General features: G+C 44.9%; 51 protein-coding genes and 2 pseudogenes (2 of these 53 cut by a window edge). 33 read left to right on the top strand and 20 right to left on the bottom strand.

From position 1 onward, the window contains the following. Positions 1-1,046 carry the 5' portion of an MFS transporter gene (locus KHO06_RS22000; protein WP_005427080.1) on the bottom strand. 115 nt of this gene lie to the left of the window's left edge, so 1,046 of the gene's 1,161 nt are visible here — the first part of the coding sequence; it begins with the start codon at positions 1,044-1,046; its stop codon lies beyond the left edge, outside the window. A gap of 176 nt (positions 1,047-1,222) precedes the next feature. Beyond that, positions 1,223-1,657 (bottom strand): thioredoxin TrxC, encoded by a 435-nt coding sequence (trxC, locus tag KHO06_RS21995; RefSeq protein WP_005427146.1) that lies wholly within the window; start codon positions 1,655-1,657, stop codon positions 1,223-1,225. Between the two features lie 165 nt (positions 1,658-1,822). Between trxC and KHO06_RS21990 the strand changes: the two genes are divergently transcribed. Further along, positions 1,823-2,920, top strand: a complete 1,098-nt coding sequence (locus tag KHO06_RS21990) for a ketoacyl-ACP synthase III (protein ID WP_005427093.1) — start codon at positions 1,823-1,825, stop codon at positions 2,918-2,920. 100 nt (positions 2,921-3,020) lie between these two features. On the opposite strand, the gene KHO06_RS21985 is transcribed toward KHO06_RS21990, so the two are convergent. The 4 genes and pseudogenes from KHO06_RS21985 to KHO06_RS21970 all read right to left on the bottom strand — a co-directional run bounded on the left by KHO06_RS21985 (position 3,021) and on the right by KHO06_RS21970 (position 9,268). Further along, on the bottom strand, positions 3,021-4,346 hold the full coding sequence (locus KHO06_RS21985; RefSeq protein WP_212582510.1) for a DUF1501 domain-containing protein: 1,326 nt from the start codon (positions 4,344-4,346) through the stop codon (positions 3,021-3,023). A 9-nt stretch (positions 4,347-4,355) separates the two neighbouring features. Continuing rightward, positions 4,356-5,917, bottom strand: a pseudogene (locus KHO06_RS21980) (DUF1800 domain-containing protein). A 533-nt stretch (positions 5,918-6,450) separates the two neighbouring features. Then, a complete protein-coding gene (locus tag KHO06_RS21975) occupies positions 6,451-7,713 on the bottom strand; it encodes a hydroxymethylglutaryl-CoA reductase (protein WP_005427148.1) in 1,263 nt (420 codons plus the stop codon). A gap of 541 nt (positions 7,714-8,254) precedes the next feature. After that, entirely contained in the window at positions 8,255-9,268 is a 1,014-nt protein-coding gene (locus tag KHO06_RS21970; protein WP_212582509.1) for an AraC family transcriptional regulator, read from the bottom strand. Positions 9,269-9,416: 148 nt separating this feature from the next. On the opposite strand from KHO06_RS21970, the gene KHO06_RS21965 reads away from it, so the two are divergent. Genes KHO06_RS21965 through KHO06_RS21950 form a run of 4 tightly spaced genes read left to right on the top strand, consistent with a single transcriptional unit; the run spans position 9,417 to position 13,342 of the window. Then, entirely contained in the window at positions 9,417-10,538 is a 1,122-nt protein-coding gene (locus KHO06_RS21965) for an HlyD family secretion protein (RefSeq protein WP_212582508.1), read from the top strand. Then, positions 10,528-11,541 (top strand): DUF2955 domain-containing protein, encoded by a 1,014-nt coding sequence (locus KHO06_RS21960; RefSeq protein WP_212582507.1) that lies wholly within the window; start codon positions 10,528-10,530, stop codon positions 11,539-11,541. Before KHO06_RS21965 ends, KHO06_RS21960 begins: the two co-directional genes overlap by 11 nt. A 26-nt stretch (positions 11,542-11,567) precedes the next feature. Further along, the gene (locus KHO06_RS21955) at positions 11,568-12,689 is read left to right on the top strand and encodes an AI-2E family transporter (protein WP_050914258.1); all 1,122 of its coding nucleotides are present in this window, start codon (positions 11,568-11,570) and stop codon (positions 12,687-12,689) included. Continuing rightward, positions 12,686-13,342, top strand: a complete 657-nt coding sequence (locus KHO06_RS21950; RefSeq protein ID WP_005446913.1) for an ion channel — start codon at positions 12,686-12,688, stop codon at positions 13,340-13,342. Before KHO06_RS21955 ends, KHO06_RS21950 begins: the two co-directional genes overlap by 4 nt. A 70-nt stretch (positions 13,343-13,412) precedes the next feature. On the opposite strand, the gene manA is transcribed toward KHO06_RS21950, so the two are convergent. From manA to uhpT, 5 genes are all read right to left on the bottom strand, one after another. Then, a complete protein-coding gene (manA, locus tag KHO06_RS21945) occupies positions 13,413-14,633 on the bottom strand; it encodes a mannose-6-phosphate isomerase, class I (RefSeq protein WP_212582506.1) in 1,221 nt (406 codons plus the stop codon). 118 nt (positions 14,634-14,751) lie between these two features. After that, positions 14,752-16,092 (bottom strand): MFS transporter, encoded by a 1,341-nt coding sequence (locus KHO06_RS21940; protein WP_212582505.1) that lies wholly within the window; start codon positions 16,090-16,092, stop codon positions 14,752-14,754. A 5-nt stretch (positions 16,093-16,097) separates the two neighbouring features. After that, a complete protein-coding gene (uhpB, locus tag KHO06_RS21935; RefSeq protein ID WP_212582504.1) occupies positions 16,098-17,597 on the bottom strand; it encodes a signal transduction histidine-protein kinase/phosphatase UhpB in 1,500 nt (499 codons plus the stop codon). Next, positions 17,597-18,205 carry a transcriptional regulator UhpA gene (uhpA, locus tag KHO06_RS21930; RefSeq protein WP_045367819.1) on the bottom strand — a complete coding sequence of 203 codons (609 nt, stop codon included), beginning with the start codon at positions 18,203-18,205 and terminating at the stop codon, positions 17,597-17,599. Before uhpA ends, uhpB begins: the two co-directional genes overlap by 1 nt. 183 nt (positions 18,206-18,388) lie before the next feature. Further along, positions 18,389-19,786 (bottom strand): hexose-6-phosphate:phosphate antiporter, encoded by a 1,398-nt coding sequence (gene uhpT / locus KHO06_RS21925; RefSeq protein ID WP_038889605.1) that lies wholly within the window; start codon positions 19,784-19,786, stop codon positions 18,389-18,391. Between the two features lie 396 nt (positions 19,787-20,182). Here uhpT and KHO06_RS21920 point away from each other — a divergent pair, with 396 nt between their 5' ends. The 5 genes from KHO06_RS21920 to KHO06_RS21900 all read left to right on the top strand — a co-directional run bounded on the left by KHO06_RS21920 (position 20,183) and on the right by KHO06_RS21900 (position 25,433). Next, a complete protein-coding gene (locus tag KHO06_RS21920) occupies positions 20,183-21,181 on the top strand; it encodes a helix-turn-helix transcriptional regulator (protein WP_212582503.1) in 999 nt (332 codons plus the stop codon). A gap of 547 nt (positions 21,182-21,728) precedes the next feature. Next, positions 21,729-23,060 (top strand): amidohydrolase family protein, encoded by a 1,332-nt coding sequence (locus tag KHO06_RS21915; RefSeq protein WP_005427103.1) that lies wholly within the window; start codon positions 21,729-21,731, stop codon positions 23,058-23,060. Between the two features lie 79 nt (positions 23,061-23,139). Beyond that, positions 23,140-23,772, top strand: coding sequence for a DUF3299 domain-containing protein (locus KHO06_RS21910; protein ID WP_038889608.1), 633 nt, complete (start codon positions 23,140-23,142; stop codon positions 23,770-23,772). A gap of 111 nt (positions 23,773-23,883) precedes the next feature. Beyond that, positions 23,884-25,110 (top strand): carbohydrate porin, encoded by a 1,227-nt coding sequence (locus KHO06_RS21905; RefSeq protein WP_212582502.1) that lies wholly within the window; start codon positions 23,884-23,886, stop codon positions 25,108-25,110. Between the two features lie 104 nt (positions 25,111-25,214). Beyond that, entirely contained in the window at positions 25,215-25,433 is a 219-nt protein-coding gene (locus KHO06_RS21900) for a DUF6500 family protein (protein ID WP_051118657.1), read from the top strand. Positions 25,434-25,481: 48 nt separating this feature from the next. On the opposite strand, the gene KHO06_RS21895 is transcribed toward KHO06_RS21900, so the two are convergent. Next, entirely contained in the window at positions 25,482-27,185 is a 1,704-nt protein-coding gene (locus KHO06_RS21895) for an FAD-dependent oxidoreductase (RefSeq protein ID WP_212582501.1), read from the bottom strand. Positions 27,186-27,336: 151 nt separating this feature from the next. Between KHO06_RS21895 and KHO06_RS21890 the strand changes: the two genes are divergently transcribed. The 3 genes from KHO06_RS21890 to KHO06_RS21880 are packed head-to-tail and all read left to right on the top strand — an operon-like array spanning position 27,337 to position 28,513. Beyond that, positions 27,337-27,630, top strand: coding sequence for a metalloregulator ArsR/SmtB family transcription factor (locus KHO06_RS21890; protein WP_005536098.1), 294 nt, complete (start codon positions 27,337-27,339; stop codon positions 27,628-27,630). A 26-nt stretch (positions 27,631-27,656) separates the two neighbouring features. Beyond that, complete coding sequence (locus KHO06_RS21885; protein WP_050905247.1) at positions 27,657-28,058, top strand: hypothetical protein; 402 nt, start codon at positions 27,657-27,659, stop codon at positions 28,056-28,058. Between the two features lie 14 nt (positions 28,059-28,072). Then, on the top strand, positions 28,073-28,513 hold the full coding sequence (locus KHO06_RS21880) for a YeeE/YedE family protein (RefSeq protein WP_212582500.1): 441 nt from the start codon (positions 28,073-28,075) through the stop codon (positions 28,511-28,513). A gap of 36 nt (positions 28,514-28,549) precedes the next feature. On the opposite strand, the gene KHO06_RS21875 is transcribed toward KHO06_RS21880, so the two are convergent. Next, positions 28,550-29,413 carry an endonuclease/exonuclease/phosphatase family protein gene (locus KHO06_RS21875; protein WP_212582499.1) on the bottom strand — a complete coding sequence of 288 codons (864 nt, stop codon included), beginning with the start codon at positions 29,411-29,413 and terminating at the stop codon, positions 28,550-28,552. A gap of 308 nt (positions 29,414-29,721) precedes the next feature. On the opposite strand from KHO06_RS21875, the gene nrdD reads away from it, so the two are divergent. Both nrdD and nrdG read left to right on the top strand, forming a co-directional pair. Continuing rightward, positions 29,722-31,842: an anaerobic ribonucleoside-triphosphate reductase gene (nrdD, locus tag KHO06_RS21870; protein ID WP_005427114.1), complete on the top strand. Its 2,121-nt coding sequence runs from the start codon at positions 29,722-29,724 to the stop codon at positions 31,840-31,842. Between the two features lie 85 nt (positions 31,843-31,927). Beyond that, entirely contained in the window at positions 31,928-32,398 is a 471-nt protein-coding gene (gene nrdG / locus KHO06_RS21865) for an anaerobic ribonucleoside-triphosphate reductase-activating protein (protein WP_005435220.1), read from the top strand. A gap of 148 nt (positions 32,399-32,546) precedes the next feature. Here nrdG and KHO06_RS21860 read toward each other — a convergent pair whose 3' ends face one another. Then, complete coding sequence (locus KHO06_RS21860; protein WP_212582498.1) at positions 32,547-33,932, bottom strand: MATE family efflux transporter; 1,386 nt, start codon at positions 33,930-33,932, stop codon at positions 32,547-32,549. 155 nt (positions 33,933-34,087) lie between these two features. Between KHO06_RS21860 and KHO06_RS21855 the strand changes: the two genes are divergently transcribed. From KHO06_RS21855 to KHO06_RS21845, 3 genes are all read left to right on the top strand, one after another. Beyond that, entirely contained in the window at positions 34,088-34,945 is an 858-nt protein-coding gene (locus KHO06_RS21855) for an AraC family transcriptional regulator (RefSeq protein WP_212583420.1), read from the top strand. A 155-nt stretch (positions 34,946-35,100) separates the two neighbouring features. Continuing rightward, positions 35,101-36,288: an amino acid aminotransferase gene (locus tag KHO06_RS21850; RefSeq protein WP_005427076.1), complete on the top strand. Its 1,188-nt coding sequence runs from the start codon at positions 35,101-35,103 to the stop codon at positions 36,286-36,288. Between the two features lie 12 nt (positions 36,289-36,300). Continuing rightward, positions 36,301-36,978, top strand: coding sequence for an ATP-dependent zinc protease (locus KHO06_RS21845; protein ID WP_005427116.1), 678 nt, complete (start codon positions 36,301-36,303; stop codon positions 36,976-36,978). 118 nt (positions 36,979-37,096) lie between these two features. On the opposite strand, the gene KHO06_RS21840 is transcribed toward KHO06_RS21845, so the two are convergent. Both KHO06_RS21840 and KHO06_RS21835 read right to left on the bottom strand, forming a co-directional pair. Next, entirely contained in the window at positions 37,097-37,627 is a 531-nt protein-coding gene (locus KHO06_RS21840; RefSeq protein WP_005427028.1) for a hypothetical protein, read from the bottom strand. Positions 37,628-37,792: 165 nt separating this feature from the next. Further along, entirely contained in the window at positions 37,793-38,164 is a 372-nt protein-coding gene (locus KHO06_RS21835; protein ID WP_005427087.1) for a NirD/YgiW/YdeI family stress tolerance protein, read from the bottom strand. A 163-nt stretch (positions 38,165-38,327) separates the two neighbouring features. Here KHO06_RS21835 and KHO06_RS21830 point away from each other — a divergent pair, with 163 nt between their 5' ends. The 4 genes from KHO06_RS21830 (at position 38,328) to modC (ending at position 42,428) form a co-directional block, all read left to right on the top strand. Next, positions 38,328-39,779 (top strand): cobyric acid synthase, encoded by a 1,452-nt coding sequence (locus tag KHO06_RS21830; RefSeq protein WP_212582497.1) that lies wholly within the window; start codon positions 38,328-38,330, stop codon positions 39,777-39,779. A gap of 90 nt (positions 39,780-39,869) precedes the next feature. After that, positions 39,870-40,649 carry a molybdate ABC transporter substrate-binding protein gene (gene modA / locus KHO06_RS21825; protein ID WP_212582496.1) on the top strand — a complete coding sequence of 260 codons (780 nt, stop codon included), beginning with the start codon at positions 39,870-39,872 and terminating at the stop codon, positions 40,647-40,649. Further along, on the top strand, positions 40,636-41,325 hold the full coding sequence (gene modB / locus KHO06_RS21820) for a molybdate ABC transporter permease subunit (RefSeq protein ID WP_212582495.1): 690 nt from the start codon (positions 40,636-40,638) through the stop codon (positions 41,323-41,325). Before modA ends, modB begins: the two co-directional genes overlap by 14 nt. Beyond that, complete coding sequence (gene modC / locus KHO06_RS21815; protein ID WP_212582494.1) at positions 41,322-42,428, top strand: molybdenum ABC transporter ATP-binding protein ModC; 1,107 nt, start codon at positions 41,322-41,324, stop codon at positions 42,426-42,428. Before modB ends, modC begins: the two co-directional genes overlap by 4 nt. An 85-nt stretch (positions 42,429-42,513) precedes the next feature. On the opposite strand, the gene KHO06_RS21810 is transcribed toward modC, so the two are convergent. Beyond that, complete coding sequence (locus tag KHO06_RS21810) at positions 42,514-42,918, bottom strand: DUF3069 domain-containing protein (RefSeq protein WP_212583419.1); 405 nt, start codon at positions 42,916-42,918, stop codon at positions 42,514-42,516. Positions 42,919-43,198: 280 nt separating this feature from the next. Between KHO06_RS21810 and KHO06_RS21805 the strand changes: the two genes are divergently transcribed. After that, positions 43,199-44,158 (top strand): diguanylate cyclase, encoded by a 960-nt coding sequence (locus KHO06_RS21805; RefSeq protein WP_212582493.1) that lies wholly within the window; start codon positions 43,199-43,201, stop codon positions 44,156-44,158. Between the two features lie 123 nt (positions 44,159-44,281). Here the strand turns inward: KHO06_RS21805 and KHO06_RS21800 are convergent, their stop codons facing one another. Beyond that, entirely contained in the window at positions 44,282-45,526 is a 1,245-nt protein-coding gene (locus KHO06_RS21800; protein WP_212582492.1) for a GGDEF domain-containing protein, read from the bottom strand. Between the two features lie 255 nt (positions 45,527-45,781). Between KHO06_RS21800 and KHO06_RS21795 the strand changes: the two genes are divergently transcribed. From KHO06_RS21795 to KHO06_RS21755, 9 genes are all read left to right on the top strand, one after another. Further along, positions 45,782-46,150, top strand: a complete 369-nt coding sequence (locus tag KHO06_RS21795) for a late competence development ComFB family protein (protein WP_021018234.1) — start codon at positions 45,782-45,784, stop codon at positions 46,148-46,150. A gap of 64 nt (positions 46,151-46,214) precedes the next feature. Continuing rightward, positions 46,215-46,496 carry an HlyU family transcriptional regulator gene (locus KHO06_RS21790; RefSeq protein WP_012129329.1) on the top strand — a complete coding sequence of 94 codons (282 nt, stop codon included), beginning with the start codon at positions 46,215-46,217 and terminating at the stop codon, positions 46,494-46,496. Between the two features lie 434 nt (positions 46,497-46,930). Next, complete coding sequence (locus KHO06_RS21785; protein ID WP_005427189.1) at positions 46,931-48,487, top strand: Re/Si-specific NAD(P)(+) transhydrogenase subunit alpha; 1,557 nt, start codon at positions 46,931-46,933, stop codon at positions 48,485-48,487. A gap of 12 nt (positions 48,488-48,499) precedes the next feature. Further along, the gene (gene pntB, locus KHO06_RS21780) at positions 48,500-49,894 is read left to right on the top strand and encodes a Re/Si-specific NAD(P)(+) transhydrogenase subunit beta (RefSeq protein ID WP_212582491.1); all 1,395 of its coding nucleotides are present in this window, start codon (positions 48,500-48,502) and stop codon (positions 49,892-49,894) included. 188 nt (positions 49,895-50,082) lie between these two features. Then, positions 50,083-51,504 carry a sensor histidine kinase VxrA gene (gene vxrA, locus KHO06_RS21775; protein WP_348638094.1) on the top strand — a complete coding sequence of 474 codons (1,422 nt, stop codon included), beginning with the start codon at positions 50,083-50,085 and terminating at the stop codon, positions 51,502-51,504. Continuing rightward, on the top strand, positions 51,479-52,141 hold the full coding sequence (gene vxrB / locus KHO06_RS21770) for a response regulator transcription factor VxrB (protein WP_005427102.1): 663 nt from the start codon (positions 51,479-51,481) through the stop codon (positions 52,139-52,141). Before vxrA ends, vxrB begins: the two co-directional genes overlap by 26 nt. An 8-nt stretch (positions 52,142-52,149) precedes the next feature. Then, entirely contained in the window at positions 52,150-53,031 is an 882-nt protein-coding gene (locus KHO06_RS21765) for a DUF2861 family protein (protein ID WP_005427200.1), read from the top strand. Between the two features lie 59 nt (positions 53,032-53,090). Continuing rightward, positions 53,091-54,212 (top strand): conjugal transfer protein TraF, encoded by a 1,122-nt coding sequence (locus tag KHO06_RS21760; protein ID WP_045457038.1) that lies wholly within the window; start codon positions 53,091-53,093, stop codon positions 54,210-54,212. A 42-nt stretch (positions 54,213-54,254) separates the two neighbouring features. Further along, positions 54,255-54,410: a YoaH family protein gene (locus tag KHO06_RS21755; RefSeq protein ID WP_005427041.1), complete on the top strand. Its 156-nt coding sequence runs from the start codon at positions 54,255-54,257 to the stop codon at positions 54,408-54,410. A gap of 1,923 nt (positions 54,411-56,333) precedes the next feature. On the opposite strand, the pseudogene KHO06_RS21750 reads toward KHO06_RS21755, so the two are convergent. Further along, positions 56,334-56,842: pseudogene (locus KHO06_RS21750) on the bottom strand (helix-turn-helix domain-containing protein); the annotation flags it as partial. Positions 56,843-57,011: 169 nt separating this feature from the next. Here KHO06_RS21750 and KHO06_RS21745 point away from each other — a divergent pair. Then, on the top strand, positions 57,012-57,377 hold the full coding sequence (locus KHO06_RS21745; protein WP_212583394.1) for a phage protein: 366 nt from the start codon (positions 57,012-57,014) through the stop codon (positions 57,375-57,377). Between the two features lie 25 nt (positions 57,378-57,402). On the opposite strand, the gene KHO06_RS21740 is transcribed toward KHO06_RS21745, so the two are convergent. Further along, positions 57,403-57,671, bottom strand: partial view of a hypothetical protein gene (locus KHO06_RS21740; RefSeq protein WP_212583393.1) — the 3' portion only. The gene runs 394 nt beyond the window's last position; 269 of the gene's 663 nt are visible here — the last part of the coding sequence; the start codon falls outside the window, past its right edge — the gene reads right to left on this strand; its stop codon occupies positions 57,403-57,405.

Genomic DNA, 57,671 nt, shown 5'->3' with positions numbered 1-57,671 from the left:
AATTTATCAGCAACCACTGGGCCAGCCACTGAACCTACGCTGTAACTGAACAACATAACTTGCGTTGCAGATACGATGAAACGCTCGTCTAATCCTTCACAACCCAGGTTAATTGCGATTGGGTATAGTGCAAATGTCGCCATGCCCAATAGGAACAGTGCCGCTGCAAGTACTACCGCTGATGAAGATACAAAAGTCAGGCCGATAGAAAAAATACCAAGGATACAGAAAAACGCCATCAATACAGTACGAGCCATGTATTTGTTTAACGTGGTAACCATAGGTTGAACCAGCATACCGCCAAGGATCACAAGCGCCATCAACGTACCAATGTCTTGGTGGCTAATCTTACGGTTTGCAAGCTCTACTGGCATCAGGCCGTAGATTGCACCCAAAGTTAAACCCGAAACAATACAACCAATGATGGCTGCGTGGCTTAGCTTAGAAATTTGCTTAAACGATAGTGCTGTTGATTCATGGCTGTTTGGCTGTTCGCAATCAATAAAAAGCAAAACCAGAATTGCCATTAGGATCAAAGTGGTGATCGCAACAAAAGGAACGCCGCCGCTTACACCAAGGATACCAATACCAAACTGACCAAGAGCAGAGCCACCGTATAGAGATAGCATGTAAAGGCTTAAGCGTTTTGCGCGAGAAGACTCATCGCCGGACATCAACCATGATTCCACAATCACAAATACGCCAGCAACCGCCATACCTGCGATGAAACGTGCAGCGAGCCATACCATGCCATTTGGAATAAGTGGAAGGGCAACGATCGTCAGTGAGAAGGTCGCCAAACAGCCAACAAACGCTTTACGGTGTCCAACACTACGAACAATACGCTCAAAGAAAATAGCACCAACTAATAGGCCACCATAAAACACACTCGCCAACCAACTCGCGTAATCAGCAGAGATGTTGTATTCACCAAGCATAAGAGGGATCAAGCTCATCAAATAGCCTGATGCCACTGCATAAAGAGACAGTGCTACGACAGGAACTGTGACTCGTGGTGATACTGAAGGAATGGCTGTGTTTTCCAATGTTTTGCGCCTATAAGTTAAGTGAAAATCAGGGTTTATTCGGCGCGAATATGAGGCTAATTAATAGGCAAGTAAAATGATATATTTGTGTCGTTTCGACAAAAGAAATTTATCGAAATTCTATGAAGAAAAGCTGAATAAAAACGCCAGCCTAAGAATAAGGCTGGCGAAGAGATTTATTTGCTAAGTGCTTGATTTAACCACTGATCAAATTGAGTTTTTGGTAGGGCGCCGTTGATCATGTCGACGCGTTGGCCGTTCTTAAAAACCATAATGGTTGGGATACTACGAATACCAAATTGCGCTGCCAACTGTTGTTGCGCTTCGGTATCAATCTTGACAAAACGTGCGTTTCCGGTCTGTTCTTGCGCGACATCCTCAAAAACAGGAGCAAAACCAACACAAGGGTTACACCACGGTGCCCAAAAATCGACCACAACCGGTGTGTTGCTCTCTAGCAGCGCCGAAAAGTTATCGATAGTGCCTTCTACCGGTGAACCATCAAATAGAGCGTTCTTGCATTTACCACAACTAGCAGCTTCTGCAACTCGCTCATTAGGGACACGATTTAAACCGCCACAAGACGGACAACGAGTTTTAAACGATGACATGACTTCTTCCTTTATGACAACTTCATGAAAACATGACTTACCAGTCAGCCTCATAATTTGTATACTTATTTTTTAGCCTGCCGAAATATAAGACGGCAAGTCTGTATTTGGACCCGAACAGGTTCTAAGAAATTTCATTAAAATACAACAATAAATAGGTCTGCGATGACAAATTACTACGCTGAAATTACCGGTTGGGGAAAATGTCTTCCACCAGCTACGCTCTCTAACGATGACCTTAGCACTTTCCTTGAAACTTCAGATGAATGGATTCGCACCCGTACTGGTATCGAAAACCGTCGCATTAGCCACGTAAACACGTCGGATATGGCAACGGTCGCTGCGCAACATGCGATGGCCCGTGCAGGTGTAGAAGCGAGTGACATCGACCTAATCATTGTTGCGACTTGCTCTCCTGATTCACTTATCCCAAACATTGCTTCTAAAGTACAACAGAACCTTGGTATCCGTTCTGCTGCCGCATTCGATTTAAACGCAGCATGTACTGGCTTTGTGTATGGCCTAGAAACTGGCACACGTTTGATTCAATCAGGTAATTACCGTAACGCGATTATTATTGGTGCTGAGCGCCTGTCTTTCTACATTGACTGGGCAATGCGAGATACTGCTGTATTGTTCGGCGATGGTGCAGGAGCCGTCGTACTTACTCGTACAGAACAAGAAACCGGTCTACTGCAGTCACAAATTGGTTGTGATGCGAAAGGTCGTGACATTCTTTCCGTGCCTAAGTTTGGTACATGTATGGATCGTTTTGCTGAAGATAACGGTTACTGGGACTTCAACTTTGTCGGACAAGAGATCTTCAAACGCGCAGTTAAAGGCATGGGGCTGGCTGCGAAAACGGTTCTGAAAGCTTCTGAACTAACCACAGATCAAATCGACGTGGTAATCCCACACCAAGCAAACATCCGTATTATCCAAACGCTGTGTGACCTTTCTGGTATTCCACAAGAAAAAGCGTTTGTGAACATCCAAAACTACGGCAACACATCAGCAGCGACTGTGCCAATTGCACTGTGTGAAGCGCTAGAACAAGGCCGTGTTAAGCCAGGCGACAACATGCTATTAGCAGCGTTCGGTGCTGGTTTGACATGGGGTGCAGCGGTACTGAAATGGGGTGACCGCGTAACGCCTATTGCTGAAAGTGACGCAGCGCTACCTGAAAGCGATAAGACAGCACTTGAGCTTTTAGAGCGAGCAATCAAGCTATGTAACGAACGCCCTCGTGGTGAAGACGCATAACTAGCGCTAGCGGCTAACTGGTCAAAACAAGTAATAAGCGAAAGGGAGCATAACGCTCCCTTTTTTGTGCTTATCTCGCAGGTGTTAAGACATAAAGGCGTTACGACATAAAGCCAAGGTTTGGTGACCGGAAATTTCGGATGTTAGGGAACACATAATCCAACGCTGCACCATCGGTAATACCCATCCATTGGGCTAGAGTTGATCCTACTTGGTCGGTTCCGATTTTAGGAATCAAACGTCCTTTCGAATAATCATCCTCTCCACCTAATACCAGTTCAGGCCAAGTGCCAATTGGCTTCGAGCCATTTACCGCACCACCCATAATCAACTGATGCCCACCCCAGCCGTGATCGGTACCATTTCCGTTGTTTGTCATCCGACGGCCAAAGTCAGACATGGTAAAAGTAGTGACATTGTCACGTATTCCTAAAGCACCTATTGCACGATACATGGCCAATAGATTGGTGGCTAGATCGCCAAGTAACGCAGGGTGTTTGGAAAGCTGAGAATCATGAACGTCATATCCCGTATGTTTTACAAAGAAAACTTGTCGCTGCTGGCTTAAATGACTTTGGCTTGCGATCAACTTGTAGACTGTTTGCATCTGTTTACCGAGCGTTGTTGATGTGAACAAAGGGGCGTTTTCTACGTTGTGCAGTTGTTCTGCTAAAACACCGCTCATGGTCATTGATTCATCGACCATCAGATTAAAATGACCACTGAAAGGGTTACTGGCAGAAGTAGCAAGAAGTTGGTCGTAGACTTCTTTGTATCGAGGGTTCCCAAGCGCACTCAATTGAACTGCTCGGTCTTTCTTAAGAACCGTTTGTCGGTGCTCAAGGGAGCGCAACCACAATGAATCACCGTGTACGCTGTATAGTGGCGTGATGTTCGAATGTGAACTCATCACATCAAGCATTCTGCCTGCCCAACCAAGATTAGCGAACGAACTCATACCGCCGCGCATCAAGGCATTGGTTTGTGAGTTATGGGAGAAGAGCTGGTCGGGTAACGGGACTTCACCCGCGTCGATCATTCCCTTCGTCATGGGGTGTTCAAGAACTCCGCAATTAAGAACAACAGTTGCATCTCCGTTGTCAAATAGCTCCGTCAATCGAGCCAACTTAGGGTGCATGCCTAACGGCACATCATTTCCTTGTCTATCTTCCGCATTCAACCCGATAGGGATGATGCTGTTTTTAGCGACGGAAAGTTTGCCTCTAACATTCGCGTATTGGTCGTAATGAAAATCAGACAGAGGTAAGAATGTATTGATTGCATCATTGCCGCCATCTAAATAAACGCAGATTAGAGCACGAAAATCATTACTTGGTGAAGCCAAGGCATAGCCGGGAAGCCCAACGGAAGCGAATGCGCCCAGAGAAGCGGTTCCTTTCATAAAATTGCGTCGTGATAGTTTCATAATTCGCTCCTAATTTTGAATGTAGAATTCGCTGCCAGAAATCGCGGTGAAAATCACTAAGGCAAGTTTGGTGGTGGGTACATAATTGGTTTTGTACTCATTCAATGCGTTATGCATGATTTGTTGCAGCTGTGGTGACGCTGTACTTGCAAAGAAGCGCGCATCGATGGCTTCAACTAATGCATCATGGTCATCGAGTAACGCGTACAGCTCCGTCATGTCGAGTGTGTAGGTCGAACCATATCCCTTGCGAACACTGTAAAGCATGAAGTTAACGGACTCTGTGTACACAGACCAATCCAGTAACTCGTACTCAGGGGAAACCATCCCGTTAAAGACAAAGTCTGCCGAAGGTTGGTAATCGGGTGAATAGAAGTTAAATACAGAAGGTGAGCGCAACGGACCTTGATTGGCGATGTTCATCACTGAAACGGCGCCATCGTATCGTGCTGCACTAAGCGTGAACCCCGCAGCACGATGGAATTGGTAAGAACTAAGATTGGCTCTTTCACTTTGATAGGGCGAACTTCAGTCAGCCCCCGAGCCTCATCGTCAAGTAAGATAGCACGAATAACGGCATCAAGATCGCCTTTGGTGCCGTGGCCATTGTTATTGAACACGGTTGCTACTCGGGCTACATATCCCGGCGTAGGGTTGGACGTCACAAAGCGTTGGATGAGCAGCTTAGAGACAAAAGGAGCAATATTATCGTGGTTCATTAAAATATCGACCACTCGCTCAAGCTCTTCCTCCGCGGTTAGACCTGCAGGAATGGTAGTGCCCAGTACCGTTTTTTCATTCGTATCATGGCGATTTTTAATTACCCGCATCGGCAAAACGAACGCAGTATCCGATTTATTCCAACCAGTTAGCGCACGAGCTAGCTCTTGGATGTCGGTTTGCGTGTAAGTTGCGAGAGCATGCCCCGTTTTTTGATCGTATTTAATGCTCCCGTCTAGGTTGAGCTGATACAAACCAATACTGAAAAGCTGCATTAGTTCGCGAGCAAAGTTCTCGTCTGGAAGCGCACCAGTGTTTACGTTTTCTTTGGCGCTGCCCATCATCGACAAATAGTTCCCCATAACAGGGTGCTTTGCCGTTTTTAGCAGTAACTCTCGGTAGTTCCCAAACGCGTTTTCAACCAGTAGATCATAATAATTCACGAGACCTTCAGGCTTGCTGCTCAGAATACCACCATGCTTAGATACAACCAGGATTTGGCTAAGGGCAAAGGCCATGCGTTGTCTGAGTTGATCCTCTGCGGTGAGGGCGATTTGATACCAAGCGTTTTCACGGTTTGCTTGAGCCCCTTTACTAAAGGGCGTGAAGTAAAGATCACTGTGATAAGTCGGTGGGAGAAGAATTTGTTCTGAAATCCAGTCCTCGTAATTGGTCTGGTTGACTTGGTCGATTAAAGCAGGAGTAGGACCAAATGTGGTTTGATATAAAAAGCGTGCAGTAGGTAGATCTGGATCGTCCTCGTCAGCCGATACTGGCCCAACAAAGAAAAGCAGCATGGCAACAAAGCCTAATACCCAGCAAGAAATCTCATTCTGTTTCTGACGTCTCATAGTTAACTCGCTTACCCAAAGGAACGACTTAAATCCATTTAACGGGAGTAATGAAGCTCATGGTGAGCTAATTAATAAATTTAGTAAAATCAAGCAGCTGCAGAACGGATTATAGACGGTAAAATTTGCTATTAAAGTTGTTAATTACAGAAAATAGTCGCGTGGAAGCTTAATTTTTTACAAGAAATAATGATAAGTACTTGAATCGTAATCGAGTATTTTGATGTGAGTTGGCTCAAATAAAATATGAAACTTTTTTGAATTCATACTTTGGTGGCGAGAACGTTTTCGTCAAGTTTGAGTAAGGTACGTTAAATGATATAACGCTTAGTTGTCTTGGCGTGAGCTTTTAAAGGAATTTTGAATAAGGAATGACTCAATCCAGTGTTACTGAGGGAATACTGCTCGCCAAAGGCGAAATGTTCGTGGTTACTGGGGGGGGGGTAGTGTTTGATTGAGGTGCCATTAGCGGTATGTAGTAAAAGAAACCACTCTATGAATGACAAAGAGTGGCTTTCCTAGGTTTCGAGCTGTTACTTTCTTGCTAGCTTATGATGTGCACGAGAGAAATGATCGGCACAGAATGCGCCAACAATTGAAAGCTCACCAGCCAAACACAGACCAGCAGCGACTTCTGCTAACGCCTTTGCTTTACCATTGCCGTGCAAGCCAAGGATATCCAAACACGCTTTTTGAGTTGGCAAGCCAGTACCACCGCCTACAGTACCAACCATGATGTTTGGCAGGGTTACTGAGGTATACAAGTTTCCTTGAGAATCCACGTCCATTCGAGTGATACCAACCGCAGATTCTGCTACGCAAGCCGCGTCTTGGCCGCATGCGATGTACAAAGCGGTGAGGGCATTGGCGTAGTGTGCGTTAATACCTATGGTGCCACTTAGTAAGCCACCGACCGTATTCATCTTGCCAAATTTGACCATGGCTTCTGGCGTGGTGTGCAGGTATTTCTCAACCAAAGCCGCAGGAATCGTCACTTCAGCGGATACTTTTTTACCGCGAACGGAGCGCAAGGTGTGAGCGTTGGCCTTCTTATCACCAGACAAGTTGCCGTCAAGGTAAGCATCAACCGGAGCGATAGGGCTGTGTTCGAGAATGTAGTGGAATACCTTGTGTGTCGCGATGGTCACCATGTTCTGACCGGACGCATCGCCCGTCACGTATTCAAACACCAAGTAAACATGATTGCCTTCAATATTTACGTTGATGTCTTTTAGCTTGCCGTGCGTGGTAGTGGATTCTGCTTCTTTACGGAAGATATCGTATTGAGTCACCACCCAACTTACGAACTGCGCGGCTTCTGCAAGAGATTGGAAGCCAAACACAGGTGTACGGCTAACACCTTCACTGATCAAAAGGGTACTTGCACCACCGGCGGCAGTAATTAAGTTTGCACCGCGGTTGTAAGAAGCGACCAATGCAGCTTCTGTTGTTGCGAGAGGGACTAAGTAGTCGTCGTTCGCGTAGAGACCGTTAATACGCAAAGGGCCGGCAACACCAACAGGAACATTAACGGTACCAATAAAGTGTTCGATGTTGTTGGCGTATTGGTCGTAATGCGATTGAGTAAAAGGATCCAGAAGAAGATCTTTGTCCGTCATGGATTCTAGCACCTTCCAACGGCGCGCAATGTGCTTTTCCGTCAGACCTGCGCTAAGGCAGAGTTTCTTTTCTGGCTTGTGGTATTTCGGTTCTAATGCCGATTGTACTTTTTCGCAGGTTCCATTCTCAGAGAGTGCAGAGCTATTCCTTGCGCTGTCTAAATTTAATTTCGGCATACAAACGTTTCTTTATTCATTTGGTTTGGAATTGTAGTGATACAAAACGTGATTACAATCCCGCGTATACGTTTTGCAACAAAAGGTTGCTCAGCTTCAAAGGGATGAGCATTCATCTTGAACCGAAGATTACGAGCTATCGGCGTGACAAAAAACAAACAATACAATTGCGATCTAGATTAACTCATTGAAAAAAATAACTTTAAAGATAGCTTGGTACGGATGGTGAATGAGTAAGAAATGAGCGAAAGTCTAAATTCTTATTATTGTTAAAATTGCGCAAGGTGGGTGAATTACTCTAATTTTGAACATCAAAAAGATGGGATTGAAATGTTCTGGCATGGCGTAAAATGGTAAATAATTTGAGTTGCGCCGCGGCATAATAGCCCCACGTTTTCAATTGAGGGTAACGTATGATTGTTTACTTTCGAGTTCAGGACGTAGAAGTGCTGTGTGATGAAATAGACCTCGCAACACTGATGCAAACCAAGCTCAAGCAATTAACTAATACCAAGCCTCAAATGGACTGAGCAGTATAACGTCACGAAGTGCTGGATGCGTTCAGCGCAATAGACTGTTTATACACTTTAGGAGATAACCCGGACACTCTTTTAAATGCGCGTGAAAAGTGCGAAATGCTGGTGTAGCCAAGTTGATTGGATATATAGGTAAGAGAGTGTCCTTCTTCCATAAGCTCGCAAGACACAGAGAACATCAATGACTCTTTAATATGTCGAAAAGAAGTCCCTTCATTCTTTAACTTTCTTTGAAAGGTTCGAACAGAATAGCTCAGCAACTGAGCCGCTTCTTCTATCGACAAATTACGCTCTCTTACATAAGGGCGAAGGAGTTCAAACACGCTATCGGTAAAACTCGTATGCCACTGGAGCTGACTAGGTTTAGCGCCTAATTGCGAGTCTGATATTTGGATTGGCACGTTAAGAATTTCATCGGGGATATAAACACCAGCTTTGTCTTGACCCACGAAGATCTGGCACTGGTTAGGCACGACACTTTTTACGATATCGCTGTTGCTGCCCTGCAGACGTACTTTGCTCGGGTACCAAGTAGTTTTGGTCAGTATGCTGATGAGTTCTGTGATGTAAATGATCGCAAATGCTTCTGACCAGTCAGCGATTTGCGTGTCTTTTTGTTCGGAGAAACGACAAAACCAAGCATGACCATGATGGGTTTCGAAAGAAACGTTACTGCCTGGCGAGTCTAAATGGAATATCTCGTCAATGTGCTGCATTGATTCACCAATGGTTTGAAATGGCAAAAACTGATGCAAGACATTGGGTATAACACGGCGACGAAAGACAAGCACCAATAAGTCGGTGAATTTAGTCACGCCAAGTTGAGATGAAGTTAAGTGAATCAAACGTTTTACCGATTCAGACGGAATGTAGTCAGAATCGGTTTGGAACAAGTCTGCAGGTAAACCAGCATCACTGAGTAATTTGTGCTTATCCAACCCATAGTCGGCAAAGACTTCGACCAAGATACGCGCGTAGTTGGTCTGGATGACAGGTAAGTGGAACGTTTGATTCGGCATTGCTTTGATACTCCTTTATCAAGGACCCATCTTAGCGCATAACGCACGGTTTTTGATATAGCTCGCTAATTATTCTTCAATTAATGGCAGGTTGGACAGAACGATATATTCTTAAAATGTTCAATCTATTCAATGGTAAGGGGATAACATGTCCGAGAGCGAAAAAGAAAAACAGCCAACGGAAGTGTCGGAAAACAAAGAGACAAACAAAAAAGACAAAGTGAAGGCGGTCACCAACTATTTACTTTTGTTTATTGTCGTCATGCTCGGCTTCAGCATTGTGTCAGACCGTATCATTCCAGTGACCGATAATGCGCGTGTTAAAGGTTATATCGTGCCGATTAAGCCGCAGGTCTCTGGCAATGTACTCAATATTAACGTTCGTCCGAACCAGCTTGTAGAAGAAGGTGATGAGCTTGCTGTCCTTGATAAATCTGACTATGAAATCGCGGTAAAGCAAGCCGAAGAAAATCTTGAAATTGCTGGGCAAAACGTTGGTGCACAAACCGCATCAATCGCTTCGGCTCAAGCAAGATTAACGTCTGCGATTGTTGAGCGCCAAAACACTGAAGCGCAAGCCAACCGTGTACTTGCTATGGCAGAGAAAGGTGTGGTTTCTAAATCGGATGCAGACAAAGCCAGAGCATCATTGGCAACGGCAAGAGCAAACGTCGTAAATGCCGAAGCGGATCTTGAAAAAGCGAAACAACAACTTGGCGCAGAGGGTGAAGAAAACAGCCAAGTTAAAGCAGCATTGCTGGCACTTGAGCAAGCTCAGCTGAACTTAGAACGTACGGTGATTCGTGCGCCAACTCAAGGCGGTGTTTCGAACTTCAGCTTGACCGAAGGCTTCTATGCTTCAGCAGGTCAGCCAATCATGACGTTTGTGTCGACAGAAGACATTTGGATTGAAGCGTACTTCCGTGAAAACAGTTTAGGCAACGTCAGCATTGGTGACGAGGTAGAAATCGCCCTCGATTTTGTTCCTGGCAAAGTCATCAAAGGCAAAGTGAGCAGTATCGATTGGGGTATTGATTGGGGACAAAACCAGCAGGCAGGCAAACTGGCTCAAGCAAACCAGCAGACGGGGTGGTTACGCCAGACGCAAATGCTGCCAATCGCGATTGAGTTTGATCGCGAAGAAGTCAGAGGAATGCTTCGCGTTGGCGGGCAAGCAGACGTGATTGTCTACAGTGGTGACAACTTTGTGTTCAACACGCTTGGCAAGCTTTGGATTCGTCTACTGAGCGTATTGTCTTATGTCCGATAACCTGAGCATTGATAACGCAACTCAACGCCGGATTCTGCGCTTCAGCATAGGTGTGGGTCTGGCGGTGTTTCTCGCTGCTTGGATTAATTGGCAATTGGCGTTTGTCGCGCCAGTGTTTACTGCGAAGTTCTTGGTCGATAAACCAAATCTTCATAGAGAAACGATTTACGAGTTGCTGCTGGCATTGATTGCCACCATGGGATTGGGGCTTCTTCTTTCAGGAGGCATTACTCAATACCCAATTGTTCTACTGATTGCTGTCGGTTTAATGATGGCATGGGGTTACTACTTGTTTACTGACCCCAAATGGAATCTGTTCGCGACCATTTTGTTGATTGCGGTATTGATGTTGCCGTTTATGGCAATAAACAACCCAGCGATTTCCTTGGTTCTTGCGAGTGGCTTGGCGATTTCTGGAGCGGTATCGGTGGCGATTTTTGGTCTGGTCCATATTTATCTACCAGAGCCAGATAGCGAGTTCGCTGGCTATGCGCAGCCACCTATTGGTAAGGAACAGCGTTGGCATGCGTCATATAGAGCCATGCTGATTTCGTTTCCTGTGGTGTGCTTCTTCTTTGTCTTTCAGATTTCAGAAGCGCTGCTCACCATGATGTTTGTCGCGTTGCTGTCTTTAATGATTACGTCAGAGAAGTCAGTCAAATTAAGCGCGTTCTTAATCATCAGTAATGGTATCGGCGGGATGCTCGCCATCTCGGCGTTCTCGATACTCGCCATAGTGCCAAACATTTTCTTTTATACCGCTTTTATCGCGTTATTGGCGGTATGGATAGGGAAGAAAATTTATACCGTGCCAGAAAAGGCACCGATATTCGCCACCGCGTTCAGTACGTTGCTTGTTTTAATTGGCAGCACGCTTATGAGTTCGGGCGATATCGACAGCAACACATTTATCCGAATCTTCCAATTGGTATTGGTCGGGACGTACATGATTCTCGCGTCGTTATTCTTAGAAACACGGCAATGGAAGTTTTTGCAAACATAACCGCTTAAATACGAAAAGGTAACGCTATGATAGCTTCAAATGATTTCTCTAAACAGGCGATAGACGCCGCAATCAAGATCGGAGCAGTAGCGTTACTGATCTGGTGGTGTTTTTCAATCCTCAGTCCATTCATCATGCTAGTGGTGTGGGGGGGCATTATTGCTATTGCTCTCTATCCAGTCATGATGACGCTTCATAACCGCTTAGGCATTTCAAAAGGCAAGGCGAGTGCGCTCCTCAGTACCATCGGTGTGCTGTTACTTTTAGTTCCCCTTATTGCACTTTCATCCGGTCTTTATACCAGTGGTACCGAGGTCGTCACTGGGTTGCAAGATGGCACTTTAGTTGTCCCTAAGCCGCAGGAAAGCTTAAAAGAGATCCCTGTCGTGGGGGACAAGCTGTTCGTAGCGATTAACTACGCATCGACCAACATGGAAGGCTTCTTAGTTAAGTATGGCGAGCAAGTGAAAGGTTTCCTTTCTCAAGCCGCATCTATTGTTGGTTCGGTAAGTGGTGGTTTCATCCAGTTCATCATTTCGACCATGATTGCTGGTGCGTTCATGAGCAATGCAGAAGTTTGCCAGAAAGGTTTTACTAAGCTAGCTGACCGCCTCACCAACAAGAAAGGTGAAGCGTTGATTGATCTTTCAAAATCGACCGTTCGCAGTGTCGTTCAAGGTGTGATTGGCGTTGCTCTGATTCAATCTGTCATGGCGGGTGTTGGTATGGTCGCGGTTGGCGTTCCTGCTGCTGCGCTTTGGATGGTTGCCGTTATTCTGATTGCGATTGTTCAGTTGCCGCCGATTCTGGCGTTGATTCCTGCGATTATTTACGTGTTTAGCGTCGAATCAACACTGGTTGCTGGCATCTTCCTAGTTTGGTGTATTTTGGTGAGCGCGAGTGATGCGGTACTGAAACCAGTGCTTCTTAGTCGTGGTTCTGACACACCGATGCTTGTGACACTGTTGGGTGCACTGGGTGGTATGGCAATGTCTGGTATCGTAGGTCTGTTTGTTGGTGCTGTAGTACTGAGCCTGACTTACCAATTGATGGTGAACTGGCTAGATGAAGATGACACTGAAGCAAACAAAGCACCGAACATTGACCAAAAAGCGAAGGAGGAAGACAAAGTAGAGGTGGCATCATGAAACCGATGACCAGGGAAGATAACTTCTACTTTTTGTTTTTCGCACTCATTGCGTTGTTCTTCGGCTGTGCTGTGATGCATCAGTTTTATCCAGATGGGCAGGAATTTGTTCTTGCTCTTTTGGTGGTGACATTAGGTGCTTCGATTGCAGGTATCAACAAGAAGAACAAATCCAACCGAACATGGTATGGCGTGTTACTGATTGTGGCCGTCATCTCCTATGGGATGTCTTTCTTAGAGCATTTAGATCTGTCCATTTTGACGCTAGGTGCATTACTGGTGTTCTTGTTTTCGCACATATACTCGGCGCTAAAGCAGGTGGTGTTAACTAAATCGGTGACGACAAACCACATCATCGGTTCGATTTGTATCTATCTGCTACTGGGGCTTGCGTGGGCGGTGATCTACTTGTTGGTGTTGGAGTTCTTCCCTAGCTCTTTCACTGGATTAGAAGCAAAACCTTGGCTGTCGAACTTGTTTAATGCCTTGTACTTCAGCTTTATCACGTTGACGACGGTGGGCTATGGTGACATTTCACCAACGGTTCCAGTGGCTCAGTTCTTCGTTTTCTTTGAAGCGATAGTCGGGAGCTTTTACTTAGCCATCATGGTGGCAAGTCTGGTGAGTATTCGTTTGGCCCAAGCACAGAGTTAACAAACAAATGAATGGTTTAAATGGCGGAGCTGAAAAGTCTCCGCCATTTTTGTTTTAAGATGAAATGAACTTAGCCATTAAATGCACGAGCAACGCGGCCTTCACAACGGATCGTGTAGTTCCCTACATAAGCAGGGATGAAAGCCGATTGCCCTTTGCCAAGCACCAATGTTTCACCGCTTTCTGCAAGCAGCGTTACGTCTGCATCGATCGGCATCAAAATTTCCGCACTGCTCATCTCGACTTGTTGATCTTTTGGCTCTTGGAATACAGAGAACTTGAAGTCTTGAACAGGGACAGGGAAGTTGTGCTCACAGCCTTTGATTTCTGCTTTAGTTAGCAGCGTGTTCATTGGCTTTGGAACGAAGTCGGTACACTTAACCAGTTCTTCCACATCCATGTGTTTTGGTGTTAAACCAGCACGAAGTACGTTGTCTGAGTTCGCCATGATTTCCAGACCAGTGCCTTTGATGTAAGCATGAGGCGTTCTTGCGCTTAAGAACATGGCTTCACCAGGTTTAAGCGTAATAACATTCAGCAGTAATGGGGCAAACAAACCCACGTCATTCGGGTACTGAGCAGCAAGGTCTAAAATCAATTCGCACACAGGGCGTGCTTGGTTGGTTGCTGCGTAACTTAATAAGTGATCCACGGCGTTAATCTTGCGCGCTTCTTCCATAGAAAGAATCTCCACGAAAAACTGACACAAGCCGTCTTGATTAGGATTGCGCTCAAATTGTTCTAGGTAACCGTTAATCTCTGGAATGTCACACAGGCGAAACTCAGCGATGATTTCATCAAACGGGCGAAAGCCGTTCATTGCTTGATATTCCGTTAGGGCATAAACCAGCTCTGGCTTGTGGTTGGCATCTTTGTAATTACGATTGAATGCACTCAGCGGTACACCTAGCTGTTGTTCTTTTACATAACCAAGCTCTGCATCTTGCTTGTTTGGATGCACTTGAATCGACAACGCTTTATCTGCGGCAAGAATCTTGAAGAGGAAAGGTAAGTCACCAAAGGCTTCAGCCGTGCTTTGGGATAGAAATGCTGACGGATCCTGCTTGATCAATTCCGATAACGAAACAGTTGTACTCGAAGCAGCACTTCCTTGTTTGACGGTAGAGCAACCATTTGGATGCGTGCCCATCCAAACCTCGGCTTGAGGTTGCTGAGCTTCGTTAGCAAAGCCAAACAAATCCTGGATAGCAGTGCGGCTTCCCCAGTCGTAGTTTTGGATCTTGTTGTCCATTTTGAAGAAGCATTTTGATGAAATAGTATTCGAATTCATGAATTTTACCCGTAGAAAACCCTCCGAACTGAATCGGAAGCAAAAAATAGTGGAGATTAGATGGGTGAGCGGTTAACTCACCCTAAGAGGTGTAGAAGTCGCTTCTACAATGATGTGTCTACAACCTAAGCTTGGGAGCGAGCGGCTTTCTTGAAGGTTGAGCCTGCAAGAATGGTAACAACAGCAAGCCAATAACGGCTGCGCATACCGAAATGGTGATAAAGAATCCAGTCCAGCTGTACTCTTCAAGAATCAATGCCAATGGATAGCCAGAAAGTGCGGCTCCCATGTAAGCAAACAAACCAACAAAGCCCGTTGCTGCACCAGCAGAATCTTTGTGCGAACATTCCGCTGCAGCCATGCCAATCAACATTTGTGGACCAAACACAAAGAAGCCAATAGAAAACAATCCCGCAGCTTGAAAGGCAAAGTTGGTTAACGGCATCAACCAAAGCGCAGCAACAGATAAGAAAATACCAGCCGCAAATAACAGGTTCATTGGACCTCGGTTACCACCGAACAGTTTATCCGAGCCCCAACCAGCCACTAGAGAACCAACAAAGCCACCGATTTCAAACATCGACAATGCTGCGTTGGCATTGATTAGACTGTAGTGGTGTTGCTCTGTCAGGTACAAGTTCCCCCAGTCATTGATGGCAGTGCGCACGATGTAAACCAGTACATAACTGAACGCGAGCAACCAAATGTACTTGTTGTTGAACACGTATTGTTTGAGGATTTCTTTGTAGCTAAGACCTTGCCCGTGATTTTCTTGGGCGAGTTCTAACTTGTCATCTCGCCATTGACCAACCGTTGGTAGCCCTTGAGTGGCCGGTTTATCGCGCAAACGCCAACAAACAACCACACCAAGAATCACACCGATAACGCCCGGTACGATAAAGCCTTCTCGCCAGCTGTAATGGAATGTAAGAAATCCAACGAGTAGGGGAATTAACGCGCCGCCTACGTTATGGGCGGTGTTCCAAATTGCCCACAAGAAGCCACGTTCTGAGCGCGAATACCAAGTGGTAAGTAACTTAGAGCACGAGGGCCAACCCCAACCTTGGAACCAAGCGTTCATCACCCAAAGTGCAGCGAGTGCAACCAAAGAGCTAGATAAGCCAAACGCGATATTGATAAGGCCCGTCGCGATTAAACCGACACCCATGAAAAAGCGAGGGTTAGAACGGTCAGAAATGGTACCTGAGATAAACTTCGATAAACCATAGGTGATGTAGAAAAGCGTACCAATCATCCCGATATCGGCTTTATCTAAACCTAAATCAGCAATCATCGCGGGCGCAGCGTAGTTGAAGGTTTTACGAGTGAAGTAAAAGCCTGCATAACCAAGATACATCCCCAGCATGATATGCAGACGCCAATAGCGGTAGCGTTCGTCCACTTGGTCTTTGCTAAGGGGAGTTTGGTTATAGCTCGGAGACTGAAATAATCCAAACATGCTCGTTACACCTTAGGTAATGTGATGGCGATTTGCGTGCCATCCACATGATCGTTCAAAGAGTAGATATACATTTTGCCGCCAAGTGCTTGCACGCGTTCTTGCATGCCGCGAACGCCCATGCCTTTCATGCAGTCTTCGGTTTTGAAACCAATGCCGTTGTCTGCGATGTTCAACGAAATGTTCTCGTCAATAGACAGCTCGATAACAATAGACGTCGCATTTGCATATTTGGCTGCGTTGTTTAATGCTTCTTGGCACAAACGGAAAAGGGTGACTTTTAACGTGTCGCCCAAAGACTCATAGTCACCTTGCCAATCAAGCACAACGCGAGTGCCATGATTGTCGAACTCCATTTCACGGGTTAACTGGTGAACGGAGTCTTTTAAGTCCAAATCATCGAGCATCTTCGGACGCAGTTTGCTCAGCAGATGTTTGGTGGTGTCATAAACATTGAGTGATAGGTTTTCGATCATGTCGGCACAGCGAGTGTTCATTTCAGCGTTATCGACCCGCTTAATGATGCTCGCTTGGGTACGGATCGCTGTGATGTTCTGACCAATTTCATCGTGCAGTTCTCTTGCCACGTCACGGCGTACTGACTCTTCTGCTTGAATGAGCTGTCGAGACAAGGTTTGGTTTCTCGACAATTCGCCACGAAGCTTTTGGTTAAGATCTTTTTGTTTCTGCACCGCTAAACCGAGCATGATGCCAGTCAAGGTTTGTGCCGAAAGGGACAACAGAAGGTCAGTGATTTCCAGATTCGAAACACCGCTTCGTGCAGCAATCAGAGCAATACTGTTTAACATGGTTGCAAGAAGTGCACCTTGCCAGCCGTAACGCAGTGCCAAGACGATGATTGGGATCGCCATACAGAAAGGCGCAAATCGAGCCAGTTCATCCGGCAAGCTGGTTTGAACCAAAATGCTGGCAATCAACAGCACGCTATAAAGCAGAATATGACGAACTTTGAATTGAACTTCGTTCGCCAGTAGATTGGAGGTCAAAGGCGACCAAGGGCTTTGGAAGAGGTAGTTCCAAAGCAAGTAGCACATTGGCAGAACCAACAAACCGCCTGCAATGCTCGCTAACCACGCCATGTAGACAGATTGTACGTGATAACCAACCGCAAGTACGTTAATGCAAGACGTCACGAGCAACACGACCGCCATCACCGCTAAGTGCTGATTCTGATCGCCTTTGTAATAACGTTTAGCCAAGTAAACAACCGGAATGCTCAATATGCTGGCCACCAACACCATTAACCATTGCGGCTGCTCAAGCAGAACGGCGAGAGCAACGGTCAATCCCCATTCGGCGAGATAAATCGTTGCCCAATACTTTGTGCGCGTGTGCAGTGTTAGCCCCAAACGCAACGCGAAGGGGAACAACAAGATCGCAAGCTCGGCATCGTTCACAAAGTAATAAGCGATCACCCACAGACAGAACCACGAGCATCCTGTCATGAATAAACCGCAAATGGAGGTGATGGTGTAGCTGCGCATTAAAACGACTCTTGTGAGAACAGTTTGGCGAGCTCAACGTTGTTCTTTACGCCAAGCTTATCCATAGCGTTTGCACGGTGAACGTGAACGGTTTTATGGCTTAAGCCAAGCTCAGTGGCGATGGACTTCACATCTAAACCACGAGCCAGCAATTGGCACACTTCGTTTTCTCGGCGAGTCAATTGAGTTAGCGTCGCTGCTTTGTCACTTGGTGTTGCGAGCTTCAATGCAATATCCGGCGTTAAGTAACAACCGCCCGATGCACTGGTTCTGACGGCTTGAATCAACTCGTCAGGGCTACAACGTTTGCTTAGGTAACCTTTCGCACCGAGTTTAAGTGACTTTTCAACCATAGCGGGTGAGTCATGCACGCTTAGCATGACACAAGCAATGCCTGAAGGGATTTCGGAGAGTAGGGTAAGCCCACTTTCGTCTGCCATCGAGATATCTAGAATAACCACATCTGGCTTGCACGCAGGTAATCCCACTCGAGCTTCTGCTACCGAGCTAAATTCACCTACAACATTCATGTCTGTTTCAAGGCTCAACAACTGAGCAAATCCAGAACGAACAATGACATGGTCATCAACAAGCGCTACGTTAATCATCTTAAATACCAAACTTCAGCAATACACAAACGAAAATGAGCTCAATACCAATTGGCGCAAGATAGGAGACAATCCTTTGGCACCTTTGATATAGAGAGCTCAATAAAAACCTACAATGATACTAAATTGACCCAGTTTATTTAATGATCTCGCGCGCTTTGACTGGCAAAGCGCGCTGGTTGATTAAGCTTGGTTTTCTGCCATTTCAAGCTTCTTCTTGTTTTGACGAATCTTTTTCTCTTCTGCGATAGCAACGAAGGCAAGCAAAACAATACAAATCATTGCTGAGGTATCTAGGGCAGCGAACGTGCCTTTCCAACCCGTAAGACCAAAGATTGGTGTACCGTCTGCAATCATGCCTAGACCCAGTTTCGCGAAGCTGTCACCAATTAGGTAAGCGAATGTGCCTTTTACGCCGTCTGCCACACTGATTGCTTTCTTAGGAACAAAGCCAACCGCAGCAACACCGATAAGCAGTTGAGGACCAAACACTAGGAAGCCAAGAACAAATAGTGACGCTAGGTACATGAACTCGCTGGTTGCGTGTTGGTAGAACTCAAGTGAGACGATGATCAAACCCAAAGAAACACAAGCCACTAACGCACGGCGACCGTTTGCTAGGTCAGACAGGTAACCCCACATCAATGTGCCGACTAACGCACCCACTTCGAATAGGGTAAAGCCAGAGATTGCTGCTTCTTTTGATAGACCAAGTTCTTGGTATGCGTAAACCGTTGACCATTGGTCGATACCGATACGCACGATGTAAAGGAAGATGTTTGCGAAGCAAAGTAGCCAGATCACTTTGTTTTTCAGAACGTATTCAACAAAGATCTCTTTCTTAGTCATTTGATTGCCTTCAGCCGCTTCGTCTTCTTCGCTGACTGCTTCATCAAATAGCTCTTCTACTTTACCTAGACCGTAGGCTTCAGGAGAGTCGTTACCATAGCGCATACCGATGAAACCAACGATGATCGCAATGATAGAAGGGAACACGAACATGCCGATCACGTGACCGTCAAACAAGTAGTTAGCACCAAACAGAGCCACACCTGCAGCACCCGCACCACCTACGTTGTGAGACATGTTCCAAAGACCTAGGTAAGATCCACGCTTGTTACGAGGCGTCCACTTAGTAATGGTCGAGTAACTAGAAGGACCACCAGTACTTTGGAAGAAACCACTTAGTGCGTAGAACGCCACCATCAAGAACAAGCTCGCGCTGCCACCGCCCATGCTGAAACTGAAACCAAGCATTGCCAGACCTGAAAGGATAAGCATGAAAGGGAGGAACTGCTTGGTGTTCTTACCATCGGCGTAGTAGGAAACCACGGTCTTACCGATACCGTAAGTGATCGAGAAACCCAGACCAATTAAACCTAGATCGGTCATCGACAAACCGTAAGTAGAAATCATGTCGTTTTGTGCGACGTTGAAGTTTTTACGGATCAGGTACATGGTCAAGTAACCAATGAATACCACTAGGTAAGATTGGATAAATGGTTTGAACCACATTTTTCTACGTACTTCGACAGGAAGATCGAGGGTAGGCTTCCGGACTTGTTCAAGGAATTTTAACATCGTGAACTCTCTTGTATTAGTGTGATGCACTTGCGTGCTCGCTTTCTTTTAGCTGTCGGCGATTGTAGAGAGTCCTATTTTGAACCACATGAGAGGAGGGCTTAGATCGACTAGGAAAAATTCCTAGAAAACGATTGCTGATTAAGAAAGCGTGAAAATCATCACATTCATAGAAATATAAATAGCGCTTTAAAAGCGGATAGAATGTATCTGTGGCGTGAATTGGCAAGTATTTGAACAGGCGATGATCTATGTTGAAGACCAATGTGTGTTGGCTCTTCTGCTCAGAGTGAGTCGCCTCTCATTATCAAATTGCACTTGGATTGTGACTAATGACAGCCCGGAAGTTTGTGCTTAAACTAAAATAATCCTCGGTATTTTAAGATGATAGCTTGCATGCCCAACACTGATATTCCTTTGGTTCATTCGGAAGAAGTAAAGCTTTTTGCCACTATGCTCAATGAGCTGGATGGCGATATTCACTCCTTACTTGAATCCGCACGTATGCCACAGGATATCTTATCCACCCAATCCCCTGATGCGTTTGTGCCAGAGAGTGCATTAAAATCGGTATTCCAAACCTTAGGTGAACGAGCATCACCAGAGAAGTTTGCTTTGCTTACTTGGACGCTTTGCCACGATATCTACGTTCCTAGGTTTGCCAATCAAATTACTCAAACGCACTCACTTAAAGCGGCATTGGAAGAAGTCTCCCAACTGCTAAAACAGATCTCAGATAATGTCAGTCTTTCGGTCGTATCGCGGGGCGGTAAATGGTGGCTCGTCAGAGAAAAGCAGGACGCAGAAAGAGAATGGTTTCGTTATGCCGAAATGTTCTCCGCCATGTTCATGAATGAACTGCTCAAAAAGCTTTTGGGTTCACAATGGCGATTGGCTGAAGTCGGGATTCAAGATCTAGAAGCCGAGCCATTCAATCTATTACCGGGAATGAAGAGCGCGCAGTTCTTTACTGGTAGACCGGTTACTGCCATCTCGATTCCTAATAATTGGATTAACCAGCCGATTGCTTTTACGCCATCTCAAACTGCACCAAGCACGAGTTTTCGTGGTGAGGATGATAAGTTCAGCGATGCGTTAGCAAGGGCGCTGACACCTTATCTCTCGATGGGTAAGATCTCTATCCAGTTTGCTGGTGAACTGATCGATATGAATGCTCGAACCATTCAAAGACGGTTGGCGAGCGAGAACACAACTTATCGAGAAGTTATCGAAGGCTTAGTGCTTAAACAAACGCTGGAACTGTTAGCGGACCGAGACCTCAGTATTACGCACATTGCACTTAAAACAGGCTATTCAGACTCAGCTCACTTCACCCGCGCGTTTAAGCGAATGATGAATCTTACGCCTAAAGCTTACCGCCAATCTTTGTTGTAATTATTAGGGTCTGTTTATCTTTCGTGGTTAAATTTTGTTCGAGATAAAAGCGTTTTAATCGCGACGAGTCGATTGAAGCCTAGTGGTTCTAAGCAAAATTGACTCAACAAAGAGTAAAACGCTTTTAGCCGAACCCTTTGGGCAGCGTTTGTAGGTGCTTTCTACTGCGTTATCGGCTTATCAGGTAGAATAACTACATATCAAAGCCTCTGCCTTGCATAAAACACCTACAAACTGCTGCAAAACTCATCACGAAAGGTCAACAGACCCTGACACATAAAGCCTCTGAATTTTTGGAGGTTTTGGTGTGAATTCACGTTTCAGAAGAATATCCGCATGTTGTCGTGTAAAGGCAATTAACCCTGCTTGAACTTCTTCATTATTACTCCTAGTTTTAACGTAAGCCGTCTGTTTCATATGTACTTTTTGTATTTGGTGATCATTTGTTTTTGGTTATCACTGAATCAGGCGCCCTCATAACACCACTGTTCTTGCAGGGAAGTTATAGGAAATGGACCCCAACTATCCAAAAAGCGTAGGTGTAATAATGACAATTTCTAAGAAGAACCTTTCTTTCGTTGCGCTATCTTGTGCATTTGCCTTAAACGCGAATGCAGCATCGACACTGTTTACTAACGTTGATGTTTTCAATGGCACCGATGAAAAGCTACTTCAAAACCAGAATGTCTTAGTCGTGGATAACATGATTAAGGAGATCTCACCGAAGCCCATTAAAGCTGATAAGCAAACAACGACAATTAATGGCGAAGGCTTAACCATGATTCCTGGCTTAATCGACATGCATTCCCACATGTGTATTCAAGAAGGCATGTTGGTAGGTAGAGATGGTTATGATCAAATGGCGATGGGGGCTCGTGCCCATGTTTCCATGATGCAGTATCTCGACCAAGGCTTTACGACGGCTCGTGATGCTGGCTGTAATATTCTTGGTATCGCGAAAGCCATCAATAACGGTTTACTTGAAGGGCCGCGATTGTTCCCTGCAGGCGGTTTCTTGAGCCAGACTGGTGGTCACGCGGATACCGGTAGCTTTAACGATGTTCCAGGACGCGTTGACGATCTTGAACGCCACGGCTTCGGCTATATCGTCGATGGCGAAACAGAAGCTCGTCGTGCTGCACGTCAGAACCTACGTTCGGGCGCGACGCAGATTAAAATCATGGCTGGCGGTGGTGTTGCGAGTGAGTTCGATCCAATTCACATGACGCAATTCTCTAAACAAGAGATGGAAGCGATTGTAGGCGTAGCCGAAGATTACGGTACCTACGTCATGGCGCACGCTTATCATGATCGTTCGGTTAACCGTGCCATTGATGCTGGCGTAAAAGTGATTGAGCATAACTTCTTAATTTCCGAAGAAACCATTAAGCGGATGAAAGAAAAGGGTGTGGCACTTTCTGCACAAGCAGTGATGTCTCTCGAAGCCTTTGCTGAACCTGAAAAGATCACCTTCTTCAGTCCAGATCAAAAAGCCAAAGCGACCAAAGTAAACGAAGGCGCGAAACAGATGTTTGAATGGGCGCGTAAATATGACTTGTTGATTGTTACGGGTGGCGATATGTTCGGTCCGGCTTACAACACACGTCAAGCAGACAACATGGTTTGGATGGAGAAAGTCGGATTTACACCATATGAAATCATGAAGATGGGCACATCGAATGCAGCAGAAGTGCTGAGTTGGTCGGGCGGCATGAACCCATATAAATACGGTAAACTTGGCGTTGTGGAGCCTGGTGCTTACGCTGATGTGGTGCTGGTGGATGGAAATCCTCTGCAGGACATCACAATTCTTAACGATTACCAAGATAAATTCAAAGTAATTATGAAAGACGGGAAGATCCACAAGAATACCTTGTAGTAAACTCTTTCGACTATTTGGGGGCGCTGGATGTCCCCAAATTTTTCTCTAAAAGACAAAAAACTATTCAAGGGAACGTATGAAGAAGTACCTATTGGCTGGCTTAGTTTTGCTGGCTTCATCAAATGTATCCGCCGATCAATTAAGCTGGGAGCAATTATTGCCAGTGAATGTTCCTCAGATTGAAGACCCATTTGTAAAACTCACAGACCAACAACTTTTTGAACTGGGCTCTCTTGCAAGATATCGCGATTCTCAAAATCTTAATGATCAACAAAAGCAAACCATGAAAGAGTTAGAGGACAGTTTAAAGGCTGACGACTTAGACATTGAATGGTTGTTTAAAAAGCGCGAAGAAATTACTGAGCATCGTCGCATGCTCGCATCGATGCCAAACGCAACGCTAACAGAAGACACTTATGAAATTCCTGGCTTTGTAACGCCAGTAGAATTTAACAATGACGTTGTCACAAAATTTTTCCTTGTTCCAACCATGGGGGCGTGCATCCATACGCCACCGCCGCCTGCAAACCAAATTGTTTTGGTCGATTATCCAAAAGGTTTAAAGCTGACTTCTCTTTACGAGCCAATCTGGGTGAAAGGGGATCTTCATGTGAAAAAGACCAAAGCAGATGTTTCATACTCTGATGGTGCTGCAAACGTAGAAACCATCTACCAAATGGACGAAGTTTCAATTCGACCTTACCGATAAGAGTACACCACCGAAAATACAAAAAGCAGTGAGCTGTCGCTTAATGGCAATTTTCAAAACTCTGAATCATTAAACTCTTTTTCTAGAAATCAATTTAATGAGAAACCAGACATGAAAGTAACTGTTCCAAAGTTTAGTTTTATCGCTCTTTCACTTGTAATGGCGTCATCGGTTAACGCGGCAAATTTCGGTAGCCCTGATACGGTAGACAATACCATTGCTGAAAATGCTCGTGAAAAACGCACTTGGCGAGAGTCATTAGCGGAAGATCATAACTTAACGTTTGGTTTGGATTACCAAGCGCTTGGCTTAACGGCTTCTGACCCACAAAGTGGCGGTGAAGATACCGCAAGCGCTGGTGTTGCTCGCTTCTACGGTAGTTGGAATCTGATCGGCCTTGATTCTGGCAATACGGGCGGATTAGTTTGGAAAGTCGAACATCGCCATGCTTACAGTGATTTGTCACCGAAAGAATTTAGCTTTATCGGTAACGGTTTAGGTTACGCGGGCATGATTGGTCCTGCATACAGCGATCAAGGTGCTCGTCTAACTAACCTATATTGGAAACAAAAGCTCAATGGTGGCAAAACCGCGTTCATGGTGGGTTTCTTAGATACTACGGACTATGTTGATACATACGCTTTAGCCAGTCCGTGGACAGGATTCAGTAACCTTGCATTCAGTACTGGCGGTGGTTCCATTGGTCTACCGGATGATGGGATTCTAGGTTTAGCAGTGGGTCACATGCTGACTGATAACTTCTATATGGTTGCAGGTGTGGCCGATGGTAAAGGGCGTTCAGATGAACCATTTGATGGCTTCGATACCTTATTCAACGATCATAAATTGTTTACCACGTTCGAACTGGGTTGGACGGCATCACAAGATCAAATCTATACCGATAATGTTCACCTAACCGCTTGGCATTTGGATGGCGGCACGCAGCATAACTTAACGAATAAAGACAGCGGGCAGGGTATTAACTTTTCAGCAAGCTACTTTGCTACAGAGCAATTAATGCCATTTGTTCGCGGCGGCTTTTCGGAAGGTGATGTGGCGCTTTATGATCGCTCCCTAACGGTGGGGATGGGTTACTTTGGTTTAGGTACACCAACCAACAACCTAGGCTTCGCGGTTAACTGGAGCCATGTAAACGATAACCTAGAACACGCTTATGGTGTGGATGACTCTGAACAGTTCACCGCCGAGCTTTACTACAACATGCAGTTGAACGACTACATTCAAATCACACCGGATATTCAGTACATCAAAGACCCAGCATTTTCGAACAAAAGCAGCACTTGGGTATTAGGTCTTCGTGCGAGAATATTCATCTAGATGATTATGTTTATTTGCCTTATCAAGAGTAACTGTATATAAATACAGTTACTCTCGTTTGGGTTAATTTTGCTATCGCAAAGAGAAAGGGAAAGGGAAAGGCAATGAACATCGCGTTAAGAGACAAAATCATTCAGGTGTGTAAGAAGAAAATAGAGCAGAAAGGCGACAATGTTGGCGTGTCCTTTTATGCCTTTTTCGCTAATAAGAATGACAACCCTGCGTTACTGATGGAAGCAGCGACTTGGTGGATTCAAACTCATCAACTCGATCACTTCGAAAAAGCAACCAAGATTATTCATTTAGTCGAATCCGAAATGTAGAAAGGGGCACATAACGTGCCCCTTTGTCTAACTAAGCAGAATTAGAGATTAAGCTTTTGCGAACTTATAGGTACGGTAACCGCCAAGTAGGTTACGTGCTTTAAATCCTGAATTGACCAGTTGACGATAAGCGACGTTACCGCGCAAGCCGACCTGACAATAAATCACGATCTCTTTGTCTTTAGGCAGTTCATTCATACGTTGGCGAAGCTGGTCGACAGGAATATTGATCGCGCCTTCAATGAAACCTACGGATTCTAATTCTCCCGGATTACGAACATCAAGCAGCACTTGATTTTCTGACAGGTTGTCGATTTCATCAAAATGAATCGCTGTTGCGTCACCGTTAATGATGTTATTCGCAACGAAAGCCGCTTGGTTAATCACATCTTTCGCTGAACCATACGGCGGCGCGTAAGTGAGTTCAAGGTGTTGCAGTTGTTCTACCGTCATACCAGCACGCTGTGCAACTGCCATTACGTCGATACGTTTATCAACGCCATCTTTACCTACGGCTTGTGCACCTAAAATTTTGCCGGTTGCTGGATCAAACAGCATTTTGAACGACACAGTTTCTGCGCCAGGGTAGTAACTCGCGTGGCTTGCTGTGTGGACATACACTTTTTCATAAGTGATGTTGTCACGTTTAAGCTGCTTCTCATTTTTACCAGTAGAAGCGACGGCTAAATCGAAGATCTTACAGATCGCCGTTCCTTGTGTACCTTGGTAAGTTTCTTGGCGGCCAAGCATGTTGTCTGCTGCCATGCGACCTTGACGGTTTGCTGGCCCTGCCAGCGGAACAAGTGTTTGTTCGCCAGTGACAAAGTCTTTCTCTTCAACCGCATCACCAACAGCGTAGATAGAAGGATCGCTGGTCTGCATGTACTCGTTGGTGTAAATACCGCCTAGTGAGCCAATTTGAAGTCCGGCTTCTTGCGCGAGTTTTGTCTCAGGGCGAACACCAATCGCCATGATCAGGATATCGGTATCAAGCTGGTCACCATTGTTTAGAGACAGCGTCAGTTTTCCTTGAAGGTGTTGGTGTGCGTCATCTTCACCCGCTTCTATGTTCGCGATAGATTGGTTCGCCACATACTCAACAGAAGATAGAGCAACGCCTAAACGTAGGTCGATACCTTTCTCTCGGATTTCAGCATGCGCAAAGCCTGCCATTTCTCGGTCAACGGGCGTCATCACTTGATCCGCCATTTCAACTAATGTGGTTTTTACGCTAAGCTGGTGGAACGCTTCCATCATTTCCAAACCGATAAAACCACCGCCAACGACCGTAGCGTGTTCAACTTTGTTGGTTTCGATCGTTTTAATGATGCGATCCATATCTGGAATATTGCGCAACGAGTGCGTTAGTGGGTTATCAATCCCCGGAATAGGCGGCACAACTGGACCTGCACCAGGACTGAGTAGAAGAAAGTCGTAGCTCTCTTGGTATTCTGAACCATCAAGCAGGTTCTTAACCGTAACCGATTTGTCTTGGCGGTTAATTGAAACCACTTCGTTCATCACACGCACATCAACATTGAAACGCGCTAAAAAGCTTTCAGGCGTTTGAAGAAGCAGTTTGCTGCGTTCTTGGATATCGCCACCAATGTGGTACGGCAAGCCACAGTTTGCAAATGATACAAATGGACCGCGTTCAAACATGATGATTTCTGCGTCTTCACTAAGACGACGAGCGCGAGCTGCTGCAGATGCACCGCCAGCAACACCACCAATAATCACGATTTTGCTCATGGATTTCTCCTACTGAATGATCGAAAACGCCTACACCTTACTTAATTGAATTAGCTATGTCTAATGTTATTTGTTCTACATTAGCATTGACTTAATAATATTAATTAGTAATATCTAATAAAAGTTAACGTATTGATGAAGGGGCATAAGAATGGGCGACAGTATGCTACAAAGCGCGACCGAAGCGAGTGAGCTACTTAAAATAATGGCTCATCCAGAGCGCTTAATCGTGATGTGCAAGCTGATCGAAGGTGAAAAAGGGGTCGGTGAGCTGTTTGAAGGCTCAACATTAAGCCAATCTGCCTTTTCACAACACCTCACCGTATTGAGAAAACACAACATCATCAAAGCACGAAAGGTTTCTCAGCAGGTGTTCTATTCGATTTCTGATGGAAGAGTCGCTCCGCTGATCGAAGCGTTTAACCAAGTTTTCTGTAAGCAGTAATTCAAAACTTTATACAGGTGGTTGTTATGTTTGAAGTTCCTTGGGTGTCGCTTTTGGGCGGGGTCATGGTTGGCGCATCAGCGGTAGTATTGATGCTTTTCAATGGCAAGACCGCGGGAATCAGCGGGATATTAAATGGCGCTGTTGAGAATGCCGACAGAGTTTGGCGAATTGTGTTTTTAATTGCGATGGCATTGGGTGGTGTGTTTGCCGTTTATGTTCTTGGCGGGCATGTACCAACTGAGTACAGCGGCAATCTTGGTTTGGTTGTAGTAGCTGGTTTGTTTGTTGGGGTGGGTACGCGTATTGGTAATGGTTGCACAAGTGGTCATGGCATTTGTGGGATGGGGCGTTTCTCTGTCCGTTCCGTCGTTGCGACGTGTACTTTTATGGCCACAGCCATGTTAACCGTCTTACTGGTATCGTGAGGAATAGTGTCGTTATGAAAACTCACGTAATGAAAAGTATTAAACAAATTTCCATTGTCGCATTTTCTGGTGCGCTTTTTGGCATTGGTATGGTGATTTCCGGTATGGCTGATCCGGCGAAAGTGATTGGCTTCCTAGATATTACCGGAGCTTGGGACCTAAGCTTAGCCTTCGTTATGGGTGGAGCACTTGCGGTATTCGTTCCTGCTTATCTTTTATTAATAAAGCCAAGAAGCGAATCTGTGTTTGGTGATGAGATTTTATGTCCAACTTCTAAAACGATAGACAAAAAGCTAGTTGGTGGTGCAGCTCTGTTTGGTATTGGGTGGGGCTTATTGGGTGTGTGTCCTGGTCCTGCGGTTGCCAGCCTTTTTACTGGCAACACACAAGTCTTGCTCTTTATAGCGGCAATGTTGGTTGGGTCATTCACTGCTAAAACAATGGTTCGTCGCTAAAGAGCGAACTTCAATGCTAAAAAGAGTATTTCAACATTAAAATGAGAGCGTCGTAGAAACCGGGCAGTGATCACTCAGTTTATAATCGAGCACATCTTGTGTTTTGAAAACGGTTTGAACACCAGACGACGCCTTTAAGTCACCACTCACAATGATGTGATCGATCACAGAGCGGAATTGGTGAGTTTTCTTCGGATTACGATTAGAACGCACTTTACATTCCGCTTTGGTATTTTTGGTCACTAGCTTTGCATCGGTATTGTCCGATAGCACTTCCCATAACCAATCTCCTCGATAACCCAAATTGTGGTTAAAGTCGCCAAGCACTACATATTGTTGTTTGTTGTCCTCACGCGCTTTTATCCATTTGGCTAGTGCCTGTCCCTGTTGTTTCACTATCTTACAATCGCGGTTATTGCGATACGCACCACTGCAACCAGCTTTTAGGTGCACAGAGAGTAGGTGAGTTTCGTTATCTTGGTCTGGATTCAAAACAAGGTAGCTAGCGAAGCGGAGCTTGCTGTTACCTCGTGTGATAGAAAAGTCTGGCTTGTCCAACACGCTCATACCATTACGTACCGCAAAACCTGTGTATTGATTGGTGTCATTGAACTGAAGGTGTCGGTTAGAGGCGTTTGAACGATCGGAAAGATAAATAGTGAAGTCATTGCCAACGGCTTTTTGGACAGCAGCGGCACTCTCGACTTCTTGAAAAGCGAGAATGTCGGCTTGTGTTTTATCCACATAGTGGTTCAGCTTTTCAAAATCTTGTGGTGTTCTTGACACTTTTCCACCATCTATAGATAACCATTCAATATTCCAGCTGGTTAAGTTGACGGAATTTTGAGCAAATGAAAAAGAACTAAAAAGTAATATCGTCGTAACAAAAAGTGATCGCATTTTGGTCTGTTGCACTCCTATTATTTAGCGCATTCCTTTCCATCCTTTATCCTATAAGACCTCGAAAAAAAGCAAGTGGATTTCGCTCCAATTTTGCAATTTTCACAGTTTTCTTCGCAACTGAGATCAACGCCAATAAGATCGATTTGTTCTTGTTCGCTACCCATTTTTTATTGATCAAAATCAATGTTTTCAATTGGTGCTTCTCGTTAAATACGCCACAATATATTGTGTCATCAGAATAAGAAATAACCCCATATAGTGTATTTGTGGATAAGTCTGTGAGTATTTTGGGGTAAGGAGAAAAAGTGAAACCAATCGTAATCAAGCGTGACGGCTCAAGAGCTCCGTTTAACAGGGATCGTATCCAAGCAGCAGTAGAAGCCGCAGCGGAAAACAAAGACAAAGATGTCGCCATTTATGCACTAAATGTTGCTCTGGCAGTTGAGTTACAGCTTCAGGATCACGATGAAGTTCACATTCATGAGATTCAAGACTTAGTCGAAAATGAACTCATGCAAGGTCCTTACAAAGCCCTAGCACGTTCTTACATTGAATACCGCCACGATCGCGACATCGCTCGTGAGAAGCAAAGCGCACTAACTCGCGAAATCGAAGGTCTGATTGAAGAAAGTAACCTAGACCTAATCAACGAGAATGCGAACAAAGACGGTAAAGTAATTCCGACTCAACGTGACTTGTTGGCTGGTATCGTAGCGAAACACTACGCGAAGACGCACATCCTTCCTCGCGATGTGGTTCAAGCGCACGAAGTAGGTGATATTCACTACCACGATTTGGATTACGCTCCGTTCTTCCCAATGTTTAACTGTATGCTTATCGATCTTAAAGGCATGCTAACGCACGGCTTTAAAATGGGTAACGCTGAGATTGATACTCCAAAATCAATCTCGACTGCAACAGCAGTAACGGCACAAATCATTGCTCAAGTAGCGAGCCACATTTACGGCGGTACAACCATCAACCGTATTGATGAAGTTCTAGAACCGTACGTAATCACAAGTTACGAGAAACACCTAGAGATTGCAAAAGAGTGGAACATTGCTGAGCCAGAAGAGTTCGCAAAAGCGCGCACTGAGAAAGAGTGTTACGACGCTTTCCAATCTCTAGAATACGAAGTAAACACGCTACACACGGCGAACGGTCAAACACCATTCGTTACGTTCGGTTTTGGTCTTGGTACAAGCTGGGCATCACGCCTTATCCAGAAGTCTATTCTGAAGAACCGCATTGCAGGTCTAGGTAAGAACCGTAAAACAGCGGTATTCCCTAAACTTGTATTCGGCATCAAAGATGGCTTGAACCACAAATCAGAAGATCCAAACTACGACATCAAGCAACTTGCGCTTGAGTGTGCGTCTAAGCGTATGTACCCAGACATTCTTAACTACGACAAAGTAGTAGAAGTAACGGGTTCATTCAAAACACCTATGGGCTGCCGTAGCTTCCTTGGTACTTACGAAGAAAACGGCGAGCTGATTCACGAAGGTCGTAACAACCTTGGCGTAGTGAGCTTGAACCTTCCTCGTATCGCTATTCGTGCAAACGGCAGTGAAGAGAAATTCTACGAGCTTCTAAACGATCGCCTACGTCTTGCACGTAAAGCACTAGAAACACGTATTTCCCGTCTAGAAAACGTGAAAGCACGTGTTGCTCCGATCCTTTACATGGAAGGTGCGTGTGGTGTTCGTCTGAAAGCAGACGACTCAATCGCAGATATCTTCAAGAACGGTCGTGCGTCTATTTCTCTTGGTTACATCGGTGTACACGAGACAATCAACGCACTATTCGGTACAGAAGCGCACGTTTATGATGATGCTGTTCTACGTGAAAAAGCAGTAGCAATCATCAAGCACCTGAAAGACACAGTAAACGGTTGGGCAGAAGATACTGGTTACGGTTTCAGCCTATACGCAACGCCAAGTGAAAACCTATGTAGCCGTTTCTGCCGCATCGACGCGAAAGAGTTCGGTGTAATTGAAGGCGTAACAGACAAAGGTTACTACACCAACAGCTTCCACCTAGATGTTGAGAAGAAGGTAAACCCATACGACAAGATCGACTTTGAGATGCCTTACCCAGAAATCTCAAGCGGCGGCTTTATCTGTTACGGCGAGTTCCCGAACATGCAACGTAACGTTGAAGCACTAGAAAACGTATGGGATTACAGTTACACCCGCGTACCTTACTACGGTACAAACACACCAATTGATGAGTGTTACGAGTGTGGCTACAACGGTGAGTTTGACTGTACAAGTAAAGGCTTCACTTGCCCAAGTTGTGGCAACCATGACTCAACCAAAGTGTCAGTAACACGCCGCGTTTGTGGCTACCTAGGCAGCCCAGATGCGCGTCCGTTTAACTTCGGTAAGCAAGAAGAAGTGAAGCGTCGAGTTAAGCACCTGTAAGGTTCACTCAAGCTCAAACCCAATAATGAAAATCAACCTGTCGTGGGTTGATTTTCTTTTCTAGCCAGCAAAACAAGGCACGATTATGAACTACCACCAATACTATCCAATCGACGTTGTTAACGGGCCAGGTACACGCTGTACGCTATTTGTGTCGGGCTGTGTACACCAGTGCCGCGGCTGTTATAACCAGTCGACACAACGTTTGGATTCTGGTGTGTTTTTCACGCAAGAAGCGGAAGACAAAATCATTGCAGACCTAAACGACACGCGCATCAAACGTCGTGGTTTATCTCTGTCTGGTGGTGATCCTTTGCATCCAGCGAACGTGCCACACATTCTTAAGCTTGTAAAACGCGTAAGAGAAGAGTGCCCTGGCAAAGATATTTGGGTTTGGACAGGGTACACGCTTGAAGAGCTAGACGATGCGCAGCGCGAAGTGACGCAATACATCGACACATTAATCGATGGCAAATACGAGCAAGATAAACGAGACCTCAATCTAGAATGGCGAGGCAGCTCGAATCAAATCATCCATCGATTCACTGAGCTTTAAAGGTTCCAACTCAAGAAAAACCAGATATAAAAAGGGCACATTCGGAAATTTCGAATGTGCCCTTTTGGTGTGAGTTCTTTAAAGCTATTCTTTAAAAACAAAGAGTTATTTTAGCTCTTAGTTGTATAACCATAGCACAATTTTATAGTTACGCTGTCACGCTGGCGTCATCATCAACCATGTTATTAATCCATCGCTTAGACTGAATTCGGTGAGTCGTTAGAATGCCTTTTACTAATTCTTCGACCAGTAGCGACATCAACACCCAATGCAGCGGTAAACCTAACACCATCCCAGTGTAGTAGGTAAGCGGAATGCCAATCGCCCATTGACCAAATGTGTCAATGAAGATGCTATAGCGAATATCAGCGCCACTTTTCAACACGCCGCCAATACCAACCATGTTGAATACTCGAAGAATCATGCCTAATGCGAGTACCAAACATACATTTAACGCCATTTGCTTGTCTGTGAGCGGGCTCATCTCTAACAAATTCAAAATCAAAGGCGAACAAACCCATACGGCAAAGAACAAAATGGTTGCCAACACTGCGCTCGTTAATACATACCACCAAGCGGTTTTCTCTACACGGTCATATTGTTGGGCACCAATGTCATTCCCCAACAGTACAGAAGCGGCAACAGCGAATCCCATAAAGGTTGAAATCAATACACCTTCAATTGGTGATAGAAACGAGATAATCGCCAGTTCGGTTACGCCTAATTGACCGTAAATGATGCTGTAGACAATCAAGCCGCCAGTCCACAACGCATCATGGATAAGCATTGGCATTGAGACTTTGAAATATTTGTTTCGGTACTTCTTTACTGTGCCTTCAAGCCAATCTGAGCGAGTAGGGAGCAGATGTGAATATCGGCGACAAAAGAAGTACACCAGCACCGCAGTTTGGAAAAAGCGTGAGATAAACGTACCGACAGCAGCCCCAAACACCCCCCATTGTGGAAATCCGAGTAAGCCAAAGATTAAAACCGCATTGAGGAAGACATTCACAACGATGGCAGCAATACTGACGTAAGTTGGCATCTTCGCTTCACCGACGGATCTCAACACCGACTCAATGGGAACAACGACAGCGGTACCTATGAGACTCAAGCCAGTCACTACTAAGTATTCTCTCGCATAGCCAACATACTCAGGATCGTCCGCCATAAAAGAGACGATCTCTTTGTCATAAACCACGTACAGCCAAATAAATGGCAAAGTCACCACTAACGAAATAAACCAAGATTGCGCTAACGTTCTGCGTATGCCAGAAAGGTTTCCAGAGCCATAATACTGAGAAGCTAAAACCGTCACTGCGCCGCACAATCCAAACACTACGGCGAGGTTAAAGAAAAAGATTCGGTTACCAACGCCAACCGCGGCTGTTGCAGATTCACCAAGTTGGCTCACCATAAAAATGTCCACCGCGCCGAGCAGTGAAAACAGCATGGATTGCAGTGACACAGGGACGCCGATCGCAATCAGTTTTTTCCAAAATGCTTTGTCTATGTATTGACGTGTTAAGAGCATCGCATTTCTCCTCTAAGAACAATGCGAGTAGTTTATCCGTATGATTTGGCGGTGTATTTTTCGAAGACATCCAAAAGTTTTGTCAAACTATCCAGTCTTTATCGGTGGTTTGGTAGAACACGTTTGCCGTGAGTGCATTTGTGAGCCATCGAATCATGGAAGAAAAGCAAGAACGTTACACCATTTCAGAAAAGACCTATCAAGAGTTCATCGACCACACTCGCGTACTTGCTCTTGAAGAAAGGGGGATCGTCCAATGCGGTATTGCCACTTGCCGAGATTTCTTCTCCGTTTATCGCAAAAACCAGAAAAAACACATGTTGCTCTATACAGTTCGCGGTAAAGGTTGGCTGGAGAGTGGCGCTTGCCGTTATGAACTGGAGCCAGGATCGTTGATGATCGTGCCAGCAGGTATTGAAAATGGCTTTGGAATGGAAGACGAAACGTGGCAAATCGCGTGGGTGTTTCTTTCACAAGATAAAGAATGGCCGATGGTGAATGAAGAGATTGAGTATCAACTTACACCAGCACCAGAAGTGATGTATTTCTGCATTCAGACTCTATTGCGTAGTATCAATCTACCTATCGATTACGGCGGTGAAGTCGGTGCACACAGCGTTGCCCAGTTAGAGCTCATGCTGAATATGCCGCACTCAGATTCCATATCACGCAACCAGTTAAAGTTGCGCCGCGTGTTTGATTTGGTTCAGAGACAACTCCATAAAGAATGGACGGTAGAACAACTTGCAGCCTTGTACCCATGCTCTGAACCCCACTTGCATCGTTTGACCCAACAGCAGTTTGGACGAAGCCCAATGGCACACCTAACTCGGATGCGAATGGAGTATGCTGCGCGTTTGTTGCGCTCAACAGAATGGTCAATTCAGCACATCGGTGAAATAGTAGGGTACCCAACGGGCGCCAACTTCAGTACACGATTTAAAGCTTGGTCGAGCATGACGCCACGTGAATTTAGGAAAAACGGCAAGCTAGATTCAAACTTCAATGAGTGAATCGTTCTTTTTATGACCGATTGAGCTCATAAAATTCCCCAGTCACCAGAATTTTGTACTCTAATTGGCGAAATGTGTGAAAAATCGTTTCGCCATTTATAACGAAAGTGTTACCGTGAGGTTCGATACTTGAATTTCAAAGGGTTATGACTTTCATGTTTTCTAATCTACCAACTCCCGTATTAGATCCTATTTTATCTCTTTCCGTCGCATACCGCGGCGATGAACGTCCAAACAAGGTTGACCTTGGTATTGGCGTGTACAAAAACAGCGCTGGTGAAACGCCAATCATGAAAGCCATTCAAATGGCACAAGAAGTGGTTGTCGAAAACCAAAAGACCAAATCCTACGTTGGGCTTGCAGGCTGTGAAGAATTCAACCAAAGCATGATCGATCTACTTCTGACGGGCACGTCAGCAACAGATCGTGTGGCAGCGATTCAAACGCCTGGTGCAAGTGGTGCGTTGCGTATGCTGGGTGACCTAATGAAGGTAGCACAACCAGATACGACGGTTTGGATTTCAAACCCAAGCTACGTAAACCACAAGCCAGTGATGGAAGCGGCTGGGCTTAAGGTGAAGTTCTACCATTACTTCTCACCAGAAACGAAACAAGTTGATACGGCGAAAATGCTAGAAGACCTATCTAAAGCAGGTCCTTCTGACGTCGTCCTTCTGCATGGCTGTTGCCACAACCCAACGGGTGCAGATATTGATTTTTCTGCGTGGCAAGCGATTACAGAGCTTTCACAAAAGAACGGTTTTACCCCATTTGTGGATATTGCTTACCAAGGTTTTGGTGACGGTCTAGAGGAAGACGCAAAAGGTCTCCGCTTTATGGCTGACAACGTTGAAGAAATGCTGATTACAACCTCATGTTCTAAGAACTTTGGTTTGTACCGTGAACGTACTGGTGCTGCAATTGTGATCGGTAAAAACACGAAAGACGTGGCAAATGCAAAAGGTAAGCTTCTTACATTAGCTCGTTCAACTTACACTATGCCGCCAGATCACGGTGCTGCATTGGTGAAAACCATTCTTCAAGATGCCAACCTTACTTCAGTTTGGAAACAAGAATTGAACGAAATGCAGCAACGCTTGCTGAATCTTCGTCAAACTTTGTGTAACGAATTGAGAAACAACCATAATACAGATCAATTTGATTTCATTGAGAGTCACAAAGGCATGTTTACTGTGCTAGGCTTTAGTGAAAACCAAATGGCGCAACTGCGTGAAGATTATGGCATTTATGGTGTCGGTGATGGTCGTATCAACATCGCTGGTTTGACCGAAACTCATATTCCTTACGTTGCTGACGCGATCCAAAAAGTATCTCAACGTTAATTGGGAGAGTTAATGAAGAACTGGAAACTGATTCTGCCGCTAATGATGAGCGGTGGTCTTATTGCTTGTACGTCGACACCGACGACCACTGAGCCTGTTGAGCCAGAAAAACCAGTCGTGGAGCAACCGGTTGAAAAGCCGGAAGTAAAACCTGAAGTAGAGCCAAAACCTGAGGTGAAGCCGGAACCAAAACCGGAAACGAAACCTGAGAAGAAGCCAGAACCTAAACCAGAAAAGCCAGCTAAGGTACAGAAAACACCTGATGGCATGCTGATTCTAGGTGCGGAAGAGTGGGTGCACATTCCTGCTATTAACCAGACTTTCAAAGGTCGTGTTGATACCGGTGCAACAACATCTTCAATCAGTGCGACTGAAGTGGTTCCATTTGAGCGTGACGGTAAAGATTGGGTTCAGTTCAAAATTGACATCAACGGTAAGGCGAGCAAAGAGTTCAAACTGCCTGTTGAGCGCTGGGCTAAAATTCGTCAATCTTCTTCAGAAGACGTCGACAAGCGCCCAGTTGTGGTTGCCTACATCCAAGTTGGCGACTTAAAAGAACAAACCGAGTTTACGTTAACAGAGCGTGGTCATATGAAGTTCCCAATCTTGTTGGGTCGTAGCTTCTTCCGTGACGTTGCGGTTGTGGATGTATCTAAGAAATACGTTCAGAACAAACCAAGCGGTAAGTAATCCAATACTTGGACGCTAAACATCGTATCGAATAACAAAAAGCCTCTCAACTGAGAGGCTTTTTATTTCATTCAATTGGTTAGCTCAGTATTAGGTGCATGAGCTTGGCCAGTTAAACTTAGTAAGCAAAACGCGCTGACAACACAAGTTGCTGACCGTAAGTACCGTTGTTTTTAAAATCGGCACCAAGTGACAACTGCTGTGTTGAGTGGAAGCGGGCGCCAAGGTTATAGACGGTCTCAGAGTCATCATTATCGATTAACTGACCAATACGGCCGTGCAATTCAATGTTCTGCATGAACCAAATACGAGTACCGATATTTACTTCGGTTTTCCACTCGTCACCTTCACCATTGTCTTTTTTGATATTGTGAACCAGCATTTGGCCGTAAATATCGGCAAACTGTCCAGCAGGACCGTTAAAACCAATACCACCGGCAAGGTCCCAATCTCCGCTAAATTCACTGTCGGCACGACCAATGAAATGGGTGTTTTCGGTGAAGTAGGTTGTGACTTCACCACCAAACGTACCAGGGCTGGTACCCATGCGGAATTCCATCATGTTGTAGTTGAAGTTGTTTGCATGTGCAGAAAGCGGCAAAACAGCGCACAAACCAAAGGCTGCAACCTTTAGAGCTTTACCTAGCATGGGTGTCTCCGGGCAAGAAAATAATACGAACGAAAAAAAGGTCTGCAAAATGCAGACCAAGATTTACAAAATATCATTTTAGGCGTTTATAGTCACCCAATGCACTAGGACAAAGTGCTAACTGATCAATGTTTTGCTGCTCAATTGAGCGGCTAAGAAGCCAGATTACATAACAACGAGGTGTTCAACTTCAATTTCAGGCTTGCTGCCGCCTTCAAACTCGCCAAATAGACGTACTTTTGTCGTTTGGTCGATTGGCGTCGTTAGTCGAATATCATCATCTAGCTCAACCATGATTTCACCAGAACCGTCGCTAAAGATAAATTGGTCCGCACGAGTTTGACGAAGTAGGTTGCCTTCTACAACCACGTCTTTTTCGGTGAACATACTTGAGTCTTTAATCAGTGCATCGACTTTCTCAACCGTAACAGGGCCATTAAATTGAATGCTTGATTGGCCGTGGTTGTGGTCTTTCGCCATTGCAACAGTAGGAGCGATAGCAAGTGCAGCGATAGTAGCAATAACAGTGTTTTTCATAATTTGGTTTCCCTATATAGGTGTTCGTTTTTGATGGTGCTATTAAAACAAACCTTATTTGAACCATTACTGATTCGAACATTCATATTCGATTCATTTTCTTGAGTCCTATGCTGAGATAACGTTATGATTGTTCACCTTCTTTTTCTCTTATTAAACGTTCATGAAATCACCAATCCCATCATTAATGGTTCAAGGCACCACCTCAGATGCCGGAAAAAGCGTCCTTGTGGCAGGTTTATGCCGTGTCTTAGCCCGCAAAGGGATAAAGGTTGCCCCATTCAAGCCACAGAATATGGCCCTCAATAGCGCAGTAACCAAAGATGGCGGAGAGATTGGGCGTGCTCAAGCCGTTCAGGCACAAGCTTGCAATGTTGAGCCTACGGTTCACATGAATCCTGTGCTGATTAAGCCTAACAGTGACACAGGTGCTCAGATCATCTTACAAGGCAAAGCATTGTCGAATATGGACGCTGTTGGGTTTCATGATTACAAGAGAGTGGCAATGGGAACGGTTCTGGATTCATTTGCAAAATTGACGGATGAATACGAATCCGTCATGATTGAAGGCGCTGGTAGTCCTGCGGAAATCAACTTAAGAGAAAATGACATCGCAAACATGGGCTTTGCAGAAGAAGCCGACGTTCCGGTCATTATTATTGCGGATATCGACCGTGGTGGTGTGTTTGCGCACTTGTATGGCACTTTGGCGTTATTATCCGAATCAGAACAAGCACGTGTGAAAGGCTTCGTGATCAACCGCTTCCGTGGTGACATCGGCTTACTTGAATCTGGCCTTGATTGGTTAGAAGAAAAGACAGGTAAACCAGTGGTGGGGGTATTGCCGTTCTTGCACGGTTTAAACCTAGAGGCAGAAGACGCCATAACTGCAGAGCAAGAGCTGTCTTCACAAGTGAAACTCAATGTTGTAGTACCTGTACTAACGCGCATCAGTAATCATACCGATTTTGATGTGTTGCGTCTTAACCCAGACATTAACCTTCGCTACGTTGGCAAAGGCGAAAAGATCGACAAAGCCGATCTGGTGATCCTACCGGGAACCAAATCAGTTCGTGATGACTTAGATTATTTGCGCAGCCAAGGCTGGGATAAAGACATTCAACGTCACATTCGTCTGGGCGGCAAAGTCATTGGCATCTGTGGAGGTTACCAGATGCTTGGCAAATTAATTGACGACCCTAATGGTGTGGAAGGCAGTCCAGGGAAGAGTGAAGGGCTTGGGTTGCTAGACATTACTACGACGCTAACCGACAGCAAACAACTGACCAACACACAAGCGCAGCTTTGCTTAAACGGTAAAACAGCGAATGTGAAAGGTTACGAAATCCATGTTGGACGTAGTGAAGTGCAGGGTGCTCAACCTTTGAAGTTAAGTTCTGGCGAAGCTGAGGGTGCGATCAGTGAGTGTGGCCAAATTATGGGAACCTACCTACACGGGTTCTTCGATGAGGCCGATGTGCTAAGCCTCGTGTCTGAATGGGTAAACGGCACTCAAATCAAACAGCAAGATTTTGAACAGCTCAAAGAACAGGGCATTAATCGCATTGCAGATGCGATAGAACAACATATGAATCTTGACTTTCTGTTCAAATAAAACCAGTTTTTAACTGTTTGAAGCATAAATAAAAGTAGGCATTGTGCTCTACATTTTCTTTTTCTGCCTGTCTAGCACTGGAGTGTTTTTATGAAAGCATGGAAGATTCATGCTTGCCTAGCGGCAATATTGAGCGTCTCGTCAGCAGCAAACGCAGCGACTGATCTTAAAGTCTACGCGGCCTCGTCAATGACCAACGCGATTGATGATATCGCGCAAAAGTTTGAGCAACAGTATGACGTAAAAGTCACGCCAGTTTACGGAGGCTCCTCATCCATCGCTCGCCAAATTCTAAACGGCGCACCAGCTGATGTGTTTATCTCTGCAAACACTAAGTGGATGAACTATCTAGTAAAATCAAAAACAGTAAAGAGTGACAATGTCACTAATTTGGTTCACAACAGTCTCGTTCTTATCGCACCACAAGCTTCAACGGTTACTTCTTTCAACTTTTCAGATGCCAATGCATGGAGTCAAGCATTAGCAGGTAATCGCCTTGCGCTTGGCAACCCAGTCTCGGTGCCTGCTGGTATGTATGCTCGTGAATCTCTTACCAACCTTGGCGTTTGGAAGCAGCTTGAGCGACAAGTGGCGCCAGCAAAAAATGTTCGTCTTGCATTAGCGTTAGTTGAGCGCGGTGAAGCACCACTTGGCGTTGTCTACAAAACCGATGCACTTTTAACGAATAAGGTAAAAGTGGTCGGCGAGTTTGCCAATAACACCCACGCGGACATTGTTTATCCAGCGGCAATCGTAAAAGACTCAACGCAATCTAAGCAGTTTTTTGAATACTTGAAATCCGACGATGCCAAACAAGTATTTGTGCAATATGGATTTACAATAAAAAGGGCACAGAGTGACAGAACTTGAATACCAAGCCTTAATACTAAGCCTAAAAGTCGGCGCCTATGCCGTCGTTTGGTTAATACCACTCGGCATTGCTCTGGCTTGGTTACTTTCTCGAAAACAGTTTATCGGTAAATCCATTCTCGACAGTCTGATCCATTTACCATTGGTATTGCCGCCAGTGGTGATTGGTTATCTATTGCTGATCTCATTAGGCCGACAGGGGGTTCTTGGCAGTTGGCTTTATGAACACTTTGGTTTGGTGTTCAGCTTCAATTGGAAGGGGGCGGTTATCGCTTGTATCGTTGTTGCGCTGCCTTTGATGGTGCGTTCCGTTCGCCTTAGCTTAGATAATGTTGATCCTAAACTAGAACACGCGGCTTCAACGTTAGGCGCATCACCTTTAAAGGTATTCCTTACTATCACGCTGCCTTTAACGATCCCAGGCATTATCACTGGCACTATGCTTTCTTTCGCTCGCAGCTTGGGCGAATTTGGAGCAACGATCAGCTTTGTTTCTAACATTCCCGGCGAGACCCAAACTATTCCATTGGCGATGTACAACTTCATCGAAACGCCTGGAGCAGAGATGGAAGCCGCGCGCTTGTGCATCATCTCCATTACTTTGGCTCTCTCGACATTAATGATATCAGAGTGGTTAAATCGCAAAGCTTCAGCGCGTTTGGGAGCTAAACGATGAGCATAGAAATCCAATTTAAACAATCACTTGGTGAAACTGATTTTGACATCGCTTTATCGTTACCGGGTAACGGAATAAGTGCGTTGTTTGGCCGTTCTGGTGCCGGAAAGACCACACTAATCAACGTTATCAGCGGGTTGGTGACGCCAAAGCAAGGTAAAGTTTCGATTGGTGAACACGTTCTTTTCGATAGTGATGCCGGAATTAATTTACCGACACACAAGCGCAAGATTGGCTATGTATTCCAAGACTCTCGTTTGTTTCCGCATTACTCCGTGAAAGGCAACTTACTCTACGGCGTAGTCGAAAAAGATGATGATTATTTCGATAAAGTGACAGAGCTACTCGCTATTAACCCGTTACTGAAACGCTTTCCAATCTCTTTATCCGGTGGTGAGAAACAACGTGTCGCCATCGCTCGAGCCTTGCTCTCAAAACCCAATCTGCTATTGATGGATGAACCATTGGCATCATTGGATATGCCACGTAAGCGCGAAGTGATGCCATTTTTGGAGGAGTTGTCTGAGCAGGTCAACATTCCAATAGTCTACGTTACCCATAGCTTGCAAGAGATCCTTCGTCTGGCGCAGCACCTGTCGATTCTCGATAAAGGCAGAATCATGACGTCAGGTAAATTAGAAGAGGTGTGGGCTTCTCATGCCATGCGCCCTTGGCAGTCGTTCTCGGACCACAGTAGTTTGTTTGAAGGAAAGATCGCGACTCATCACGAGAAATACGCGTTGACGTGTGTGAAACTCGCACCAAACGCTTGTCTGTGGGTGCAAAAAGTCGATGGCGAGCCAGATACGCCAATCCGACTTCAAGTACGTGCAAACGATGTTTCTATCGCGTTAGAAAAACCGGTCTCTACGTCGATTCGTAACGTGCTACCAGCGACCGTTGCATCTATAGAAGAGCTGACTACGGGCGACGACAAGCAAAGTATCACCGTTTCACTTAAGTTAGATGAAGAATGCCACTTATGGGCGACGATAACACCGTGGGCATTAGATGACTTGAACTTAAAAGTCGGTGATAAGGTTTATGCGCAAGTTAAAGGTGTGAGTGTCACGCAACGCGATATTGCTTTGGCGCACCATTAAATTGACTAAACCGCAGATACGCAAAAGACCACAGATACACAAAAGGCCGCAGGTGCGGCCTTTATTATTAAAGAGAGTGTCGGAATTACTTCACGAATACTTCTTTGAATTCACGCTTAAGAAGAGGATCACGACGTGCTTTCTTAAGTTGCTTAACCATGTCTTTCACGCAGTTGTGTAGAACATTGTCTAGCAGTTGAGCACGGTAGTCTTCTTTATCTTCATCTGTCATGTTTTCTGGAAGGTTAAGAGTCGGGAATTCTTCCATTACGTTTAGACCAGCGAAAGCTTGGCCTACAGATACTAGAGCGTGGAATTGCTCGAAGTTGTCCAGAATGTTTTGTGCACTTGCTGGCATTTCATTCCAAGATTCACGAACAGCTTCTTCAGACACTTCATGGATAGAGGTAACCATCTCAAACATTTGCTCAGGAACTTCGTCAAATTCGATAACTTTACGTAGTTCTGGAGAAATAGTTTCTAGATCGATTTTTTTTGCTTTCGTTGTTAGTTGCTTCTGACATGGTGAGTCCTGTTAGTACATAAAAGCGCACATTATTTATAGTGCATGTTGTAACGAGATTCGAGTGGCTCTTGCTACAAAAGGCGGGAATATTAATACCAAATGCATCAAATAGCTACCATAAGAACTATTTGATTACGTGACCGTTCAACAAAAAAATATAGCACGAAATTTGTCGCGTAATGCAACAACCGTGCGTGTATGATATATGTTTAGTAAAGACTGAGAAAAAAAAATGGAACGCGCTATGCAACCGACAGGGACCTCTATGCGCATTCTCCTGGTTGATGACGTACAACTAGACCGAATGCAGTTGGCTATACGATTAAAACAGCAAGGTCACATTGTAAAAGCCGTTGGCAACGGGATAGAAGCACTGAATACTTATGAAAGCTTCGACCCAGAACTCGTGCTGCTGGATATCGCGATGCCAGACATGAATGGCTTCGAAGTCTCACTTCATATCAGAGAAACCTTCCCAGATTGGATCCCAATCATCTTCTTGAGTAGTCACGAAGAGCCCGAAATGATCGCAAAAGCAATACAAGCGGGTGGCGATGACTACTTGATCAAACCTGTCGACAAACTTGTTCTCAACTCTAAGCTTATGGCAATGCAGCGTATTGCGCATATGCGTCGTGAGCTCAAACAAGCGACCGCTAAGTTAGAAGAAGTGAACTCTTTATTACAACAACAAGCCAACGAAGATGGTTTGACCAAACTCTATAACCGTCGCTATATAGACCAGAAGTTAGAAACCATGATTGCGTGGCACGGACGTCATCATATGCCAATGGCGTTGATTCTTTTGGATGTCGACTTCTTTAAGCCATTCAATGACAACTACGGCCATATAGAAGGGGATCGCTGCCTACAAGCCATCGCAAACCAGCTTAAAGCAACCTTCTGCCGCTCTGGAGAATATGTAGGTCGTTATGGTGGTGAAGAATTTGTCATCCTCCTGAATAGTACCGACGCGCAAACCGCAGAAAGAGAAGCGGAGAGGATTCAAGAAGCATTGTACTTCTTAGATTACCCACATGCATATTCAAGCGTGGCAAATAGAGTGACAGTGTCACAGGGTGTGTTTGCGCTCCAACCAACGGGGAAAGATAAAGTCGCCGATTTGTACGCAACAGCTGACAGGGCGTTATATACGTCTAAATCCTTGGGAAGAAATACTTACACTGTAGTAAATGCTAGTTAAATCAGAAAGATATAAATCCCCAAAATATAGTGACGCTGTCACTTATTTGGAGTATTTTTCTAAGGTAAGGCTTGAGAAGTCTTAGAACCAAAAAACAAGCTTTAAAGAATTGGGAAGAAAGAATTACGCGTGGCAGTACTTCACACAGTTACGGCCCGCTTTTTTTGCTTTATATAGAGCATCATCTGCCAGCTTAATCACATCAGCAGGGTTACGCGCGCTGCGGCTATCCGCAACACCAAAACTGGCTGTTACAGATACCGTTTTCTGCTTCGATTCCGCATTACCGCGTTTTTTGCGTCCTTGTTTATTGTCGTCAGGACGGTTGTCTTGGTCACGTAGAATCATTTCATACTGAGCAATAAGCTCACGAACTTCTTCTAAATGAGATTCGCAATCTTCGGTGTATTTACCTTTAAACACGATGGTGAACTCTTCACCACCAAATCGGTAAACCTTTGCGCCGCCTTGTGTCTTCATCAATCGAGAAGCGACCATTTTGAGCACATCGTCGCCGGTATCGTGGCCATAGGTGTCGTTGAACTTCTTAAAGTGGTCAACATCCAGCATCGCAATAGTAAACTTGCGTCCCATATGCTTAAGGTCTAGATCCAATGCGCGACGGCTAGGGATGAGCGTTAAACTGTCGGTGAAAGCTAGTTGGTGGCTGGCTGATGTCGAGTAGATGATGATCAGCAAACCTGTAAGGGTAAACATGGTGCTCGAAATGTATTGAACATCGAAGAAGATAAACGTCGCTGATGCCAATACCATGGCTGAGTATGTCATGGCATGAATGATCTTGTTTTTCTTCAAAACCAAAATGCCCAAAAAGCACACAATGCCAATGCAATACAGCACTAAAACCAATGGTAACTTTGAAACGGTTGGAACAATAAACAAGATGCCATTGGTCCACTCCTCAAACCCACCTTCAACATAGTAGGTCAAGGTTACGTAAGACCAAAACACAAACATACTCAACATAAGTACATAAGTGAGTGTCGCTTTGGAATCGAAGCCCTCTTTATTGAAGAGGAATACGGCCAAGAACGAAACGGGAAGGAGGCTTGCTAAAATAGTGAGCTCTAAAAGCGCCGTGCCAGTTTGTAGTGGTACCTGTAAACGATGTTGAATCACAAAGTAGGCGAGCAACATGGCAATGCAGACCATGGACTCTCGTCCTTGCTTGAACGAGTAACACATCAACAACGCACAACCGAGCAAAATGTAGGGCAAGTTTGCAGCAATTCCCCAGTTAGATTGAGTCATCTGAATGATGTTATCCATACCCAAACTGACCATGCCCCATAACAAGACTGGGAATAGGAAGCGAAAGCCTGGGGAGGTCATTAAAGATGATGCCATCTACTACAAATTACCTGAAAATAGTTGAATATATCTAGAGGGTTACATTAAGCATTCAATTAATACCGTGCGTAAACAGTATAATTTCAGACGCTTTCAAAACTAACAAGAATACGTGTATTTCGGAATTTTCCAAGTGTTTTACAGCGAACGCTGACAAAAAGAGAGAGGTTGATTAAATTAAGAGCAATCAACGAGTTGCAGAGCGAGTTCGACTGCTATAATTTCAAGGTGTTGAACAAAGGAGAAAAATCGATGCAGATCAGTTCAGACGTACACAATTACATGGAAACCTTGGTTGGACAGGTGCTCGCTTCAGACCAATACGTAGATCAATTCGACAACGAACAACTGGCGGATATCGCGTGTTTAGCTCTGATCCAGCTTAAGCCTGTTTATATTCGTCATGACATCGATTTTCTGTCGGCACTCCCAGAACGCAAATTGGCGCAGTTCAAACAAAGTGTTGATGTCGCTGTTGAGAACGCAGCAACAATGATTCAAGAAGACAGACGCAAAAATCGTAACAATGATGTGCCTGTAATTTTGTCGCATACCAGTTATGATGAAGACAAAGAACTGGATTGGTTCGAAAAACCGATCCTAAACGTCAACATAAAGTAAATGATGTTCGCTACCGTATATAAGAATCAATATACAGAAGAGTGGGCGTCCCCAAGGAGGAACCGTGGGATTCTTTTCGCGCTTGTTTGGTGGCAGTGATAAAACTGCTGAAGTAAAAACCGTCGAACCAGTCGAGTACAAAGGCTACCTGATCTATCAAGAAAGCCTTTCAGAAGGCGGTCAGTACCGCATTGCTGGACGCATCGAGAAAGACTTCGACGGAGAAGTGAAATCACACCGTTTTATCCGATCGGATTTGCTTGGTTCAGAGCAAGACGCCAACGAACTGATGCTAAAAAAATCGCAGATGTTTATCGACCAAATGGGCGAAAAGATCTTCGATTAAGAAATCACTGCAACTTGATACGAATCATCTTAAAGAGAGCCATTAGTGTATATGCTGATGGCTCTCTTTCTTTTTTAGGCTTAAATATTTGTAAAACAAGCAATTAACACATATCTGGTTAGACCTCTGCTGAGTAGCGCTAATCGTAGTTATTTTTCAGCGCGAAGTAGACAAATATTCATTACTTAGCGTTATATGTAATGAAATTTAGTATTTTTATTACAAAATACTTGAAGTCACGATAGACGTTCGATAAAAACAGAAGAATAACAGGGCTGTTAGTCAAGATGTGGCTGTGCAAATGGGTGACCCCAAACACCATCATTCGTTTGTGTTTTCTTGCGTAGTAAACAGATAGAAATAAAAAAGAATTAGAGTAGAGCGACGCTCTGTTTTGGGACTAATTATTGATATGTATACAAGGAGTATGCGTTTTGCAAATCGGTGTACCTAAGGAAATACTCGCAGGTGAATCGCGAGTAGCTGCATCACCTAAATCGGTTGAGCAGTTAATTAAGTTGGGGTTCGATGTCGCAATCGAATCACAAGCGGGGGTGCTAGCCAGTTTCGATGATGCCGCTTATGAAGCAGCAGGGGCGAAAATTGTATCTAGTGAAGAAGTATGGACGTCAGGTTTAATCCTTAAAGTGAACGCGCCACTCGTAGATGAAGAAAAAGGCATCGACGAAATCGCATTACTGCAAGATGGCGCAACATTAGTGAGCTTTATCTGGCCTGCTCAAAATGCTGAGTTAATGGAACAACTCTCTAGCAAGAACATCAACGTTCTCGCAATGGACGCGGTTCCTCGTATCTCTCGTGCGCAAGCATTAGACGCACTCTCTTCTATGGCGAACATTGCTGGTTACCGTGCAGTGGTTGAAGCCGCTCATGAATTCGGTCGATTCTTCACCGGTCAAATTACCGCAGCAGGTAAAGTGCCGCCAGCGAAAGTACTGGTTGCAGGTGCAGGTGTTGCAGGTCTTGCTGCTATCGGCGCTGCTGGTAGCCTTGGCGCTATCGTTCGCTCTTTTGACGTTCGTCCTGAAGTAAAAGAGCAAGTTGAATCGATGGGCGCAGAGTTCCTAACCGTAGACTTCAAAGAAGATTCCGGTTCAGGTGACGGCTACGCGAAAGAAATGTCGGATGAATTCAACAAAAAAGCCGCTGAGCTATACGCTGAGCAAGCGAAAGACGTTGATATCATCATCACAACGGCTCTGATTCCTGGTAAACCTGCGCCAACGCTTATCACCAAAGAAATGGTGGATAGCATGAAAGCGGGTAGCGTAATCGTCGACCTTGCTGCCGCAAACGGTGGTAACTGCGAATACACAGTAAAAGATCAAGTGATCACCACGGCGAACGGTGTAAAAATCGTTGGCTACACCGACATGGTAGGTCGCCTGCCTACGCAATCTTCTCAGCTTTACGCTACCAACCTTGTAAACCTTCTAAAACTGCTTTGTAAAGAGAAAGATGGCAACATCGATATCGACTTCGAAGACGTCGTACTTCGTGGCGTAACAGTAGTAAAAGAAGGCGAAGTGACATGGCCTGCGCCACCAATTCAGGTGTCGGCACAGCCACAAGCTAAACCGCAAGAGCCCGTTAAGCCTCAACCTAAAGTTGAAGAGCCAACGTCACCAGTGAAGAAATTCGGTGCACTCGCTGTCGGTTTAGGTGCCTTTGCTTGGGTTGCTTCTGTTGCTCCGGCTGCGTTCTTATCTCACTTCACCGTATTCGTACTAGCGTGTGTGGTAGGTTACTACGTAGTTTGGAACGTAACACATGCACTGCATACTCCACTTATGTCTGTAACCAACGCGATTTCAGGCATCATCGTAGTAGGTGCACTGCTGCAAATTGGTCAGGGTAATGGCGTCGTTACCTTCCTATCATTCATTGCTGTACTCATTGCAAGCATAAACATCTTTGGTGGCTTTACCGTGACCAAACGTATGCTTGAAATGTTCCGCAAAGATAAATAATAGGAGTGACCAATGTCTGCAGGATTAGTACAAGCGGCATACATTATTGCTGCGCTATTTTTCATATTAAGTCTCGCGGGACTTTCTAAACAAGAATCGGCAAGAAAAGGTAACTACTACGGTATTGCGGGTATGGCGATTGCGCTTATTGCGACAATCTTTAGCCCGAATGCAGAAGGGTTCGTTTGGGTCATCATCGCGATGGTCATCGGTGGTAGCATCGGTATCCACTACGCAAAGAAAGTAGAAATGACCCAAATGCCAGAACTGGTTGCGATCCTACACAGCTTTGTAGGTATGGCTGCAGTTTTGGTAGGTTACAACAGCTACCTCGAGCCACCAGCACCAGTTTCAACTGACCTTGCTGGTATTCACGCTGAGCACGTGATTCACCTAGTGGAAGTATTCCTTGGCGTGTTCATCGGTGCGGTAACCTTTACTGGTTCAGTCGTTGCTTTCGGTAAGCTACGCGGCACGATCTCATCTTCGCCACTAAACTTGCCTCATAAGCACAAAATGAACCTTGCGGCGATCGTCCTTTCTACGCTTCTTATGATTTACTTCGTAAAAGCGGACGGCAGCATGTTCGCACTGATCGTAATGACGCTGATTGCATTCGCATTCGGTTACCACTTAGTGGCGTCTATCGGTGGTGCAGATATGCCAGTTGTGGTTTCAATGCTGAACTCATACTCAGGTTGGGCAGCGGCGGCGGCAGGTTTCATGCTTGCAAACGACCTACTGATCGTAACGGGTGCACTAGTTGGTTCTTCGGGTGCGATCCTTTCTTACATCATGTGTAAAGCTATGAACCGCTCGTTCATCAGCGTTATCGCTGGCGGCTTCGGTCAAGAAGTTGTGATTTCAAGTGATGAAGAGCAGGGCGAACACCGCGAAACGTCAGCTGAAGAAGTGGCAGAAATGCTGAAGAACTCAAAATCAGTGATCATCACTCCAGGATACGGCATGGCAGTAGCTCAAGCACAATACCCAGTGCATGAGATCACGGAGACATTGCGTAATCAAGGCATTGAAGTTCGCTTTGGTATTCACCCTGTAGCTGGCCGTTTACCAGGTCACATGAACGTTCTACTGGCAGAAGCAAAAGTGCCTTACGATATCGTACTAGAGATGGACGAGATCAACGATGACTTCCCGGAAACAGATACCGTTCTGGTTATCGGCGCGAACGATACAGTGAACCCAGCAGCGCTTGAAGATCCAAACAGCCCAATCGCAGGCATGCCTGTATTAGAAGTTTGGAACGCGCAAAACGTAGTCGTATTCAAGCGTTCAATGAATACCGGTTACGCTGGCGTACAAAACCCACTGTTCTTTAAAGAAAACACCTCAATGCTATTCGGTGATGCGAAAGAAAGCGTCGAGGCAATTTTCAAAGCATTGTAAAATATTTGCTCTAAAACTAACCAAGGCCAGCATTCGCTGGCCTTTTTTTTGTGGGGCTTCAATGTTATAGTACTGCAAATCCTTGAGCCGCCTAATGTCATTCGCTTGTTTATTGATGTATAGTTCTGGCTAATATAACAAGTAACGGTAACAGTTTGATTAAACAGTTTTTGCTCCGTTCTGCTTTAATGCTGCCAATTTTCTCGGCACCCGCATTTGCAGATTCATTACCAGAACGAATAGATACGTTTACAGAGCTATTTAATTACGAAGTAGCCCTTAAATCGTATGATATACGCATACTGCAATCTAACTACCCAACCAAATTGCTCTCACCGGACTCAATGTTGCCGCAAACGGCAGACTACCCGCTGAAAGATATTCAGCAGTTGTACCGTTTAGCCAACACGTGTCGCGGAAAATTACCGTTAAGCCCTTTAATTACTGAACCTTTAGTCTTTACGCGTGCCATATGTAAGGGGACGCAACTGACACCGCGTTGGTTCTCGCGCAGCGGTTTGATCCACCCAGGTGGGGGAACCTATGCAGCGCGTTATGCAGAAAAGTATCCAGCGCTTCGTCTTAAACTTGCTCAATACATGCATATCAAAGAGCGAACTAACGATGAAGGGGATGAACTACTCGCAAGCCTGCAAAATATGGATGACGATGCGATCAACGCACTCATCGCCGGCGCGAGTATGTTTATTGAAGGCAAAGAGCTGTGGCTACGCCGTGGCGACCATTATTTTGTATTCGCCAAAAACGTATGGCAGGAAAACGTTGCAAACGCTGGCCTGTCTTACGGATTAGCATCAGAAAGCCGAAGCTGTTTCGTAAAACGCGGTAATATCTGCTGGGATGTAGAAGATCACTCACAAGTGTTGCGGATCAGTATGATCATCCTTGTGATTGCCAACATCTTGCTGGTAATAGGCTGGGCAGTGTATCGTTGGAACAGCAAGCGTGAAGAAATGCGCAGCCGTATGCTGGTACTGCAGATTCTAACGCACGAGCTAAGAACGCCAATTGCATCGTTGTCTTTAACCGTTGAGGGATTCCGTCGCGAGTTTGAACATCTTCCTGAAAGTGTTTACGACGAATTTCGCCGATTGTGTGAAGATACGCGCCGATTACGCCAGTTAGCGGAGGCAAGTAAAGATTATTTGCAATCTGATAACCAAATGCTTGCAACAGACTGGGTTCCATCGGTTGCAGAATGGCTAGAATATAAGATTGAAGAAGAATTTGATAACGCTGTACTATTCAAAATAAACGAAGATGTAGCTGCTAAAGTTAACGTGTACTGGCTTGGGACCTGTATCGACAACTTGCTACGAAACGCACTGAAGTATGGTGAAGCACCGGTAGAACTACGTGTAGAAACCAGTGCAGATAAGATCATTATCCAAGTCATAGATGCCGGCAGCTTGACTGCAAAAGATTGGGCAAACCTAAGAAAACCGTTCGTAAGTAAGAGCGGATTAGGGCTTGGATTAACAATAGTTGAATCAATGGTAGGCCGCATGGGCGGAAAAATGTCCCTAATGGGACCACCTACAACCTTTATATTGGAGATACCTTGTGAAACAGACACTGCTTCTCGTTGAGGACGATAAAAACTTGGCTGACGGCCTGTTAGTAAGCCTGGAACAAGCAGGATATGAGTGTTTACATGTGGAGCGTATTTCAGACGTTGAGCCACAATGGAAAAAGGCTGACTTAGTCATTCTGGACCGCCAACTACCAGATGGCGATTCAGTACAATCTCTTCCTGAATGGAAAAAAATTAAAGATGTTCCAGTAATTCTGCTTACTGCACTTGTTACTGTTAAAGATAAAGTTGCTGGTCTAGATTCTGGCGCGAACGACTACTTAACAAAACCTTTCGCTGAAGCCGAGCTATTTGCTCGTATTCGTGCACAACTTCGTGCACCAGATGCAGCAGAACAGGGCAACGCTGACAAAGTGATGACCAAAGACCTAGAAATCGACCGCGCGACACGCGAAGTTGTATTCAAAGGCGAAATGATCACACTGACTCGTACTGAGTTTGATCTGCTGTTGTTCTTGGCATCAAACCTTGGCCGCGTGTTTACACGTGATGAACTACTAGACCACGTTTGGGGTTACAACCATTTCCCTACAACTCGTACAGTAGACACACACGTACTGCAGCTTCGTCAAAAACTGCCAGGTCTTGAAATCGAAACGCTTCGTGGCGTTGGCTACAAGATGAAAGCGTAATCGCAAGAATGAAAACACTACTTCCTGTAGTTCTATCATTACTGTTAGTGAAACCAGTCCATGCAACGGACTGGTTTCAATCCAATACGCCTTTAACCCAAGCACACCAACATCTTCTTGAAGATGACCTTGGTGGCATGTTCAACTCCCTTGTTGAACTTTGGCAAAGCGAACCCAACAAAGAAACCAGACCGCATCTTAATGACTTGCTCGCTCAATCATTATCAAAAGACTGTGGTAAGTCTCTCACAGGCGTTACGCTTCCAGATTGGATCAGCGGTATTAACGTTATCCGCCAAACTATTCAAAGCCCAGGGCGAGATACCTATCGACTCGTGGTTAAGCTGCGCGCGACAACCGATATCGAAGACATCTCATTTCGCCGTTGGGTTGATAGCTCAATCTCTGCTGATAGCTCCTTCAATTATGAAGAGCCGCAAGAGGGAACCGAGCTGGCTAACGAGCGCAACTTCCTTAAACGCTATAACTTAACCGGTAAGTTAGACGCGGGGTTGTACCATCTCTCTATTACCACAAAAGACAAGCGCACATATCGTACTTGGGTGATTTTGGGGGATTCAAACTCATCGCAATACGTTCGTTGGACATCAAAAGAGAATTGGAAAGTAGAAAAGAGCGCACTTCGTAATCCGCACTGTCCTTTACCGCAATTGGAAGTAGGCTTATACGACTACATCGAAGGCCAATACGATCAAGTGTGGAAAAAGACCTACGAATCGAACTACCCAAATGCACTCGAACTCGACGGTATTCCAAACGATCGCTACGTTTTAGCTGTCAGCATTAACAGTCGCCGTTGGCAAGGGGACATAATTGTGGAGCAAGCTCAAACTATTAGCCGAACTTATGATGTTTCTCTCGAAGAATAGCTAAAGAAATTACACTTGTGCCGATATAAGTTCAGGAAGAACGAAAACACAAGTGTAGTATGAAGACACAATACAAAATTTTAGCCACCACTATGACTGCAGCGCTATTCTCAGGCGCTGCTTCTGCTGCCACTTACGCAATTGAAGCTCGCAGTGATGCAATGGGTGGCGTGGGCACCGTATCTGCCTCTTACCTAACCGCACCATTCTTTAACCCAGCGCTTACCGCCATTTACCGACGTAACGATGACGCAGGCATGATTGTGCCGAGCTTTGGTATCAACTATAACGACCAAAACGGTTTAATCGATGAGATTGAGCGAATAGGCAAACTCACGGACCCAACCGAGATCGTAAACTCATTAAATGCCATTGATGGCCAGAAAATGGACTTCGATTTAGGCGGTGTGGTTGCAGTTGGTATCCCAAACAAGTTCTTGTCTGCGACCGCTTACGGCAAACTGTATACCGAATCTTTCGTAGAGCCGACCATCGATACTGTAAGCGGCGACCCGTTAAATGACAGTTACGTGCGCGGTGTATCCATTGGCGTAGCGGAAGCGGGTATTTCACTGGCGAAGTACACCAACTTCATGAACCAGCACCTGTCATTTGGTATCACACCAAAACTGCAACGCATCTACACCTATTCATACGCGACCAGCTTTGCCGCATTTGACACTAAAGACCTGCGTGAAAATGAAACCGCAGAAACCATGTTCAACTTAGATGCCGGTGCACTTTGGTTCTTTGGACCATATCGCTTGGGTATCTCTGCCAAGAACTTGATTGGCCGTGACGTGAAAACCAAATCGTTCACATACAACGGCGACACGATCCAATCCTATGAGTACAGCATGCGACCAGTTTACACCGTTGGTGCGGGTTACGTAGCCGATTACTTTAGCTTTAGTGTTGATTACGATTTAAACGAAGAGAAGAAGTTCTCTACATTTGATGACAACACACAAATGCTACGTGCCGGTTTTGAGATTGATGTCCTTCGCCAGCTTGCACTTCGTGGCGGTTATATGACAAACCTAGCTCGTTCAGATGACGAGGGGACGATCACTGCCGGTCTTGGCTTATCGCCACTTAACTTAATTGAAATAGACATTGCAGCCCGATACACCAACGCAGATGCAATGGGCGCTTCAATTAATTTCCTTGCGACCTATTAAGCGAATCGTTATAGTCAGCTCCTCACATTGAGGAGCTTTTTTATGTTTGACGATTTACCACCTCTGTCCCATCAAGAACAGCAACAAGCTGTAGAACGTATTCAAGAACTAATGCAAAAGGGCACTAGTACCGCAGAAGCGATTAAGATCGTTGCAGAGCAAATTCGAGCAGAATACGCCGCAAAGAAACAAGATTAAGAAATTACAAAGAGCAGGGCACAGACCCTGCTTTTTTACGCCCGTTGTATAGCCCTCGAAAACAAACAACTCACCACCTTTCGCCACGTTCATCTGACAAAACATTTAGTTACCGCGTCACACTCATAGATCCAAAGTAGAGTGGAAAACACTGCCATAATGCATTGGTAAAATTTTACTAATTGCAATTAACTGTCACCTTTTCCAAGTAGTCGAAAACCCTGCAAAAAATCCACCCCAAGCGTTAACTTTCGTAAATACAGCAACTTAACTCAACATAAAGAACTGACGCACACTTATTTACCACCTGAGGTTGTAATTAAATTACAAAGCCAAATTAAAAGGTATTTCTGAGTAGTGGAATATCCTGTAAAAATCTAAAAGAGACACCGTCACTTTGAATGATAATAATTTAAGTTAGTTGTATAGGGAGTTTTGATGGCAGTAAGTACTTGCGGACTAAATTCCATCGAATCAGAAATACTCGAGGAAAACAGAAAATCTAAAGGCCTAAATCGTACGAATTGAGATTGGTTGAACGTCCAGTTAGAGCCGTTATGTGAGAGAAAATGATCACTGGGCTACATAGCGAGCCATAGTACTTTAGAGAGCAGTTTTACTTAGGTGTTACATCGTAACGTTTGGTCTAATAAAAAGGGAGAAGACCAGCCGCTCGTGCCTTTGATAATGAATACAGAGAGCAAACATTGGTAACGAACATCAATTACTGCTTGGAGGGGCGCTTCCTTTCTTCACTTGATTTTGCTCCAAGACAGAAACTCAGTGTCGGGCTCCGAAAGGAAACATAAGCGTGTCGGCCGGGTGAGTTATGTAGAGTGTGTCTAAACATTGTGTAATGTGGATCTTCAAAACGTTTAAACCTTTCGAGCGAGTTCAGAACCGTACTAATGATGATTTACACAGCGTAATCTGAACCGATACCTTGGGCATGTCTATTGACCTAGACGGGCTTCGAAAATGTTAATACTTACGTTTCCATGATCAGTGAGAAGCCTACTAAAAAGCCGAACCCTTGGCGATGGGGTTCGGCTTTTTGTTCTTCATAGTAGTCTGACTCACTTCGTTCCCAACCACACCGGTAACACACCAAAGTGTTGATGAAAGGTTTATCGCGTTGGTTCGCAGACAAGGCCAAACTAATCTTCAGTATCAATCCATTTGGGCATTCATAGGAAAGCTTCTTGAGTTACTGTATTGGATATCCTTGTAGTTACCCTTCATTGCACCATTCGAAACAGACAGATAGTTGATCGTCACAGCTGGATTGCCACTATATCCGTTAATATTAATTTCTATTTTGCCATCTTGTTTGGTTGCCACACCGACCCCGGACTTAAACACATTGCCATTATGCTCGTAGGTCATGCGCACTCGGATGTCGGTACTAGGGGTAAGCTTGATCTAAGAACTGTAGCTTCCAGTTATCAGTCAGGCTCCACCTGGTATTCGTTAGCATGTTGATTGAACTTGGGTTCGCGAAGTTTCTAGCGATTTTCATGGTGCCATATTGATCGAGAAAAATGATCTCGTCTCTGCCATCTCCATCCGTGTCACCCAAAGCAAACTGAGACACTTGATGACCGCTTAAGATCGTTTCTACAGAGAAATCGCTTTCAGCCACTGCATTGTAAGATAGGAAAAGTAGGGGTAGGCATAATGCTTTTGATTTTGTAATTAGCACAACATATTGACTCTTATTATGGATTTGCGAGCAATATATATTCTCTGGTGTAACTCAGTGCAATGATTAATTTTATAAAATCATGAGAATCTATCGAGGATCCCACAAACGACTAGATTTAACTTTAGTTCTCATTCTAAATAGAACTATCGTTTGGCCTAATAAATCGTCAGAGTGAGCATGTAATCAAAGGCCGATTCGGTTTCGCTGAACCTTAATTACATCAGACGACCAGTCGGATCATCGATGAAGACCAGTAAACAACATTTGTCAGCGCGTCCTTCAAACCAATCATGGTGAGAGCCATCTATTTGAACGAGCTCGCCTAAACAATCACGTCGGTAGCGAGGTTGGTAAATTCGAGGCTTGCGTTTAGAGTGTGGGACCCAAAGTCCGTCGGCGATCATCCATCGACGGAGAGTCTCTTTAGATACAGCGATGTTGTGTTGCTCTGAGAGTTTTTCTAGAGCGAGCGTTGGTGAGAAATCAGAATAATACTTGTGAATGATCTTTAGTATTTCAACTCTAAAATCTTCAAGGTAACGTCGGTTACTTGGACGACCACGAGCTGCGTGCGCGAGACTTTGAGCTCCTAAAGTGGAGAGTCGATTGAGTAAACGCCGGACATGACGAACAGACACATTTAGAATAACTGCAGCATCAACTTGACGCAATCGCTTTCACGGACGTCAGACAGAACCTTAAATCGATAAATATCTTTTTCACTCATCGTAATCAACATCGGTTAAAGCCTCAAAAGCAAACAATGTTGTTAATCTTAGGAGGACATTTTAAAGTGGCTAAAACCGGACATTACTAAATTGCTCTAACAGATTTTATGCTTAATGCAGTTGCATATCAATTATTTATAAAATGCCCCGCTTTTGAGGGAAAATTCAATGAAGTATCACGAAATGACAAAAAACTATATTTTTCGTGAGTTTGAATGTGGTTTATCCGTCGAACAAGTTGCTGATCTTTGTTTAAAAAGTGTGAGAACAATCAAAGAATGGGATAAGGGAAAAACGATTCCATCGGAGTGTAAAAGGCTTATGCGGATGACAAAAGGAAGGGAGCTAAGTTCATCTGAACAGTGGGAGCACTTCAAGATGCATCACGACAGATTGGAGCTACCAACAGGGCAGTTAGTTACAGCACAGAAAATTTTAACAGGGATTGCTTTGTTAGAGATTGGGGCGCTGACTGACTTAGAAGCAGCTGGACAAGTATTGAAGTACGCAAGGGCTCTTAAAGAGATGATGTGATGTAAAGAAGGCTCCGAAAGGAGCCTTAATTCAAAGTTTCATTTTTGTTCAATTGAGCTTCCAATTCTCTTTTTCTTTTACGCATATCTTCTAATTCTTGTTCTTTCTTGAGTAGCTCTCTAATTTTTTTACCAGTTCCCTTGGATTGATAATCGTCATAGCATGCCGACACGCTAAAGAGTGCCAGAACGGAACCGAGAGCTGAGAGCAAAGCATATATGAATAAAAAGTAACTAAACGCGTAAAACCCTAAAGTAACTAATTCAAATTTATCACCTAAGGCTTTGACGATAA

The organism is Vibrio sp. B1FIG11 (assembly GCF_905175335.1).
Taxonomy (GTDB): Bacteria; Pseudomonadota; Gammaproteobacteria; order Enterobacterales; family Vibrionaceae; genus Vibrio; species Vibrio campbellii.
This window is presented reverse-complemented; position numbering and strand designations above follow the sequence as displayed.

Bases quoted from the DNA above. Each gene is read 5' to 3' on its own strand.
- KHO06_RS21950 (WP_005446913.1), top strand. From the start codon at position 12,686: ATGAAACCGATGACCAGGGAAGATAACTTCTACTTTTTGTTTTTCGCA.
- KHO06_RS21850 (WP_005427076.1), top strand. From the start codon at position 35,101: ATGTTTTCTAATCTACCAACTCCCGTATTAGATCCTATTTTATCTCTT.
- uhpA (WP_045367819.1), bottom strand. From the start codon at position 18,205: ATGATTAACGTAGCGCTTGTTGATGACCATGTCATTGTTCGTTCTGGA.
- KHO06_RS21755 (WP_005427041.1), top strand. From the start codon at position 54,255: ATGTTTGACGATTTACCACCTCTGTCCCATCAAGAACAGCAACAAGCT.
- KHO06_RS21805 (WP_212582493.1), top strand. From the start codon at position 43,199: ATGCAACCGACAGGGACCTCTATGCGCATTCTCCTGGTTGATGACGTA.
- KHO06_RS21965 (WP_212582508.1), top strand. From the start codon at position 9,417: ATGTCCGAGAGCGAAAAAGAAAAACAGCCAACGGAAGTGTCGGAAAAC.
- KHO06_RS21990 (WP_005427093.1), top strand. From the start codon at position 1,823: ATGACAAATTACTACGCTGAAATTACCGGTTGGGGAAAATGTCTTCCA.
- vxrA (WP_348638094.1), top strand. From the start codon at position 50,083: ATGCTGCCAATTTTCTCGGCACCCGCATTTGCAGATTCATTACCAGAA.
- KHO06_RS21885 (WP_050905247.1), top strand. From the start codon at position 27,657: ATGTTTGAAGTTCCTTGGGTGTCGCTTTTGGGCGGGGTCATGGTTGGC.
- KHO06_RS21760 (WP_045457038.1), top strand. From the start codon at position 53,091: ATGAAGACACAATACAAAATTTTAGCCACCACTATGACTGCAGCGCTA.
- KHO06_RS21975 (WP_005427148.1), bottom strand. From the start codon at position 7,713: ATGCCGAAATTAAATTTAGACAGCGCAAGGAATAGCTCTGCACTCTCT.
- KHO06_RS21895 (WP_212582501.1), bottom strand. From the start codon at position 27,185: ATGAGCAAAATCGTGATTATTGGTGGTGTTGCTGGCGGTGCATCTGCA.
- KHO06_RS21800 (WP_212582492.1), bottom strand. From the start codon at position 45,526: ATGGCATCATCTTTAATGACCTCCCCAGGCTTTCGCTTCCTATTCCCA.
- KHO06_RS21880 (WP_212582500.1), top strand. From the start codon at position 28,073: ATGAAAACTCACGTAATGAAAAGTATTAAACAAATTTCCATTGTCGCA.
- KHO06_RS21835 (WP_005427087.1), bottom strand. From the start codon at position 38,164: ATGAAAAACACTGTTATTGCTACTATCGCTGCACTTGCTATCGCTCCT.
- KHO06_RS21920 (WP_212582503.1), top strand. From the start codon at position 20,183: ATGCCCAACACTGATATTCCTTTGGTTCATTCGGAAGAAGTAAAGCTT.
- KHO06_RS21765 (WP_005427200.1), top strand. From the start codon at position 52,150: ATGAAAACACTACTTCCTGTAGTTCTATCATTACTGTTAGTGAAACCA.
- KHO06_RS21985 (WP_212582510.1), bottom strand. From the start codon at position 4,346: ATGAAACTATCACGACGCAATTTTATGAAAGGAACCGCTTCTCTGGGC.
- KHO06_RS21955 (WP_050914258.1), top strand. From the start codon at position 11,568: ATGATAGCTTCAAATGATTTCTCTAAACAGGCGATAGACGCCGCAATC.
- KHO06_RS21830 (WP_212582497.1), top strand. From the start codon at position 38,328: ATGAAATCACCAATCCCATCATTAATGGTTCAAGGCACCACCTCAGAT.
- manA (WP_212582506.1), bottom strand. From the start codon at position 14,633: ATGAATTCGAATACTATTTCATCAAAATGCTTCTTCAAAATGGACAAC.
- trxC (WP_005427146.1), bottom strand. From the start codon at position 1,657: ATGTCATCGTTTAAAACTCGTTGTCCGTCTTGTGGCGGTTTAAATCGT.
- KHO06_RS21940 (WP_212582505.1), bottom strand. From the start codon at position 16,092: ATGTTTGGATTATTTCAGTCTCCGAGCTATAACCAAACTCCCCTTAGC.
- KHO06_RS21915 (WP_005427103.1), top strand. From the start codon at position 21,729: ATGACAATTTCTAAGAAGAACCTTTCTTTCGTTGCGCTATCTTGTGCA.
- pntB (WP_212582491.1), top strand. From the start codon at position 48,500: ATGTCTGCAGGATTAGTACAAGCGGCATACATTATTGCTGCGCTATTT.
- KHO06_RS21855 (WP_212583420.1), top strand. From the start codon at position 34,088: ATGGAAGAAAAGCAAGAACGTTACACCATTTCAGAAAAGACCTATCAA.
- KHO06_RS21745 (WP_212583394.1), top strand. From the start codon at position 57,012: ATGAAGTATCACGAAATGACAAAAAACTATATTTTTCGTGAGTTTGAA.
- KHO06_RS21970 (WP_212582509.1), bottom strand. From the start codon at position 9,268: ATGCCGAATCAAACGTTCCACTTACCTGTCATCCAGACCAACTACGCG.
- uhpT (WP_038889605.1), bottom strand. From the start codon at position 19,786: ATGTTAAAATTCCTTGAACAAGTCCGGAAGCCTACCCTCGATCTTCCT.
- KHO06_RS21900 (WP_051118657.1), top strand. From the start codon at position 25,215: ATGAACATCGCGTTAAGAGACAAAATCATTCAGGTGTGTAAGAAGAAA.
- KHO06_RS21840 (WP_005427028.1), bottom strand. From the start codon at position 37,627: ATGCTAGGTAAAGCTCTAAAGGTTGCAGCCTTTGGTTTGTGCGCTGTT.
- KHO06_RS21795 (WP_021018234.1), top strand. From the start codon at position 45,782: ATGCAGATCAGTTCAGACGTACACAATTACATGGAAACCTTGGTTGGA.
- KHO06_RS21910 (WP_038889608.1), top strand. From the start codon at position 23,140: ATGAAGAAGTACCTATTGGCTGGCTTAGTTTTGCTGGCTTCATCAAAT.
- KHO06_RS21845 (WP_005427116.1), top strand. From the start codon at position 36,301: ATGAAGAACTGGAAACTGATTCTGCCGCTAATGATGAGCGGTGGTCTT.
- modA (WP_212582496.1), top strand. From the start codon at position 39,870: ATGAAAGCATGGAAGATTCATGCTTGCCTAGCGGCAATATTGAGCGTC.
- nrdG (WP_005435220.1), top strand. From the start codon at position 31,928: ATGAACTACCACCAATACTATCCAATCGACGTTGTTAACGGGCCAGGT.
- KHO06_RS21960 (WP_212582507.1), top strand. From the start codon at position 10,528: ATGTCCGATAACCTGAGCATTGATAACGCAACTCAACGCCGGATTCTG.
- KHO06_RS21860 (WP_212582498.1), bottom strand. From the start codon at position 33,932: ATGCTCTTAACACGTCAATACATAGACAAAGCATTTTGGAAAAAACTG.
- KHO06_RS21890 (WP_005536098.1), top strand. From the start codon at position 27,337: ATGGGCGACAGTATGCTACAAAGCGCGACCGAAGCGAGTGAGCTACTT.
- KHO06_RS21875 (WP_212582499.1), bottom strand. From the start codon at position 29,413: ATGCGATCACTTTTTGTTACGACGATATTACTTTTTAGTTCTTTTTCA.
- modC (WP_212582494.1), top strand. From the start codon at position 41,322: ATGAGCATAGAAATCCAATTTAAACAATCACTTGGTGAAACTGATTTT.
- uhpB (WP_212582504.1), bottom strand. From the start codon at position 17,597: ATGCGCAGCTACACCATCACCTCCATTTGCGGTTTATTCATGACAGGA.
- KHO06_RS21905 (WP_212582502.1), top strand. From the start codon at position 23,884: ATGAAAGTAACTGTTCCAAAGTTTAGTTTTATCGCTCTTTCACTTGTA.